The organism is Paenibacillus glycanilyticus, assembly GCF_030161375.1.
Taxonomy (GTDB): Bacteria; Bacillota; Bacilli; order Paenibacillales; family Paenibacillaceae; genus Pristimantibacillus; species Pristimantibacillus glycanilyticus_B.
In genome coordinates this window covers 1-57,671 of record NZ_BSSQ01000012.1, presented here as the reverse complement: position 1 = coordinate 57,671, position 57,671 = coordinate 1, and the positions used below count along the sequence as shown (strand labels likewise).

The 57,671-nt window shown below is 49.2% G+C and carries 58 protein-coding genes and 1 pseudogene (1 of these 59 running past the window's edge); 1 reads left to right on the top strand and 58 read right to left on the bottom strand.

What is annotated here, in order from left to right; translation table 11 throughout:
• The 55 genes from QQK89_RS14360 to sucC all read right to left on the bottom strand — a co-directional run.
• A protein-coding gene (locus QQK89_RS14360; protein WP_284239262.1) for a PolC-type DNA polymerase III crosses the window boundary here: on the bottom strand, positions 1 to 3,650 show its 5' portion. 664 nt of this gene lie to the left of the window's left edge; the window shows 3,650 of its 4,314 coding nt (coding positions 1–3,650); the start codon lies at positions 3,648 to 3,650; its stop codon lies off the left edge, out of view.
• A gap of 43 nt (positions 3,651 to 3,693) precedes the next feature.
• Positions 3,694 to 5,142 carry a proline--tRNA ligase gene (gene proS / locus QQK89_RS14355; RefSeq protein ID WP_284239261.1) on the bottom strand — a complete coding sequence of 483 codons (1,449 nt, stop codon included), beginning with the start codon at positions 5,140 to 5,142 and terminating at the stop codon, positions 3,694 to 3,696.
• Positions 5,143 to 5,149: 7 nt separating this feature from the next.
• On the bottom strand, positions 5,150 to 6,415 hold the full coding sequence (gene rseP, locus QQK89_RS14350; RefSeq protein ID WP_284239260.1) for an RIP metalloprotease RseP: 1,266 nt from the start codon (positions 6,413 to 6,415) through the stop codon (positions 5,150 to 5,152).
• 87 nt (positions 6,416 to 6,502) lie between these two features.
• Positions 6,503 to 7,642 carry a 1-deoxy-D-xylulose-5-phosphate reductoisomerase gene (locus QQK89_RS14345; protein ID WP_284239259.1) on the bottom strand — a complete coding sequence of 380 codons (1,140 nt, stop codon included), beginning with the start codon at positions 7,640 to 7,642 and terminating at the stop codon, positions 6,503 to 6,505.
• A gap of 372 nt (positions 7,643 to 8,014) precedes the next feature.
• Complete coding sequence (locus tag QQK89_RS14340; protein ID WP_284239258.1) at positions 8,015 to 8,809, bottom strand: phosphatidate cytidylyltransferase; 795 nt, start codon at positions 8,807 to 8,809, stop codon at positions 8,015 to 8,017.
• A 26-nt stretch (positions 8,810 to 8,835) separates the two neighbouring features.
• Entirely contained in the window at positions 8,836 to 9,603 is a 768-nt protein-coding gene (locus QQK89_RS14335) for an isoprenyl transferase (protein WP_284239257.1), read from the bottom strand.
• Between the two features lie 66 nt (positions 9,604 to 9,669).
• Positions 9,670 to 10,224: a ribosome recycling factor gene (gene frr, locus QQK89_RS14330; RefSeq protein ID WP_284239256.1), complete on the bottom strand. Its 555-nt coding sequence runs from the start codon at positions 10,222 to 10,224 to the stop codon at positions 9,670 to 9,672.
• Positions 10,224 to 10,952: a UMP kinase gene (gene pyrH, locus QQK89_RS14325; protein ID WP_284239255.1), complete on the bottom strand. Its 729-nt coding sequence runs from the start codon at positions 10,950 to 10,952 to the stop codon at positions 10,224 to 10,226. Before pyrH ends, frr begins: the two co-directional genes overlap by 1 nt.
• 105 nt (positions 10,953 to 11,057) lie before the next feature.
• Positions 11,058 to 11,708: a translation elongation factor Ts gene (tsf, locus tag QQK89_RS14320; protein WP_015844997.1), complete on the bottom strand. Its 651-nt coding sequence runs from the start codon at positions 11,706 to 11,708 to the stop codon at positions 11,058 to 11,060.
• A 104-nt stretch (positions 11,709 to 11,812) separates the two neighbouring features.
• On the bottom strand, positions 11,813 to 12,511 hold the full coding sequence (rpsB, locus tag QQK89_RS14315) for a 30S ribosomal protein S2 (RefSeq protein WP_015844998.1): 699 nt from the start codon (positions 12,509 to 12,511) through the stop codon (positions 11,813 to 11,815).
• Positions 12,512 to 12,699: 188 nt separating this feature from the next.
• A complete protein-coding gene (locus QQK89_RS14310; protein WP_284239254.1) occupies positions 12,700 to 13,269 on the bottom strand; it encodes a hypothetical protein in 570 nt (189 codons plus the stop codon).
• A complete protein-coding gene (locus tag QQK89_RS14305) occupies positions 13,262 to 13,807 on the bottom strand; it encodes a DUF6115 domain-containing protein (RefSeq protein ID WP_284239253.1) in 546 nt (181 codons plus the stop codon). Before QQK89_RS14305 ends, QQK89_RS14310 begins: the two co-directional genes overlap by 8 nt.
• A gap of 16 nt (positions 13,808 to 13,823) precedes the next feature.
• Positions 13,824 to 14,150 carry a hypothetical protein gene (locus QQK89_RS14300; RefSeq protein WP_284239252.1) on the bottom strand — a complete coding sequence of 109 codons (327 nt, stop codon included), beginning with the start codon at positions 14,148 to 14,150 and terminating at the stop codon, positions 13,824 to 13,826.
• 60 nt (positions 14,151 to 14,210) lie between these two features.
• Complete coding sequence (locus QQK89_RS14295; RefSeq protein WP_284239251.1) at positions 14,211 to 15,617, bottom strand: DUF342 domain-containing protein; 1,407 nt, start codon at positions 15,615 to 15,617, stop codon at positions 14,211 to 14,213.
• Between the two features lie 15 nt (positions 15,618 to 15,632).
• Positions 15,633 to 16,403 carry a FliA/WhiG family RNA polymerase sigma factor gene (locus QQK89_RS14290; RefSeq protein ID WP_284239250.1) on the bottom strand — a complete coding sequence of 257 codons (771 nt, stop codon included), beginning with the start codon at positions 16,401 to 16,403 and terminating at the stop codon, positions 15,633 to 15,635.
• 5 nt (positions 16,404 to 16,408) lie between these two features.
• A complete protein-coding gene (locus QQK89_RS14285) occupies positions 16,409 to 16,840 on the bottom strand; it encodes a hypothetical protein (RefSeq protein WP_284239249.1) in 432 nt (143 codons plus the stop codon).
• A 1-nt stretch (position 16,841) separates the two neighbouring features.
• Positions 16,842 to 17,336 (bottom strand): chemotaxis protein CheD, encoded by a 495-nt coding sequence (locus tag QQK89_RS14280; RefSeq protein WP_284239248.1) that lies wholly within the window; start codon positions 17,334 to 17,336, stop codon positions 16,842 to 16,844.
• Positions 17,333 to 17,953 carry a chemotaxis protein CheC gene (locus QQK89_RS14275; protein WP_284239247.1) on the bottom strand — a complete coding sequence of 207 codons (621 nt, stop codon included), beginning with the start codon at positions 17,951 to 17,953 and terminating at the stop codon, positions 17,333 to 17,335. Before QQK89_RS14275 ends, QQK89_RS14280 begins: the two co-directional genes overlap by 4 nt.
• A 2-nt stretch (positions 17,954 to 17,955) precedes the next feature.
• On the bottom strand, positions 17,956 to 18,417 hold the full coding sequence (locus QQK89_RS14270; RefSeq protein ID WP_284239246.1) for a chemotaxis protein CheW: 462 nt from the start codon (positions 18,415 to 18,417) through the stop codon (positions 17,956 to 17,958).
• A gap of 14 nt (positions 18,418 to 18,431) precedes the next feature.
• The gene (locus QQK89_RS14265) at positions 18,432 to 20,501 is read right to left on the bottom strand and encodes a chemotaxis protein CheA (protein WP_284239245.1); all 2,070 of its coding nucleotides are present in this window, start codon (positions 20,499 to 20,501) and stop codon (positions 18,432 to 18,434) included.
• Between the two features lie 35 nt (positions 20,502 to 20,536).
• On the bottom strand, positions 20,537 to 21,796 hold the full coding sequence (locus QQK89_RS14260; RefSeq protein WP_284239244.1) for a protein-glutamate methylesterase/protein-glutamine glutaminase: 1,260 nt from the start codon (positions 21,794 to 21,796) through the stop codon (positions 20,537 to 20,539).
• Between the two features lie 27 nt (positions 21,797 to 21,823).
• On the bottom strand, positions 21,824 to 22,696 hold the full coding sequence (locus QQK89_RS14255) for a MinD/ParA family protein (RefSeq protein WP_284239243.1): 873 nt from the start codon (positions 22,694 to 22,696) through the stop codon (positions 21,824 to 21,826).
• Positions 22,689 to 23,930, bottom strand: coding sequence for a flagellar biosynthesis protein FlhF (gene flhF / locus QQK89_RS14250; RefSeq protein WP_284239242.1), 1,242 nt, complete (start codon positions 23,928 to 23,930; stop codon positions 22,689 to 22,691). The genes QQK89_RS14255 and flhF overlap by 8 nt, the downstream gene beginning before the upstream one ends.
• Positions 23,927 to 25,960, bottom strand: coding sequence for a flagellar biosynthesis protein FlhA (gene flhA, locus QQK89_RS14245; protein ID WP_284239241.1), 2,034 nt, complete (start codon positions 25,958 to 25,960; stop codon positions 23,927 to 23,929). Before flhA ends, flhF begins: the two co-directional genes overlap by 4 nt.
• A gap of 24 nt (positions 25,961 to 25,984) precedes the next feature.
• Positions 25,985 to 27,082: a flagellar biosynthesis protein FlhB gene (flhB, locus tag QQK89_RS14240; RefSeq protein WP_284239240.1), complete on the bottom strand. Its 1,098-nt coding sequence runs from the start codon at positions 27,080 to 27,082 to the stop codon at positions 25,985 to 25,987.
• A gap of 13 nt (positions 27,083 to 27,095) precedes the next feature.
• Positions 27,096 to 27,890 carry a flagellar biosynthetic protein FliR gene (fliR, locus tag QQK89_RS14235; protein WP_284239239.1) on the bottom strand — a complete coding sequence of 265 codons (795 nt, stop codon included), beginning with the start codon at positions 27,888 to 27,890 and terminating at the stop codon, positions 27,096 to 27,098.
• Between the two features lie 16 nt (positions 27,891 to 27,906).
• Complete coding sequence (fliQ, locus tag QQK89_RS14230) at positions 27,907 to 28,176, bottom strand: flagellar biosynthesis protein FliQ (RefSeq protein ID WP_015845014.1); 270 nt, start codon at positions 28,174 to 28,176, stop codon at positions 27,907 to 27,909.
• A 20-nt stretch (positions 28,177 to 28,196) separates the two neighbouring features.
• Positions 28,197 to 28,913 carry a flagellar type III secretion system pore protein FliP gene (fliP, locus tag QQK89_RS14225; RefSeq protein ID WP_434481688.1) on the bottom strand — a complete coding sequence of 239 codons (717 nt, stop codon included), beginning with the start codon at positions 28,911 to 28,913 and terminating at the stop codon, positions 28,197 to 28,199.
• Between the two features lie 28 nt (positions 28,914 to 28,941).
• A complete protein-coding gene (locus QQK89_RS14220; protein WP_284239237.1) occupies positions 28,942 to 29,538 on the bottom strand; it encodes a flagellar biosynthetic protein FliO in 597 nt (198 codons plus the stop codon).
• Between the two features lie 33 nt (positions 29,539 to 29,571).
• On the bottom strand, positions 29,572 to 29,934 hold the full coding sequence (locus QQK89_RS14215; RefSeq protein WP_015845017.1) for a response regulator: 363 nt from the start codon (positions 29,932 to 29,934) through the stop codon (positions 29,572 to 29,574).
• A gap of 21 nt (positions 29,935 to 29,955) precedes the next feature.
• Positions 29,956 to 31,212, bottom strand: a complete 1,257-nt coding sequence (gene fliY, locus QQK89_RS14210; protein WP_284239236.1) for a flagellar motor switch phosphatase FliY — start codon at positions 31,210 to 31,212, stop codon at positions 29,956 to 29,958.
• Positions 31,202 to 32,203: a flagellar motor switch protein FliM gene (fliM, locus tag QQK89_RS14205; protein ID WP_284239235.1), complete on the bottom strand. Its 1,002-nt coding sequence runs from the start codon at positions 32,201 to 32,203 to the stop codon at positions 31,202 to 31,204. Before fliM ends, fliY begins: the two co-directional genes overlap by 11 nt.
• A 36-nt stretch (positions 32,204 to 32,239) precedes the next feature.
• Entirely contained in the window at positions 32,240 to 32,710 is a 471-nt protein-coding gene (locus QQK89_RS14200) for a flagellar basal body-associated FliL family protein (protein ID WP_284239234.1), read from the bottom strand.
• 2 nt (positions 32,711 to 32,712) lie between these two features.
• Positions 32,713 to 32,934: a flagellar FlbD family protein gene (locus QQK89_RS14195; protein ID WP_284239233.1), complete on the bottom strand. Its 222-nt coding sequence runs from the start codon at positions 32,932 to 32,934 to the stop codon at positions 32,713 to 32,715.
• Positions 32,935 to 33,008: 74 nt separating this feature from the next.
• Positions 33,009 to 33,821, bottom strand: coding sequence for a flagellar basal body rod protein FlgG (flgG, locus tag QQK89_RS14190; protein ID WP_284239232.1), 813 nt, complete (start codon positions 33,819 to 33,821; stop codon positions 33,009 to 33,011).
• 108 nt (positions 33,822 to 33,929) lie between these two features.
• Complete coding sequence (locus QQK89_RS14185; RefSeq protein WP_284239231.1) at positions 33,930 to 34,307, bottom strand: TIGR02530 family flagellar biosynthesis protein; 378 nt, start codon at positions 34,305 to 34,307, stop codon at positions 33,930 to 33,932.
• Entirely contained in the window at positions 34,304 to 34,861 is a 558-nt protein-coding gene (locus QQK89_RS14180) for a flagellar hook capping FlgD N-terminal domain-containing protein (protein WP_284239230.1), read from the bottom strand. The genes QQK89_RS14185 and QQK89_RS14180 overlap by 4 nt, the downstream gene beginning before the upstream one ends.
• A gap of 45 nt (positions 34,862 to 34,906) precedes the next feature.
• Positions 34,907 to 36,361: a flagellar hook-length control protein FliK gene (locus QQK89_RS14175; RefSeq protein ID WP_284239229.1), complete on the bottom strand. Its 1,455-nt coding sequence runs from the start codon at positions 36,359 to 36,361 to the stop codon at positions 34,907 to 34,909.
• Positions 36,362 to 36,382: 21 nt separating this feature from the next.
• Entirely contained in the window at positions 36,383 to 37,291 is a 909-nt protein-coding gene (locus QQK89_RS14170) for a MotE family protein (protein ID WP_284239228.1), read from the bottom strand.
• A gap of 32 nt (positions 37,292 to 37,323) precedes the next feature.
• Positions 37,324 to 37,773: a flagellar export protein FliJ gene (gene fliJ / locus QQK89_RS14165; RefSeq protein ID WP_284239227.1), complete on the bottom strand. Its 450-nt coding sequence runs from the start codon at positions 37,771 to 37,773 to the stop codon at positions 37,324 to 37,326.
• Positions 37,774 to 37,783: 10 nt separating this feature from the next.
• Complete coding sequence (gene fliI, locus QQK89_RS14160) at positions 37,784 to 39,109, bottom strand: flagellar protein export ATPase FliI (RefSeq protein ID WP_284239226.1); 1,326 nt, start codon at positions 39,107 to 39,109, stop codon at positions 37,784 to 37,786.
• Complete coding sequence (locus tag QQK89_RS14155; protein ID WP_284239225.1) at positions 39,096 to 39,932, bottom strand: FliH/SctL family protein; 837 nt, start codon at positions 39,930 to 39,932, stop codon at positions 39,096 to 39,098. Before QQK89_RS14155 ends, fliI begins: the two co-directional genes overlap by 14 nt.
• Complete coding sequence (gene fliG / locus QQK89_RS14150; RefSeq protein ID WP_284239224.1) at positions 39,925 to 40,938, bottom strand: flagellar motor switch protein FliG; 1,014 nt, start codon at positions 40,936 to 40,938, stop codon at positions 39,925 to 39,927. Before fliG ends, QQK89_RS14155 begins: the two co-directional genes overlap by 8 nt.
• A 12-nt stretch (positions 40,939 to 40,950) precedes the next feature.
• Positions 40,951 to 42,534 (bottom strand): flagellar basal-body MS-ring/collar protein FliF, encoded by a 1,584-nt coding sequence (fliF, locus tag QQK89_RS14145; RefSeq protein ID WP_284239223.1) that lies wholly within the window; start codon positions 42,532 to 42,534, stop codon positions 40,951 to 40,953.
• Positions 42,535 to 42,575: 41 nt separating this feature from the next.
• Complete coding sequence (gene fliE / locus QQK89_RS14140) at positions 42,576 to 42,887, bottom strand: flagellar hook-basal body complex protein FliE (protein WP_284239222.1); 312 nt, start codon at positions 42,885 to 42,887, stop codon at positions 42,576 to 42,578.
• Positions 42,888 to 42,921: 34 nt separating this feature from the next.
• Positions 42,922 to 43,377, bottom strand: a complete 456-nt coding sequence (gene flgC / locus QQK89_RS14135; RefSeq protein WP_284239221.1) for a flagellar basal body rod protein FlgC — start codon at positions 43,375 to 43,377, stop codon at positions 42,922 to 42,924.
• A 5-nt stretch (positions 43,378 to 43,382) separates the two neighbouring features.
• Positions 43,383 to 43,790, bottom strand: coding sequence for a flagellar basal body rod protein FlgB (flgB, locus tag QQK89_RS14130; RefSeq protein WP_284239220.1), 408 nt, complete (start codon positions 43,788 to 43,790; stop codon positions 43,383 to 43,385).
• A gap of 237 nt (positions 43,791 to 44,027) precedes the next feature.
• Positions 44,028 to 44,798, bottom strand: coding sequence for a GTP-sensing pleiotropic transcriptional regulator CodY (gene codY / locus QQK89_RS14125; protein ID WP_284239219.1), 771 nt, complete (start codon positions 44,796 to 44,798; stop codon positions 44,028 to 44,030).
• Between the two features lie 38 nt (positions 44,799 to 44,836).
• Positions 44,837 to 46,240 carry an ATP-dependent protease ATPase subunit HslU gene (gene hslU / locus QQK89_RS14120; protein WP_284239218.1) on the bottom strand — a complete coding sequence of 468 codons (1,404 nt, stop codon included), beginning with the start codon at positions 46,238 to 46,240 and terminating at the stop codon, positions 44,837 to 44,839.
• Between the two features lie 17 nt (positions 46,241 to 46,257).
• Positions 46,258 to 46,803, bottom strand: a complete 546-nt coding sequence (hslV, locus tag QQK89_RS14115; protein WP_284239217.1) for an ATP-dependent protease subunit HslV — start codon at positions 46,801 to 46,803, stop codon at positions 46,258 to 46,260.
• A 63-nt stretch (positions 46,804 to 46,866) separates the two neighbouring features.
• The gene (gene trmFO / locus QQK89_RS14110) at positions 46,867 to 48,198 is read right to left on the bottom strand and encodes an FADH(2)-oxidizing methylenetetrahydrofolate--tRNA-(uracil(54)-C(5))-methyltransferase TrmFO (RefSeq protein WP_284239216.1); all 1,332 of its coding nucleotides are present in this window, start codon (positions 48,196 to 48,198) and stop codon (positions 46,867 to 46,869) included.
• A 98-nt stretch (positions 48,199 to 48,296) separates the two neighbouring features.
• Entirely contained in the window at positions 48,297 to 50,393 is a 2,097-nt protein-coding gene (topA, locus tag QQK89_RS14105) for a type I DNA topoisomerase (RefSeq protein ID WP_284239215.1), read from the bottom strand.
• 27 nt (positions 50,394 to 50,420) lie between these two features.
• Positions 50,421 to 51,536 (bottom strand): DNA-processing protein DprA, encoded by a 1,116-nt coding sequence (gene dprA / locus QQK89_RS14100; protein WP_284239214.1) that lies wholly within the window; start codon positions 51,534 to 51,536, stop codon positions 50,421 to 50,423.
• 204 nt (positions 51,537 to 51,740) lie between these two features.
• Positions 51,741 to 52,682: a succinate--CoA ligase subunit alpha gene (gene sucD / locus QQK89_RS14095; protein WP_284239213.1), complete on the bottom strand. Its 942-nt coding sequence runs from the start codon at positions 52,680 to 52,682 to the stop codon at positions 51,741 to 51,743.
• 38 nt (positions 52,683 to 52,720) lie between these two features.
• Complete coding sequence (sucC, locus tag QQK89_RS14090) at positions 52,721 to 53,881, bottom strand: ADP-forming succinate--CoA ligase subunit beta (protein WP_284239212.1); 1,161 nt, start codon at positions 53,879 to 53,881, stop codon at positions 52,721 to 52,723.
• Between the two features lie 314 nt (positions 53,882 to 54,195).
• Here sucC and QQK89_RS14085 point away from each other — a divergent pair, with 314 nt between their 5' ends.
• Positions 54,196 to 55,752: a YifB family Mg chelatase-like AAA ATPase gene (locus QQK89_RS14085; RefSeq protein ID WP_284239211.1), complete on the top strand. Its 1,557-nt coding sequence runs from the start codon at positions 54,196 to 54,198 to the stop codon at positions 55,750 to 55,752.
• Between the two features lie 24 nt (positions 55,753 to 55,776).
• Here QQK89_RS14085 and QQK89_RS14080 read toward each other — a convergent pair whose 3' ends face one another.
• The 3 genes and pseudogenes from QQK89_RS14080 to QQK89_RS14070 form a co-directional block, all read right to left on the bottom strand.
• Positions 55,777 to 56,148: a YraN family protein gene (locus tag QQK89_RS14080; RefSeq protein WP_284239210.1), complete on the bottom strand. Its 372-nt coding sequence runs from the start codon at positions 56,146 to 56,148 to the stop codon at positions 55,777 to 55,779.
• Complete coding sequence (locus tag QQK89_RS14075; protein ID WP_284239208.1) at positions 56,141 to 56,446, bottom strand: EscU/YscU/HrcU family type III secretion system export apparatus switch protein; 306 nt, start codon at positions 56,444 to 56,446, stop codon at positions 56,141 to 56,143. The genes QQK89_RS14080 and QQK89_RS14075 overlap by 8 nt, the downstream gene beginning before the upstream one ends.
• Positions 56,443 to 57,671, bottom strand: a pseudogene (locus tag QQK89_RS14070) (hypothetical protein); the annotation flags it as partial. The gene QQK89_RS14075 and the pseudogene QQK89_RS14070, both read right to left, overlap by 4 nt.

Here is a 57,671-nt window from a genome sequence, read left to right as displayed (position 1 = left end):
CCTGCTTTGTAGATCAAATAAAGCATGATGTCGTCACGGCAACCGATAACCGTCTTGATGTTGCAAGTACCTTTCTTGATCAGTTCCTGCGCGTTGCCAAGCCAAACGCCCGTACCGTGGGACAACCCCGAGATCTGCAGCAAGTCGGCAAATGACGAAGGTTGCGTCTCTTGAAGCATTTGCCGCACGAACTTCGTTCCCATCTCCGGTACGCCGTATGTTGCCACCGGGGTGCGAATCTTCTCCGGCGATACTTCAAGAGCTTTGGTTGAGTTAAACATGCTCATTACTTTCGGATCATTCATCGGGATAGTCGTTGGATCAACGCCAGTCAAATCCTGAAGCATCCTCATCATCGTCGGGTCGTCATGACCCAAAATATCGAGTTTGAGCAGATTCGCTTCAAAGGCATGATAATCGAAATGCGTCGTTTTCCACTCGGCATTCATATCATCCGCCGGGTATTGCACGGGAGTGATGTCTTCGACTTCCATATAGTTTGGAACTACCACAATACCGCCCGGATGCTGGCCAGTACTCCGTTTAACGCCGGTTACCCCGGAAGCCAGCCTGTTCAGCTCGGCGCCTCGCCAAGTTTTACTATGATCCTCCGCGTACTTTCTCGCAAACCCGTATCCCGTCTTCTCGGCTACCGTACCGATCGTGCCGGCACGGAATACGCACTTGTCGCCGAACATAATCTTCGTAAAGTTATGCGCCGTCGGCTGATACTCACCAGAGAAGTTAAGGTCAATATCGGGAACTTTATCGCCTTTGAAACCAAGGAAAGTTTCGAACGGAATATCTTGTCCTTCGCCTTTCATCGGCAAATTGCAATTCGGGCAATTTTTGTCCGGCAAGTCAAATCCGCTTGGGACACTACCGTCGAGAAACCATTCGCTATGCCGGCATTCCGAATTCTTGCATAGATAATGCGCAGGCAACGGATTAACCTCGGATATGCCAAGGAAGGTAGCAACGACAGAAGAGCCTACCGATCCCCGCGAACCTACGAGATAGCCGTCGGCATTGGATTTCTTAACAAGCTTCTCCGAAATGAGGTAGTTGGCGGAGAAACCGAATTTAATAATCGGTACAAGCTCCTTCTCCAACCGGTCAATAACAACCTGCGGAAGGTCTTCCCCGTACATGGATTTAGCCGTGTCATAACAGGTATTCCGGATTTCTTCCTCTGCCCCTTCAATTATCGGAGTAAACAGTTGATCCGGGAACATATCAAACGGCTCGAACCGGTCCGCTAGTTCTACCGTGTTTTTCACAACCACTTCGTACGCGCGCGCCTCGCCGAGAAAAGCAAATTCGCGAAGCATCTCGTCCGTGGTACGCAGATGGGCATCGGGCTTCCGAATATCCTTAAGCGGACTGAATCCTGTAATGCCATGAATCGCGATATCGCGGTACAGCTTGTCCCGCGGGTTCAAATAATGGACATTGCCGGTTGCAATTACCGGCTTGCCAAGCTCATCGCCAATCTCGCAAATACGGCGCATGGCCTGCTCGATTTCGGCACGGCTGCCAACAAGCCCTTTGTCGACTAGATGCATATAGAAGTCGATCGGCTGAATTTCCAGAGCGTCATAGAAACGGGCAATCTCAAGCGCTTCTTCGTAAGACTTATTGAGCACGGTCTCGAAGAACTCGCCTTTCTCGCAACCCGAGATGACCAGTATGCCTTCGCGCATATCAACCAGCTTGCTCTTTGGAATACAAGCAACCCGTTTGAAATGTTCCGTATGCGAGATGGATACCATCTTGAACAGATTTTTCTTGCCTGCGGCATTTAGCGCGTAAATATTGCAATGGAATGGCCTGGAGTTGGAAATATCAAGACCAACATAATCATTTAATTGATGAAGACCTGTAATATTGCGTTCTGCCGCATCATTAATAAGTCCGAATAGTACGCCGCCAAGCGCAACCGAGTCGTCTACGGCGCGGTGATGGTTGTCCAGTGAAACTTTATATTTAGCAGATAAAGTATTAAGACGGTGATTCTTCATCGTCGGATGTAAGAATCTTGCCAATTCCAACGTATCAAGAACGGGATTCGTAATATCCGGCATGCCGATCGACTTCAAGTTAGCTTGAATGAATCCAATATCGAATCTGGCATTGTGCGCCACGAGAATGGTATCGCCGATAAAATCGATAAATTCCCGCAGTTTAGGTTCAAGCTCCGGCGCATCCTTAACCATATCATCATTGATGTTGGTCAATTGTTGGATATGATAAGGAATTTTCTCGTGCGGATTAATAAAGGTGGAGAACCGATCGATTTCCTTGCCTTCCCGCATTTTGACGCCCGCAAGCTCGATAATTTTATTATTTATAATAGATAAGCCTGTTGTCTCTATATCGAAAACAATATATTCGGAAGTTGCCAATGCAGCTTCGCGCGAGTTCAAAACCATCGGTACCGCATCATTTACGACATTGGCTTCTAGTCCGAACAAGACTTGAATACCGTTCTTTTTCGCGGCTTTAAATGCTTCGGGATAACAATGAATATTGCTATGATCGGTAATGGCTATTGCTTTATGACCCCATTTGGAGGCCATCTTCACATATTCGCCAATCGGAGTTACCGCGTCCATCGCGCTCATCGTGGAATGAAGATGGAATTCTACCCGTTTTTCCTCTGCATTGTCCTTACGGTCAGGCGGAGATGAGATCTCCTGAAGATCGTTCGGAATCATCACTAGCTCAGGCTCTTGCATAAAGCGGTCGTAATCGACCTTGCCTCTTACCTTCACCCATTTGCCGTTCGAGAGGAGGCTTAAAATCTTCACGTCTTCCTTATTCTTGGCGAACATCTTCATCATCATAGAATCCGTGAAATCCGTTACGTTGAAGGTAAACAACGTCATGCCGTTACGAAGTTCTTTCACCTCAAGACCAAATACAGCGCCTTGAACCGTAACTTTCTTCTCTTCTTCCCGAATGTTCATAAGCGGAGTTGGCTCGTCCCTGATGTCGTACCCCATCGCCAGCTTAACCGGTTCCTCGTCACCGTCAGCGTCGTTTGCTTCAGCAACGCTTTCCATAATCTGGATGACAGCTTCGCGCTCGGCTTGCTCCCGCTTCTGCTGGAATTCCTCATAAACATCCGGTCGGGCTTGTTCGCCAACTTCCAGCTTAACCCGGTAATTCCGGTCAAATGTACGTTCATAAAAGCTGCTGATCGCTTCATCGATCTTCTTCTTCTTGGCAAGCTCAAGTCCCATGCCGTCGAGGAGCGAGACCGTGATCATATCGTTAGTCGGCTCCATGCCGGCTTTGGACAACCATCCGTTAACCGACGCGTTCTCCAGCTGCACCCATTCCAGGAACAAAGGCCAATATTCGCGGGCAATGTCGGCACCAGGCAAGGTTTGGTCGTAAATCAGCTTAAACGAAGTTTCCGCAATATGGGCGAACTTCATATTTACCGCTTGAGTCAGCGCCATAAAGGCTTTATAAGGAACTAAAGACGTTTTGCGAATGCAAAACGTCCATTTTCTGTTGCTTTTCCCTACAACGACTTGTTCGATAAACCCGTCTTTGTAATAGGAATTTATAATTTCGAGCGGCAGGCCAGCTTGCTGCATAAGCAGCTCAAAGCGCTGCCGGTTGTCTCCGGTTTGGCTCATGGCAATCAATCACTCCTGTACGATCCAATCCGATCGATGCTATTTAGTAGGCACGTGCAAAAACGACCGTGTGCTCCGCATGATCACCGCATACGAGACATTTGCTCTTCTTCTTCTCCGGTTCGAATGGAATGTTGCGGCTTGTTGCGCCTGTTTCTTCCTTCACTTGCTTCTCGCAAGCTGCGGAACCGCACCAGCCGGCTAATACAAATCCACGTTTTTCTTCCATCGAAGTTTTCATCTCGTCCAGCGTTTCTACATCGTAGAAATTGTCTTCGCGGAATTTCTTCGCTTTCTCATACATATCGCGCTGAATATCGGCAAGCATCGACTCTACTTCCGCAATCAGGTTATCCTGACGGACGATGCGTTTCTCGCCGCTGACGCGCGAAACAAGAACGACTTGTCCATTCTCCATGTCGCGAGGTCCAAGTTCCAAACGAAGCGGAACGCCGCGCATCTCGTATTCGTTGAATTTCCAGCCTGGACTAACGTCCGATCGATCGTCCACTTTTACGCGGATGCCGGCTTTTTTCAATTCTGCATGAAGCTCGTCTACTCGGCCAACAACTTGTTCACGGGTTTTGGCCGGACCGATTGGAATCATAATCACTTGGGTAGGTGCAACCTTCGGCGGCAAAGCCAGACCTCGGTCGTCACCGTGAACCATAATCATAGCACCAATCAGACGAGTACTCACGCCCCAAGATGTGGTATGAGCGAATTGTAGCGTATTCTCGCGGTCCAAATATTTGATATCGAAAGCGACCGCGAATTTTGTACCCAAATAGTGGGAAGTACCTGCTTGAACGGCTTTGCCGTCCTTCATCATCGCTTCGATGGAGTACGTGTTAACCGCTCCCGCAAAACGCTCCGAAGGTGTCTTCTCGCCTTCGATAACCGGAATCGCGAGGAATTCTTCAACGAATTCACGGTAAACCGTAAGCATCTTCATCGTTTCTTCGCGAGCTTCGTCTTCGGTCTCATGAGCCGTATGGCCTTCCTGCCACAAGAACTCGCTTGTGCGGAGGAAAGGAAGCGTACGCTTCTCCCAACGGACAACGTTTGCCCACTGATTAATCAGAAGCGGCAAATCGCGATAAGATTGAATCCATTTCGCATACATATGCCCAAACATCGTTTCCGAGGTCGGACGAATCGCCAGACGTTCTTCCAGCTTCTCGCCAGCCGCTTCGGTTACCCATGGCAGCTCTGGATTAAAGCCTTCGACATGCTCTTTCTCCTTCTGGAAAAAGCTCTCCGGAATAAAGAGCGGGAAATAAGCGTTGCGGTGACCGGTTTCCTTGAAACGGCGATCCAGATCGCGCTGGATGTTTTCCCAAAGCTCATAACCTTCCGGACGGAACACAATACAACCGCGAACCGGCGAATAGTCCATGAGCTCCGCTTTTTTAATGACATCGATATACCATCTCGAAAAATCCTCGCCTTGCGGCGTAATTTCAGTAACAAACTGTTTATCCTTGGACATAACCGACTTATGGCTCCCCTCGTACCAATCGCAAAATATCATTGTAAGTTACCACAAGCATCAGCAGCATAATTAAGGCAAAACCGATGAAGTGGACCATGCTTTCCCGGTTTGGATTAACCGGGCGCCCGCGTACCGCCTCGAGCCCGAGGAAGATAAGCCTGCTGCCATCAAGCGCGGGAATCGGCAGCAAGTTGAAGATCCCTAAATACAAGCTTAACAAAGCTGTCCATGACGTCAGATCGGTAATGCCTTTACGCGCGATCTCGCTCGTCATTTCCGCCGTGCGGACAGGTCCGCCCAGATCATCCAGCTTGAAGTCGCCAATAATAATTTTCTTAAAGCCTTCAAAAATACTAATGGTCATCGATTTCATCAGTTTGGCAGCACCTGTAATGGTCTCGCCCACCGTTGCGCTCCGGAATTGATAAGCTGCTCTGATCCCAACTTTGCCAACGCCTTGATCATCCGCTACCGGAGTCAGGTTAATCGCCTGCATGTCTCCGTTACGGACAATATTCAATTGAATTGGTTTTCCGGGAGATGCGCCAATAATGTCAATCATCTTGTCATAATTGGTCCCGATCTTGACCCCGTTAACGGTATCGATCAAATCGCCCTTCTGCAACTGTGCTTGCTCGGCCGGCATGCCTTTGGTTACCTCGTCAACAAGCAGTCCTTGCGGCGTGCCCGCGAGCTGTATGTAAGCCATAAACAAAACAAATGCCAGTACAAAGTTCATAAGCGGTCCGGCAAAAATCGCCAACGCGCGAGCGCCAACGGACTTGCTGCCGAATTGACGGTCAACAGGAGCAATTTGGGTTTCTTTTCCTCTAGAAATAAGGAGCGCCTGAGGATGAACAGCAAATCGATCATTCTCGCCTTCAACATCAAGCGTCACGAACAAATCCTTCTCCAAATCAATCGCCGATACTTCTCCGCGCACTACGCCGCTGCGCTCGTCCAGACGATCCAAGTAAATCCGGGTAACCTGATTGTTTTTCACGCGAACGGCGACCGTCTGTCCAACGGTCACGTCTACGATCTCGGGATCTTCGCCTGCCATGCGGACAAATCCGCCTGCCGGCACAAGTCTTAACGTGAACCGCGTCTCCCCGCGTTTAATCGAGAAAAGCTTTGGCCCAAAACCAATGGCAAATTCCCTAACCAAAATGCCTGCGCGTTTGGCAAAATAGTAATGTCCCCATTCGTGAATGGTGACAATGACAAAAAATACGAGCACGGTCATAAAAATGACCCGAATCATCTCCATAACGAGCCTCCTGTTCGTAACGGCCTGTACATAGATTATCATTATTCTCCCGTACGAAACAAGAGAACCGCAGGTTACCGCAAAAAGCTAGATGACTGCCGCTTCTTTACGAGCCCATGCATCAACTTCTGCTATAGCCTGCAAATCATTCACCGCTGTTACCGAGTGGCGCTCGAGTACACGCTCCAGCACTCGCTCAATCCCTAAGAAATCAATCTCGCCGTTTAAGAAACGGGCAACCGCAACCTCATTCGCCGCATTAAATACGGTTGGAGCCGATTGTCCAGCCCGGCCGCATTCAAACGCTAGCTTGAGGCATGGGTATCTGGCAAAATCCATCTCGCGGAAATGAAGCTTGCCGATCGCAGCCAGATCAAGCCGCCCCGTTGGCGTCGAACGACGCTCCGGATAAGTTAATGCATATTGAATCGGCACGCGCATATCCGGCAAGCCCAGCTGCGCTATAACGCTGTTGTCATTGAATTCCACAAAAGAGTGGATGATGCTCTCCGGATGAATCAATACCTTAATCTGATCATACGTGACATCAAACAGCCAGCGAGCCTCGATGACCTCAAGACCTTTGTTCACCATGGTTGCTGAATCAATCGTTATCTTCGCTCCCATGGACCAGTTCGGATGATTCAACGCTTCAGCTACCGTAACGCCCGCAAGCTGATCACGGGTACGATCCCGGAACGAGCCTCCCGATGCGGTAAGAGTAAGCTGTTGCAATGATTTAACGTCTTCACCGTTTAAGCATTGAAAAATCGCCGAATGTTCGCTGTCCACCGGAATAACGGAAACGCCCTTTTGTCTTGCGCGTTCCATTACGATATGTCCCGCCGTTACAAGCGTTTCTTTGTTCGCAAGCGCAATCGTCTTGCCCGCTTCGATAGCGGCAAGCGTTGCGGGAAGTCCGCGGCTGCCGACTATCGCCGTCACGACAACATCCGCATCCGCATTCGCCGCAAGCTCTACAAGACCTTCCTCGCCGTACAGCACTTGAATGCCGGATGGCAATTCAGCTTTTGCCTGCTCCGCTAATTCCTTGTTCGCGAGGCAAACGACCGAAGGACGGAATTGCTTCGCTTGCTCGATCAGCAAGGCCAAGTTGCTACCCGCCGATAACCCAACAACCCGGTATCGCTCCGGATCGTTTGCGATGACATCAAGCGTTTGAGTGCCGATGGAGCCGGTGGACCCTAAGATGGTAATATTTTTCATGGATTCCTCCTGGAACTCATTTGATGCTGTTTTGCTCGATAGTTGAAGTGCATTCGCTGCGCAAAAGTGTCATGCTTCCGATCGCTGTTGTCTCTGAGTTTCTTCATCTCAATCCGCTAAGCGGTTGAAACTCATAGACAAAGGCGAACACTTAAAGCTTTCTGGAAGAAAGCTACTTCGGAAGCATAATCTTGTTTCTCCACCATGACACTTTCGCTCCGCTCACTCAACCAAATAGCTGAAACATTCACGGCATTCCTTCCAAGTCGGAATGCCAATGAAAAAAAAGATGGAGAGCGTGGAGAGCAAAAGCAACATGTCATAATCTCCATGTTGCTGTTTATCCACAAGGGGATAAACCTACTCTCCTGTTTATGTAGGGATCAATTCGGTAAGGATCAACAGCGGGAACACGATAATCCAACTGTCGAAACGATCTAGAACACCGCCGTGTCCCGGTAAGATAGAACCGGAATCCTTGATGTTGCGGACGCGTTTGTAAGCCGATTGTATCAGGTCGCCTAGTTGACCGGCTACCGCTACGAATAGACCGATTAACAGAGCATTAGGAATTTCAATGATGCTAGGAGCGCAAAGAGCGAAGACCCATGCCGCGACAATAGCGAGCACAACACCGCCTAATGCTCCTTCGATCGTTTTGTTAGGGCTTATGGAAGGCCATAACTTATGCTTACCCATTGCCCGTCCCACGAAATAGGCACCTGCATCTGACGCGACATTGCAAGTTATAATAAGGAACGACCAAAAAATGCCGTGATGGTCCAACTCCCGAACGGCATTCATCGAGCTGAAGCCGTAACCTACATATAAAGCGCCTAACAACATGAGCGAGGCGCCGTCGATCGTTATTTTGTTTTTCGTAAAGACCGTAACGGCTAAAAGCAAGAACGCCAAACTCCAAAGTACGGTTATCGCAGAGGGAGCATCTACGCCCATAAGCTTCCATGGAAGCACGAACAGCAGCACACCGGCATAACCAAGCAAAGACGCCGGTTCATTCCAAGTGTGCCCGTTCATTCTCGTATACTCGTTAAATCCAAGTAAAGCGAGCCCTACAAGCGTAGCAGCGTAAAACCATCCACCGGCTAAAAGGAGCGCAACAAATGCTGCACCGGCAAGCAGTCCCCATATGATTCTCTGTTTCAAGTGATGGTCACTCTCCGTTATCGATGCTATAAACCGCCATATCGCCGTGCGCGGCGCTGATACTCATGAATGGCTTCCTGTAGATGCACTTCAGTGAATTCCGGCCAGTAGACGTTCGTAAACCACATTTCACTGTATGCTAGCTGCCACAGCATGAAGTTACTCAGCCTTAGTTCGCCACTAGTACGGATCAACAAATCGGGATCGGGAATATCCCCGCTTAGCAATCGGCTGGATAACAGCTTCTCATCAATTTGTTCGGTAGACAAACGTCCATCCTGTACATCGGCTGCAATTTCTTTTATCGCCTCAAGCATTTCCCTGCGACCGCCATAATTAAGAGCAAAATTGAGTACGAGTCCAGTATTATTAGCCGTCTTCGTGATTGCTTCCTCAACAGCGTTGAGCGTAAACGACGGTAAATTTTCTTTATGGCCCATCATGCGCACTTGAACGTTTTTTTCAATGAGTTCTTCCAACTCGATTTCCAAAAATTGTTGAGGAAGCTTCATCAGGAACTCAACTTCGTCTTTGGGCCGCTTCCAGTTTTCCGTGGAAAAAGCGTACAATGTCAAATATTTGACACCAAGACGATCTGCCTCGATAACGATTCGCTTCACCGTTTTCATTCCCGTATGATGGCCCGCGATCCGTGGAAGTCCACGTTTCTTCGCCCATCGCCCGTTGCCGTCCATTATGATGGCAATATGCTCCGGGACATTGTCAGTCGTTAAAAACGGTTCTGCCGCTTGCGAGGACGATTTGCCAAGTTTAGCCCAAAGTCGACTGATCATGTATGTTCCTCCCACCCGGATTTCAAAAAAACCAAACCCCACCTTACGGAGGGGCTGTAGGCGCAATTATACTTCCATAATCTCTTTCTCTTTAGCAACCAACACTTTGTCAACTTCCGCGATGAAACGGTCTGTTGCTTTTTGAATGTCTTCTTGATGACGACGGGATTCATCTTCGGAAACCGTCGTTTTCTCGAGCTTTTTGATATCGTCATTCGCATCGCGACGGATGTTGCGGATCGCAACTTTCGCGTCTTCGCCGAATTTCTTAGTTGTTTTGACAAGCTCCTGACGGCGCTCTTCCGTAAGTGGCGGCAACGTGATGCGGATTGCCGAACCGTCATTGGACGGAGTCAGGCCAAGATCGGATTTCATAATCGCTTTTTCGATCGCTGCGATCGACGATTTGTCCCAAGGTTGAATAAACAACGTGCGGGAATCCGGTGTATTAATATTCGCTAATTGCGCAACGGGCGTAGGAGCCCCGTAATATTCAACTTGAACACGATCGAGCAAAGCAGGCGTCGCCCGTCCAGCACGAAGTGTAGCCAGATCACGTTTCAAAGCACCAATCGCTTTATCCATACGTTCTTCTGCATTTTTCTTAATCGCTTGCGGCATTATTTCGCACTTCCTCTCACAATAGTACCAATCTTCTCACCAAGCACGACTTTCTTAATATTCCCTTTTTCAGTAATCGCGAACACAACGAGTGGAATATTGTTATCCATGCAAAGCGACGATGCCGTTGAATCCATAACGCCAAGGTTTTTGTTCAGTACTTCCATGTAAGTCAATTCTTCGAATTTCTCAGCTGTTGCGTCTTTGAACGGATCAGCGGAGTATACGCCGTCTACTTTGTTCTTCGCCATCAGAATAACTTCTGCTTCGATCTCGGCTGCGCGAAGAGCTGCGGTTGTATCTGTCGAGAAGAACGGATTGCCCGTGCCTGCTGCGAAGATAACAACGCGGCCTTTCTCGAGGTGACGGATCGCGCGGCGTCTTATGTAAGGCTCCGCGATTTGTTGCATGGCAATCGAAGTTTGAACGCGAGTCGGCACTTCAATTTGCTCCAACGCATCTTGCAAAGCCAGCGAGTTCATTACCGTAGCGAGCATCCCCATGTAGTCGGCCGTTGCACGGTCAATCCCTTTTGCCGTACCTGCAATACCGCGCCAGATATTGCCGCCGCCTACGACGATAGCAACTTCTACGCCAAGTTCTACTACTTCTTTAACTTGATCGGCGATTGACGCAATAACCGAAGCTTCAATGCCGTAGCCTTGATCGCCCGACAGCGACTCACCGCTTACTTTCAGTACAATTCTCTTGAAAACAGGCTGTCCCATCGTCCCTACCTCCATCTGTACCTCGCGGGCGAGGTAACATCCTTTTATGATCTTTAGTTAGAAAAAAAGACGGGGCGAACGCCCCGCCCCGCCTGTGCGTTCGGTTTACAGTTTTGCTTGAGCCATAACTTCTTCAACGAAGTTATCCACTTTTTTCTCAAGACCTTCGCCCAGTTCGTAACGAACAAAGCGACGGATCGAGATGTTCTCGCCGATTGCGCTGATTTTCTCGTTCAGAAGAGCCGAGATTGTTTTGTCTGGGTCTTTAACGAAGGATTGCTCCATCAAGCAATATTCTTCGTAGTATTTGGAGATACGGCCGTCAACCATTTTTTCAACGATTTTTTCCGGCTTGCCTTCGTTCAGAGCTTGAGCTTTCAGAATCTCGCGCTCTTTCTCGATTTCTTCAGCTGGAACTTCTTCGCGTTTAACAAACTTAGGGTTTGCTGCAGCGATGTGCATAGCGATGTCACGAGCGAAAGTACGGAATTGGTCAGTCTTAGCAACGAAGTCAGTTTCGCAGTTGATTTCAACCAGAACGCCGATACGGCCGCCTGCATGGATATACGATTCAACTACGCCTTCAGTTGCAACACGGCCAGCTTTGTTAGCAGCTGCGGACAGACCTTTTTCACGAAGCAATTCAATTGCTTTTGTGATGTCGCCATTTGTTTCGTCCAATGCTTTCTTGCAATCGAGCATACCTGCTCCAGTTCTTTCACGAAGTTCTTTTACTGCGCTTGCGGATACCGCCATGATTAGCCCTCCTGGAAATTCCATTTTTAGTTTTTACGTTCAAAAAAAGGGCGGTGAGAGGCTTTCACCTTCTGACCACCCTTTGTTGTAGCAATTATATCGGATTAAGCAGTAGTTTGCTCGCCTTGGTTAGCTTCCACGATAGCGTCAGCCATTTTCGAAGTGAGCAATTTAACTGCGCGAATCGCGTCGTCATTGCCTGGAATTACATAATCGATTTCGTCCGGATCGCAGTTTGTATCAACGATACCTACGATTGGGATACCGAGTTTGCGTGCTTCAGCAACAGCGATACGCTCTTTACGAGGATCGATGATGAACAGCGCGCTAGGCAGGCCTTTCATGCCTTTGATGCCGCCGAGGAATTTCTCGAGGCGATCTTTTTCTTTGTTAAGGATGATAACTTCTTTTTTAGGCAGTACTTCGAAAGTACCGTCTTCCGACCATTTTTCGAGTTGACGCAGACGGTCAATACGTTTTTGGATCGTTTGGAAGTTAGTCAGCGTACCACCCAACCAACGTTGGTTGATGTAGAAGTTGCCGCAACGTTCAGCTTCTTCTTTCACCGAATCTTGAGCTTGTTTTTTCGTACCTACGAACAGCATAGTGCCGCCCTCAGCAGCTACAGAACGTACGAAGTTGTAAGCTTCTTCGACTTTCTTAACTGTTTTTTGCAGGTCGATAATGTAAATCCCGTTTCTTTCTGTGAAGATATAACGATCCATCTTTGGGTTCCAACGACGAGTTTGGTGACCGAAGTGTACACCAGCCTCAAGAAGTTGTTTCATGGAAATAACCGCCATATTCTACACACCTCCTGTAATGGTTTTTTTTGTGAATACCTCCGCCCATCGCATCTTCCGCTAACACTTCCGGCGACCGGAAGCACCATTAACGGAATTAATAGGCGTGTGTTTTTAACACCGACAATTAATATAACATATCTGCCTACATGGTGCAACAGTGATTGTCGAAATTTTGCAGGTTGTCTTTAACCTTTCATTTGCTTCTCAAATTCCGACTTTGTGAGCGGCTGGCTGGTCAGAATCCGAATGATTTCTCCTACCGCCGGATTCCCCTCAAAGATGAAATAACCTGCGCGTACGGGTTTGTTCTTCATTGCTTTAATAAATGCGTCCTTGTCCGAGATCAGCTTCTGATCGGCAAGCAATCCTGCGGTATCCGTCAAGTTCATGCCGCCAGTAATACGTACTTGGCGTTTCAAGTCATTATGAGCTTCCCCCGCAGTTCCCGCCGCTTCCTTCTTATCAGTAGCTTCTGGAGGTTCATTCTCCTTAACAGACGCTGATTCCGTAGGTTCTTTCGTCTCCGGCATATCCTCGGATGGATTTGCCTGAGCCGATTCCTTGACTGCTTTCGCCCGCTCCTCGGCAAGCTTTGAATCCAATTCTGCCTGCGTATACAGCTTAGGCTCCCCGTCCTTGAAACCGTCGGACAGCTTCTGCTGACTCTGATCCCCGATCTGCATCAATTGCAGCAAAATAGCGCCTGCTATCATGCCAATACCAAGTCCGGCCACAAAGGAGCGATTCTTAAACATTAGCCTTCTCCTCCTGTTTAGCCAGTTGCAAGATCAGCTGTACTTCCCCTTTGTTCATATTCATTTTTTTGGCGATCGCTTCAATGGATTTGCCCTGATGGTATAACTCGAACAATTCGGCATAACGCATCTGAATGCTTGATACCGCCGGCTCTGGCTCTAGCCCCATAATTGCCAGCTTGTCCGCTTCTGTTGCATGCTGTGATGGAACGGCTATCGGCATAGCTTGTGCGGCGAGCCGATCATTCTGTTGCTGAAGCGTTGCGACTTGCTGTTCGAGCAACTGGCATCTGTTCGAAAGCTCCAACAACCGCTGTCCGTTAACTTCCGCCTGCTGCTTGCCCTCTTCGCGAAGAACGGTAACAAGCTTGACCATCTCTTGATGGTCAAGCTCCGTATTTTCCATGAACTGCTCCAGAGCAATCTCCATGTTGCGCGTATCATTGGATCCCTGCGCAGGTTGCTGCTTCTTCGGCAAAAATAAAGATACAACAACCACAACTGCTCCCAGCAGTACAATATAAGTCCAGTTTGACATTATATACACCCTCTACTTATAGCGATATATCCACGTGATGCCCTTTATAGGGATGTTCAGGCTGACGGTTCTCTTCTTCGGGACCTTCCGCTTCCTCCGGCTGTTGCTTGCGCTTTGCCAAATAGGGATTTCCGTTATTCCTGTCCCGCTCGTTACGTACATTTGTTCCGCCCGTCTGTTCAATGCCGGTATTTTTACTGCGTAATTGTTCGGTCTGCTTGGAAGCCAATTCTGCCATTCTTGTCTGCTCCGCGGTTATCCTGTGATTCGTTTGGCTTTGCAATCCGCCCACTTCTGGAGTACGCGGAATGGACCATTGCAAATCGATAGGCTTAAATGGCATACGCAAGCTCCTTTCTTATACGCATAGTATAAACGGCCTCGGCTGCGAGAAAAATATTTTTTAAGTAAATAAGGCCAATTGAACGATATCGCCTTCCGAGTAACGGAAAGACACACGTTGTATCGGATCCTTAATAAATCGGGTATAGCGGCCAATTACGACTTTGATTCCGCCGTATACGGTATGGCTGACATCCACTCGTGCTTTATCCGTGTCCTCCAGCGTTTTCTCAATCTCAAGAACACGCTCTCTGATCTGGTCGATCTCCGCGGTTGTCTGTCGCCTAGTAGCGCTTAACTTGATCCGCATGGCCATCTTTTGATCGTTCAACTGGTCCAAGGCTGCTTGTTGATCAAGTATGGCAAGCGCTTTCTCCGTCTTGTCTATCGCATCAAGATGCTGGCGCAGCTTAAGCCGTAGGTCCTGCAGTTCGGAACGGGATTCAGGCCGCACCCCAACTTCTATGGATGTTGCCGTGGACATGGTATTGCCAATGACCCGCGCCGTTACCTTCTCGACGGCTTGAATCGATCCGCCTACGATCAATCCCTTCGATCCTTGGCAAATCACGTTCCGCCCTGCCCGCACATTGGAGTGCATAATGCTCTGGGATACAAGCACGTCCTCGCCGGCAATCACGTTGCTGTCCTGGATAAATGAGCTTTTTACGTTCCGCTGGGCTTTTACATAACCTTTATTGCCAGCCATAATACCGCCTGTAATTTCAATGGAGCCTTCGGATTCGAGCTCCGCCCCTTCCACTCCGCCGATGACGCGAATATCCCCGGACGCCTTCACTCGGAACCCGCTGAGGACATTCCCCCGGATAACGACCGTACCGACAAAATCGATATTGCCTACTCTATAATCAACGTCTCCGTTTACTTCGTAAACCGGAAATACGTTTACTTTCTCTTTATCCGTTATGGTTACAAGCCCGTCAATCAAGGCGTACATAGCCGTCTGATTTTCGTTGACGACGACATTTTTGCCGACTTTAAACCTGGCCTGTTTGCCTTGTTTCGCCTGAATTTCCTCGCCTGTAACCATCATTCCCGGAGAACCAAACAACGCGTCAATTCGCTCCGCTATTAATTGCCCCCGTTTCACGTTTTTTAATCGGGCTATTTCTTTGAAATCTACCTTGCCGTCCTCAAGCTCCGCTGGACGATGCGATTGTTCCTGCATATCGTAAGCGAAGCGGATCGACCCGTCCTTGCCTTGCGATGCCGGATTACCGACCGCAATTAGAGTTTGCTCCTTGCAATAAGCAAGCGTATTGCTGCAAATTTCACTTAACACACTCGTACGTATCCCAAATACAACACCGTTGCCGCGTACAAAACGTTCCAATTGACCGGGAGTACAGTCGAATTCCTCGGTGATCCGGTTAAAGGTCAGGAAGGCAGACAGCTTATCAGCTGAGATCTGGATACGCAGGTAAGACTCCAATAGATGGTCTTCCACCTTGCCTACTCCCTTCTAATGTTGCAATAATTGTTCCTTATGCTTGGCTAGAGCTCCACGCAGACGCAAAATGGCTTTCGAATGCAACTGGGATATTCTCGACGGGGATAACGACATAACTTCCGCAATCTCGCTTAGCGATAATTCTTCATAATAGAAAAGCGAAATGACCGTCCGTTCTTTTTCCGTCAGTTTCTCAATCCCGCTAATTAACGAATCCTTCAGGAAAAACTCATGCGCTTTATGATCCGGATTTTTCGCGCGCTCATCAATGAGCAGCGAAAGCCTTGTTTCCGATTCTTCTTCACGGATCGGGTCTTCCAGCGAACATACCGTAGTGATGGCGATTTCATGGAGCATGTTCGTAAAATCTTTTTCGCTTACGTTTAAGTAATCGCTAATTTCGGCATCCGTAACGGAACGCAAATATTTCTGTTCCAAGCTTTGATAGGCTTCTTCAATACGTTTAGCCTTTTCCCTAACCGAACGAGGAACCCAATCCCCTTGACGAAGACCGTCAATGATCGATCCGCGGATTCGCCAGGAAGCGTAAGTTTCAAACTGTAAACCACGGCAGTAGTCGAATTTCTCAATGGCATCTATAAGTCCCATTACTCCGTTGCTGGCTAGATCATCTTTTAGGACATTTTTGGGCAACCCAATCGCCATTCGGTTTGTTACATAATCGACCAAAGGCAAGAATTGCTCGATCAGACGCTTCTTAGCCTCAAGATCGCCTTCTTCCTTCCACGCTCGCCACAAATCCAAATTTGCAGTCGCAATCATGTCACTCAACCTCCTGTCAGATGACGAACGGCTTTAGCCAATTCTTCAGGCTCTTTATTCTGTGCAGATACCAGCTTAGGCGGCGTTAGCGGCTTAAACTGACTATGCTGCTCTTGCTGCTGGATTTCTTGCGATCTTTGGCCTTCCATCTGTGATTTGAGCATCTGATTCAGGTCTTCGCTCTCATCAGGAGTTTGGAGATCCAGCTGCGTCCCTTTGCCCTCTTCGCCTTCCAAATCTGCTTGATGCATAATCGGCGGCTGAAGAATAAAGCTAAGTACAATCCGCATTACAAATGCAATCGCTACAAAGGCGATGAAAGCGTACATGCTGCGCATCAGCATGACAGACAGCGGGTTTTTACCAATTGAAAATAATAAGGTTAATACCGCGCCTACAATCCCCAAGCCGACATTCCATCGCCAATTACCAACCATTTCAAATCTCCTTTATCCCAAACTGCACGCTTCTTATCGTCAATACTCCGCTGCTGCTGTCAATCTCGATCGTACGGCCGTAATTCCCGCCTGTATCCTGTCCCAAAACGGGGATCGAATAGTTCACGAGAATTTCCATGCAGGATTCCACGTTCCGGGGACCTATTCTCATCGAGTCGGATTGTCCCGAGAAAGCAAACATTTGCGCACCGCCTGCCATTTTTGCTACAAGACGTCCGACCGCAGCGCCGGATGCTTTCATCTGCCCAATGAGCTCAGGAATTGCCGTATCCGCATATTTCGCAATATTCATGGTCGACTCTCGGGCAATTTCTGAAGACGGAAGCATAACATGAGCCATTCCCGCAATACGCGCAACAGGATCGTATAACGTCAGTCCGACACAAGAACCTAATCCCGTTGTCCGCAGATTCGCACCGCCCGTAGCCCATTTTAAATCTGCCATGCCGACCTTGATCACATCTTGTTGGATCATTCGGTTTCTACTCCCAAGGCTTTAAATATTTTGGAGAAGGAATCCGGGTCCGGAATGAGGAAGAAATGTCCCTCCAGCTCCTCCTTATCTTCTAGAAAGGTCGTCTCAATGAGAAGCGCGGAATCTCCCATCTCGCCGTATTGCATTAGGCCGTAGGTTAAGATGGGTCCAGCCATATCCCTCGCAACAGACGGAACGGAAGGCGCCATCAACAATTGAGTGAGATCAGCCAGAGATGACAAATACGATCCCGCCAAAATATTGCCGATCTCGCAAAGCGCCGACATCTCCATCTCGGAATAACTATCCGGATCTTCGCTCGCTAGGGAGATAAGTTGTCCCAGCAACCGTTTGGCCGCTTCCTCCTGGATGATGAAAAACATATTGCCGGGCGCATCCCCTTCAACCCGAAGGTAAACCGCGATAACGACTTGTTCGGATCCGCCTACCCGATCGGCTACTTCTTCAAACGGCAACAGACTGACCTTCGGAACAGCCATATCTACCGGCTTGTCCAGAAGGCGGGATAATGCGGTTGCCGCATTTCCCGCTCCAATATTGCCTACTTCCTTCAGTACATCAAGTTCAAATGCTTTAAACCGGCTAAAGGAGCTCACGCTTACACCTCTAACTGTTCAAGCTGAATAACTTCGCTTTTGTTCAGCACTTCGGACAGATTCAGCATAATGAGAAGACGGTTATCTCCAAACTTCGCAATGCCTCTCAAATATTTCGCTTTGATTCCCCCCACGATCTCAGGCGGCAGATCAATGCTGTCCGTATCGATATCAACAACATCATTTGCCGAATCCACGATGAAACCAACTTCCATATCATTGACGGCAACTACAATAATTCGGCTGTTCTCCGTTGTTGCCGCTTCTTCGAGCCCAAAGCGGCCGCGCAGATCAATGACAGGAACAACGATACCGCGAAGATTAATTACTCCTTTAATGAAGGAAAACGTTTTGGGAACGCGGGTAATTGGGGATAAACGCTCAATTGTACGAACTTTATCCACCTCAATGCCATATTCCTCATGAGCCAGCGAAAATACGATAACTTTTAATTCTTCTCCCATCGGTAAGCCCTCCCTTATTTGATTAATGCGTTAGGATCAATAATAAGCGCGACTTGGCCGTCGCCAAGAATGGTTGCACCGGAAATAGCTTCGATATTGGTCAAATATTTGCCGAGAGATTTAAGCACGATCTCGCTTTGCCCGATGAACTCGTCCACCGTAACAGCGGCCCATTTATCGCCTTTTCGAATGACGACAATCTCGGTTTCCGATTCCATTTGTTCATTGAAATCAGGAGAATCCAGTACTTTGCTGAGAGAAACGAGCGGAATGACCGCATTGCGGAAATGAATCATCCGGTTGCCGTGTACATGCAAGATTTGTTCTTTTTGAATAATGCCCGTCTCTACAATAGAAGAAAGAGGAATGGCATATTTCTCGGAACCTAGCTTGATGAGCATGGCCGAAATAATAGATAGCGTCAAAGGCAATTGAACCGCAAACTTCGTTCCTCGTCCAAGCGCAGAATCGACGGTTACATTGCCGCCAAGCGATGTAATCTTTGATTTTACAACGTCGAGACCAACGCCTCGTCCGGAAATGTCCGAGATTTTGTCCGCCGTACTGAAGCCAGCAGCAAAGATCAACATATGAATTTCTTCATTAGTCAGCTGTTTGGCTTGGTCTTCCGTCACTACACCGTTCTTGATGGCTGTTTGCAGCACCTTTTCGCGGTTAATCCCTCTTCCGTCTTCTTCTACTTCGATGAAGACATGATTACCGCTATGGTAAGCGCGCAAATGAATCGTACCTGTCTCCGGTTTACCGGCGGCAAGGCGTTCTTCCACCGTTTCAATTCCGTGGTCCACCGAGTTGCGAAGCAAATGAACGAGCGGATCGCCAATCTCGTCAATAACTGTTCTATCGAGTTCCGTATCCGCTCCGGTAATGACCAGATCGATTTTCTTATCCAACGTTTTGGCTAAATCGCGGATCATCCGAGGGAAACGGTTGAACACCGAATCTACCGGAACCATTCTGAGCTTCAGTACGATGTTCTGAAGATCGGAGCTGACGCGGGTCATATGCTCAACGGTCTCCGTCAGATCATTGCGGCGGATTTCGCTAGACAGCTGCTCCAGTCTTACACGGTCGATCAGCAGTTCGCTGAACAGATTCATTAACGCGTCAAGACGGTCAATGTCAACCCGGATCGTTCGGGATACGGCTGGCGGCGCGGAAGTCGCTGCCGCTTGCGAGCGGGCTGCCGATACTTGCTTGCCGGCTTCTGCTTTGGCTTCAGCCGCAATCTCCGGCTGAGCAGGTACAGCTGAAGCTGCAGGGGCTGCCTCGGCTGCTGCCGCAGCACTGTTCAGCATGGCCAGCGATTCAAGGTCCAGCAAAACTACGGACACTTTCTCAATCTCCGAGATCGCTGCAATTTGGGATTCCAGCTCTTCCTGCGACATAGTCGAGATTGTAAATACCGAGAAAGAACGGTCAAATTTCTCTTGTTCCAAATCCGTTACCGACGGCTCCGATTTGATAATTTCGCCGTTTTTGCCGAGCAGGTCAAATACCATATACGCTCTTGCGGCTTTCAGCACGCAGTCCTCGCGCACTTCTACCTCTATAAAATAAACGTTGTGGCCGCTGTCAATGGATTGCTGAATCACCGAGGTTTGGAACTCGTCTAGCAATCTCGTTTGACCGGGAGCGGCTCCCGCCGACACGGTAGTTGCTTCATTCCCGGCTGTCTTGTAGTCGCCTTTGACAATAGACTGCAAGGAAGCAACAATTGCCGTTACATCGGCTTTGCCTGTCCCTCCGGCAACGATATCCTGTACCATGGATTCCAGAGCGTCGAGGCCTTTAAACAAGGTGTCGAAGATAAAACTGTCCATCTTCAGCTTGCTGTTGCGAACCAAATCCAGTACATTTTCCATCTCATGCGTCAAAGACGCGAGATCTTCAAACCCCATCGTTGCGGACATCCCTTTTAGCGTATGGGCAGATCGGAAAATCGACTGGACGATTGACAGGTCCTCCGGTTCATTCTCGAGTCGAAGCAAGTTTTCGTTCAAAGCTTGCAGGTGATCATTGGACTCATCGATAAACATCGACAAGTAGGCGTTCATATCCATTTCGTCGCACCTCCTGATAGACTTTATCTCATCTATTAACCTTGCTGTACCGCTAGCTGCAGCTCGTCAGCGATTTGCTGCAAAGGCAGTATTTTCTTGACGCAGCCGTTCTCAATTGCACTGCGCGGCATTCCATAAACGACGCAGGTCTGTTCGGATTCGGCAATGGCTGAGTCCGCTCCGCTGTCTACAAGCGCTCTTAAGCCTTTAGCCCCGTCGCTCCCCATTCCCGTCATAATAACGGCATGGCGTTTCAATTCGTCAAAAGGGGTTAATGACTCGAACAATACATCCACCGAAGGACGATGTCCGTTACGCGGCGGTTTCTGGGTAAGTACGACATAGTAGCCTGCCTGATCTTTAGCAAGCTCCATATGATGCCCGCCTGGCGCTATGTAAACAACCCCTGCCTTAAGCCGGTCGCCTTGCGAGGCTTCCACCACTTCAAGCTCGCTGAAATTGTCTAAGCGCTGAGCAAGCGACTTCGTAAACTTAGGCGGCATATGCTGGACAACCAGCACCGGTGCGGCCATGTTGGCTGGTAGCGAACTGATCACTTCATGTAATGCGCGCGGGCCGCCCGTTGAGGTCCCAATGGCTATCAAATGATCAAAGCCCCCACCATTCTGTTTAGAGAACTTCTTCTCTAACCGATCTTCTCTAGCAGCTGCTACGGGTGCTAGATCGATAACCTTGCTAACCTCAGCCACAGATTTAATCGTATTCCTCTTGCTGATCGCCGAATTAGTCTCGGATTTAACTGTCGGAATGATTAAGTCCCTTCGCTGTGCCTTCTTCATTCCCCGGATCGGTTCTTCTGCCCTATTGACCGGTTTCACAAGCGGAGTTCGTTCTAGCTTTTCAACGTGATTTTGAGCGGCAAGCGAGTACCTCTTGGTCAAGACGGCTATTCTCAGCTTTTCCAGCAGCAGCTCTCCCACCCGTACGATATCATTGGAGAAAGCCCCCATAGGCTTGCGTATAAAGTCGAAAGCGCCGAACTGAAGGGCTTTGATCGTTTCTCTCGTGTTCTCTTCGCTGATGCCTGACAACATAATGACCGGGGTCGGCTGCTCGTCCATAATTCGCTTAAGCGCATCAATTCCGTTAAGCTCGGGCATTTCGAGATCGAGAGTTACGGCATCGGGCTTCCACTTCTTCACAGCCTCTATAGCTTCCAGTCCGTTTGAAGCCGTTGCAACAATGGTAAAGCCGGGGTCTTGTACGATCAGATCGCTGAATATTTTCCTCATAAATGGCGAGTCGTCCACGACCAGCACGCGATATGGAGCCATCCAGTTCCCCCCTTATATGTACTTCGTCTACCGGGATAACCTAAACATTTTATGTATGAAACCTCTTACTCCTGCTGATGCGGTTGACTCCGGAATGGACATCTCCAGGTATCGGCGTGCTATTTCGTCAATGGATCTTGAAGCATCGCTGTCGGGGTAAGCGACCGTAAACGGGGTTTGGCGCTTTACGGCTTTCGTTACATTGGGATCATCCAAAATAACGCCTAAAACCGGCAGCTCCGACTGCAAGAATCTTCTGGCAACCAGATTAATTTTGTCCGCAGTCTGAATGCCTTCTTTACGGTCAGCAGCTCGGTTGACGATCAGCTTAAAACCCGCGTTAATGTCCATTGACATTACCATCTTAACTAAAGCATAGGCGTCCGTGATCGCAGTTGGTTCAGGCGTCGTAACTACGATTGTCTCTTCGGCAGCCGATATGAACTTGACCGTTTCTTTGGACAATCCCGCTCCCGTATCAAACAAGATAAAATCATATTCGCCCTGCAGCTTCCCGATTTGTTCCGCGAACCAATCGAGCTGCTCTGCGGTCAATTCCAGCAGATCCCGGAAACCCGATCCGCCGGCAATAAAATGTACGCCCGAAGGTCCGTTCTGGATAATATCCCAGATCGTCTTATCTTGCTTGAAAAGATGGTAGAGATGATAGGGAGAACTCACGCCCATTAAGACATCGATATTGGCCATTCCAATATCGGCATCAAACACGAGCACTTTTTTCCCCAGACGCTGCAGCGTTATGGCAAAATTCAGACTGAAGTTCGATTTGCCTACTCCGCCTTTTCCGCTTGTGATCGTTATGATGCGGGTAGGACGGGCAGTCTCTTGCCCGCTCCTCATCTTAACCATGTTGCGCAGCGCCTGCGCTTGATCATTCATTGGCAGGAGCCCCCAGCAAAGCTTCGATATAACGCTCCGCGTCGAATGGTCCAATATCATCCGGCACCGTCTGACCGCTTGCCACATAAACAGGCTGTAGCTCATGTTTCATGGCCAGATTCAGGATGGAGCCGTACACGGAGGTCTCATCCTGCTTCGTGAACAACACCTTGCGGACGCCATACTTGACGAAATTGTCGGCCACGGCCATCATGTCTTTCGTTTTGCCCGTCAGGCTCAGCACCAGCACCGTCTCGCTTTGTTCGTTCGATTGGAGAAGGCTGTTCACTTCAGATACATGAAGCTCATTGCGGAAGTTCCGTCCGGCAGTGTCCATGTAGATCAACTCCCGGTCTTCCAACTGCCTGAATGCTTTCGGTAGATCCATCGGAGAAAACACGACTTCCATCGGCACATTCAGAATATTGGCATACGTTCTAAGCTGGTCTACCGCAGCAATCCGGTACGTATCCGATGTGATAAAGCCCACTTGACGTCCGAACTTGATGGATTGTCCCGCGGCTAGCTTAGCGATGGTTGTTGTTTTGCCAACTCCTGTCGGTCCTACGAAATGAACAATTCTTGCCGCTTCATTAATGGAGTGATTGCTGTATGGAACAAGCCACTCTCTAAGCAGTTCGCGGGCAATCGTCCAAGTCTCTTCCGCATTCGGCAACTCTTGCTTTGTTGCAAGCTTCTCGTTAACCGAATCAATTAAACGGTCTATCAGCTCCGGCTCCACTTCCTGCTGAACCAGCCTTCCGTATAAAGCTTGAATGGCTAACGGCCCTGCCTGCTCAGGTTTGTGCATGGTAAGTTGCTTCAAGGATTGTTTAATGAAGCGGATTTCTTCCAATAAGTCTTCGTTCATACGGTTCATTGGCTGCGCTTGCGGCACTACCGGCGTAACGGGCGGCGGGGTCGGAATCGGCGGTGCCGACTGATCCAGTACCACCGTCGCTGGGTTTGCCGCTTGTCTCTTCGACTCCTGAATCGCATGCATGACCCGTTGAACGTCGGCCGCTGCTTTTTTGGATTGGGATTGTGCGGATGGCACTGCTGCCCCGGATTCAATCGCTGCGATTACTTCCATCTTCTTCTTCCGGAACATTCCCATAAATCCGCCGATACGAACTTCCTTCGTATTTAGAATGACGGCGTCTTTGCCAAGTTCACTTCGAATCATCGGCAAGGCTTCCGGCAAGGCGTTTACGACGTAACGTTTTACTCTCATAAATTCACCACCCCTACGCTCTGAACTTCAATATTGGGCTCTAGCTCGCTGTACGAGAGTACAGGTACATCTTGCATCGTCCGTTCCACGATTTGTCTCAGATACATGCGGATCGTTGGCGATGTAAGTACGACGGGCTGCTGGCCGGATTGAATTTGGCGCGACACCTGCTCGCTTAGTTTTTGGTAAATCTGCTGCGTGGCGACCGGATCTAACGCGATGTAACTGCCTTGATCGGTTTGCTGCACGGATTCCGCAATCTTCTTCTCTAGTCCCGGGCCTACCGTAATCACCTTCAGCATATTGCCTGACGAAGTGAACTGCTGAGTAATTTGCCTCGATAAAGCTTGCCTAGCATATTCCGTTAGAATGTCGGGGTCTTTCGTATAATGGGCTTGGTCTGCGAGCGATTCGAAGATGGTAACCAAATCCCGAATCGATACTTTCTCCCGCAACAGCTTCGCCAATACTTTTTGCAAATCGCCAATCGATAGAATCGAAGGTATAAGTTCTTCGATAAGCGCCGGGTACGAATCTTTCACATTTTCGACGAGAGCTTTCGTCTCTTGGCGTCCAATCAGCTCATGAGCATGGCGCTTGATGATCTCTGTCAAATGCGTGGCTACTACGGAAGGCGGATCCACAACGGTATAGCCGGAAATCTCCGCCCTCTCCTTCATCGGCTCGTCAATCCAAATCGCCGGAAGTCCAAATGCCGGTTCCGTCGTTTCGATTCCGATAACACTCTCATCTTCAAAGCCCGGGCTCATCGCCAGATAGTGGTTAAGAAGCAGCTCGCCCCGGGCAACGATATTTCCTTTTATCTTTATGACATATTCGTTTGGCTTCAGCTGGATATTATCCCGGATCCGGATGACCGGAACTACCAATCCAAGCTCGAGAGCGCATTGCCTGCGGATCATGATGATCCGGTCCAGTAAATCTCCGCCCTGCTGGGTGTCGGCCAGCGGAATTAGACCGTAACCGAATTCAAATTCGATTGGGTCCACCTGCAAGAGGCTAATAACGCTCTCTGGACTGCGAACCTCCTCGATTTGCTGTTCCTCCTCCAGAAGCTCTTCCTGCTGCATTTGTTTGTTGATCGACTTTTGCATTCTCCAAGCTCCAAACACGAGAAGGGCCGCAAACGGTACGGTACGGAAAATACCAATCGGCGTAAATACGCCAAGCAGCGTAATGGTTCCGGCTACGATATAAAGCAGCTTCGGATATTTGGTCACCTGAGTCGCAAGATCTTGGGCAAAGTTGCCATCCGATGCGGCTCGAGTAACGATCAAACCAGCTGCCGTCGAGATAAGCAAGGCTGGAATCTGGCTGACCAGACCGTCACCTATAGTAAGAATAGAATAAGTATGTAGAGCATCCTGGAAGCTGTAACCATGAATGGCCATCCCGATAATAAATCCGCCAACCAGGTTGATGAGCAAAATGATAATCGAAGCGATAGCGTCCCCTTTGACGAATTTGCTTGCACCGTCCATTGAGCCGTAAAAATCCGCTTCTCTTTCAATTTTCGAGCGGCGCTCGCGCGCCTGCTGTTCATTAATCAGTCCTGCGTTCAGGTCGGCATCGATACTCATTTGCTTGCCGGGCATAGCGTCGAGCGTAAATCTGGCCGCTACCTCCGCTACCCGTTCCGACCCTTTCGTAATAACGATGAACTGGACAACGACGAGAATGAGGAAGACGACGAAGCCTATCGCGATCTCACCGCCACCTACCCAGGATCCGAATGTTTGTACAACCTCACCCGCATAACCATGCGATAAAATATTACGAGTTGTGGAGACGTTAAGCGCAAGACGGAATAAGGTTGTTACCAGCAGGATTGCCGGGAAGATAGAGAAATCAAGAGCTTCCTTCGTATTCATCGCAATCAGCAGGATCATGAGCGCGATCGAAATGTTCAGGATGAGTAAGATATCTAGCAGCAAATGCGGAATAGGGATGACCATCATGAGTACGATGCCGATAATCCCAGCTAAGATAGCAATATCTTTTACTTTCATGATGTTGACTCTTCCCTTTCAAATTTATGATGATCGAACTCGGCCTTTCATCTTATAGACTGCCGCGAGTACTTCAGCCACGGCTTGGAACAAGTCGCCTGGAATGGAATCGCCAATCTCGGCCCTCTCGTACAAAGCTCTGGCGAGCGGCTTATTTTCCATCATGATTATGTCATGCTCTTTGGCAACTTCCCGGATGCGGAGCGCCACATGGTCCATCCCTTTTGCAATAATGAGAGGCGCCTCCATCTTGGATGCGTCATATTGCAAGGCAATCGCAAAGTGCGTCGGGTTTGTAATAACGACATCGGCTTTCGGTACTTCCTGCATCATACGCTGCATGGCCATCCGACGTTGTCTTTCACGGATTTTGCCTTTAATGAGAGGATCGCCCTCTGACTTTTTATACTCGTCTTTAATATCCTGTTTGGACATTCTTAAACTTTTGGCATGCTCGTAACGCTGATACATATAATCGGCGAATGCCAACACGGCAAGCACAGCGCCCGTCTCAAGTCCAAGCTTTACCGTAAGTCCGGCTGTAAACTGAAAGATCTGCTCGACCGATAAGCTAGATAGGATAAGAATCTTATCCCAATCGCTCCATATCGCCTGATACACCAAGACTCCTATGATCACAAGCTTCAAGATGCTCTTCAGAAACTCTACCACGGTGCGCATCGAGAAAATCTGTTTGAAACCGTTGATCGGATTCAGCTTCGAAAATTTCGGCTTAAGCGGCTCGCCGGTAAGCAAAAATCCAAACTGCATCACGTTGCCGACTACAGCCATGACGACGACTATAGCGAAGATTGGAGCAAGAAACATAAGCATGTCAACCGTAAGTCTATCAAACAGCGGCATAACATTCGCCGTTGTCACATCCATGGTCAACCAGTTATCGAACAACTCCCGGAACACGCCCATAATCCGCGACTTATAATAGGAGCCTAGAGCAGCAAAAGTCGCAAAGGTGAAGAGCAAGATTAAAGCGCCGGGCAAATCATTCGATTTCGCTATTTGCCCTTTCTTTCTGGCTTCTTGCGTTTTCTTTGGCGTCGCTTTCTCTGTCTTTTCCTGACTGAACAGCTGCAAGTCTAGCTCTAGGTAGTAAGATCTCAACGTTGCAGCCTCCTTATTGACTTGCGGTTTGTTGGACGATGCCAAGCAACTGCTCTAAGTTATCGAACAATATGGCGAATAGTCTCTCGAATATCGCAGATAGACCGGGAAGCACCAGAATTAGCAAGGCCAGTCCAAGTAGCAGCTTGAGCGGAATCCCGATAACAAACACGTTGTATTGCGGAGCTGTCTTCGCCAGAAAACCTAACCCTACATCCGTCAGAAACATGGCGATGACAAGCGGAGCCGCAACCTGCATGGCTAACAGGAATGCATTTCCTACCGCCCGCGATAGGAATTCCGTAATGCTGCCATTATAGATGGCGCTAAATAATTCGTTTGACATCGGCATCCATTTGTAGCTGTCCATCAAGGCTGTAAGCAGATAATGGTGACCGTTCACCGACAGGAATACCATGATGAGAAGCATGTACTTGAAATTGCCAAGCAGCGGAGCCGAGACGCCTGTCATAGGATCTATTACGTTGGACATGGCAAAACCGATCTGCATATCCATCAGAGCGCCTGCCGTCTGTACAATCGTCATAAATAGATAAACAATGTAACCCATCAATAATCCGATCAGAACCTCTCGAAATATATACAGGATGTACGCAGCATCCATCGGAACCGTCTGTTCCTTCAATCCGTAAGTCATAAATACGATCAAGGACAGAAAAAAACCTAATCCGATCTTGAACGTATTTGGTACTCCCTTCATATTAAACAGCGGAGCTACGACGAAAAACGATGTCATTCGACAAAAAATAAGCAAAAAAATAGGGAAGTACTCCACGATCTGATCCATGATTTCCGTTCACAACCTATCCGATGTATTTATACAAGTTGTTCAGCAGATTGTAAGTGAAATCGACTATTACATTCAGAATCCAAGGACCGAATATAATAAGGGATACAAAGACCGCTACGATTTTTGGCACAAAAGCTAACGTCTGCTCTTGAATCTGGGTAGTCGCTTGAAAAATACTGATGATTAATCCGACGACTAGAGCGAGAACGAGCATCGGCGCGCTGGCTTTCAATACGGTACTGATGGCTTGTCCGGCCAATCCGATGATGAAATCAGCACTCATTGAACGTTCCTCCCTGTCCTTTACGTGTTGAAGCTTAACAGCAATGATTTGACGATCAGGTACCACCCGTCTACCAATACGAATAATAGTAGTTTAAAAGGCAGAGATATCATGACCGGCGGCAGCATCATCATCCCCATCGCCATCAAGGTACTAGCCACTATCATGTCTATGACCAGGAACGGAATGAAGATCATAAAACCCATCTGGAAAGCCGTCTTCAGCTCGCTTATCGCATAAGCGGGAACCAGAACCGTTATCGGAATGTCCTTATAACTTTCCGGCTTCTCCGTCTTCGTATAATTCAAAAACAGAAGCAAATCTTTCTCCCTCGTATGAGAGACCATAAACTTCTTCATCGGATCCGCCGCTTTCTCTAATGCGGCAGTCTGCGTAATTTCGCCTTTGAGATAAGGCTGCAACGCTACTTCGTTAACTTGCGAGAAAGTTGGAGCCATGATAAAGAAGGTCAGAAACATCGCCAGCCCGATCAGAACCTGATTCGGCGGCATTTGCTGCGTTCCTAGCGATGTCCGGACAAATCCAAGAACGATTACGATCCGAGTAAAGCTAGTCATTAACACGAGAATCGCTGGCGCAATGCTTAATACGGTTATTAAAAGCAGGAGCGACAAAGCGCTAGTTCCCGGCTCTTCGCTTCCGTCACCAATGCTGATACCGATATTCGGGAGCGGATCGGCCGCAAACGCATGCGATTGCAGCAGCATAACCCCCATCAATACGGTGACGATCGAAATCCACCATTTATTTTTCATTGTCATCCCCATCATGTTTGGATTCCTTCAGAAGCGACTCCAGCTGCTCTTTGCGGCCAGCCTGTTTGCTAAGGTTCTGGTTCAAGAGGTGCTGGAACGACGTCGATTGCGTGTTCCACTGTTCCTCCGTCAAATCCTGACCCGCGTTAGCCTCTACTTTCCGGAACCTCTTAAGAAAGTCAGAGATTGTGCTCGGCGAGAACCCGGCTGTGTTCGTTTGTCTGTCAAGCGATGCTAGAATCGCTTGTACCTGCTTCTCGTCATCGATCTTGTCGAGAAGAGTTACATTCTCGCCAACGCCTACCACGTACAACCGGCCGGACAGTTCCACAACCTGAAGCGAATTGTTCTGTCCCAGCGCAACCCCTCCGAGGGAGCGCACCGCTCGGTTAGTTCCCCACATGCGATTACGCTGAGACAAGAATTTAATAAGAAGTATAATTAAGCCGATAACTATGAATAGAGAGACAATCACCCAGATTACGCTGCCGGTATAACTTCCCGTACCGGCCATTGGCGATCCGTCGTTGTTCTCGTCCGCAGCCGCGGCGAAGGCGGGCCATGCAGCAACGCCAACCGCAGTCAAGGACAGTAATCTCGAAACATATGTAAACATCACTTAGCCAAGTGTTTTCTTGATCGCTTCAATAACGCGATCGGCTTGGAATGGCTTTACGATGAAGTCTTTTGCGCCGGCTTGGATCGCATCAATGACCATCGCTTGTTGGCCCATTGCGGAACACATAATGACTTTTGCGTTGCCATCAAGCTTTTTAATTTCTTTCAGCGCGGAGATGCCATCCATCTCCGGCATAGTGATGTCCATAGTGATCAGGTCAGGCTTAAGCTCTTTGTATTTCTCTACCGCCTGTGCGCCGTCTTGCGCTTCCCCGACGACCTCGTAGCCGTTCTTAGTCAAAATGTCCCGGATCATCATGCGCATGAATGCTGCGTCGTCTACGATTAGAATGCGGTTTGCCATCTTCTTTTTCCTCCTAGAGTATTATTGCAATTTTTGAATTCGGTCCCACTGGCTTACGATATCTGTTACGCGCACCCCGAAGTTCTCGTCGATAACAACTACCTCGCCTTTCGCGATCAGCTTGTTGTTCACCAAGATGTCTACAGGTTCGCCTGCAAGCTTGTCCAGCTCAATAATGGAGCCTTGGGACAATTCCAGAATATCCTTAATTTGCTTTTGGGTCCTTCCTAATTCTACGGTAACTTTAAGCGGTATGTCGAGAAGTAAATTGAGGTTTGTTTCATCTGTATGCACATACGGCGCTTGATTAAAGTTAGCGAATTGAACAGGTTGCACATTCACATTCCGGCTTGTCGGATTTCCATAGGTCTGAGGTCCCTGTGGCTGCATCGGGAAATCAAATCCTGCGCTTTGCTGATAAGGATTATAAGGCTGATTATACTGCGATGCCGCTGCCGCGGGAGCTGCTTGATACGGGTCCTGATACGCCGCTTGTGGAGCCGTTGCAGTTGCTTGAGCAACCGCTGCTGGCGCAGCTGGGGGTGCAGTCGCTTGCACGGCCTCTGGTGCCGCAATCTCGCTTTCTACTTCTCCCATAAGCGTTGCTACCATTTGCTTCGCGAATGGTACCGGAATGAGCTGCATAATCGTTGAATCGATTAGCTCGCCGATCATGAGGCGGAACGAAATTTTAATAAAGACGTCTTCCGGAGGAAGCTGAGCCATTCCGCCGCCGCTGTCGACATCCAGAATATCAATGCCCGGAGGCGAGATGTTTACAAAACGGTTAAAAATCGTCGACATGGACGTTGCGGACGAGCCCATCATTTGGTTCATGGCTTCCTGCACGGCGCTAATATGAATTTCATTCAGCTCCTGCAGCGTTACGTCGCCTTCTCCGCCCAGCATGAGATCAGCAATAACTTGAGCGTCCTTCGTTTTGATGACGAGGGAATTGATGCCCTGGAAGCCGTCTACGTATTGCACGCTTACGGCTACATGCGGTTTCGGAAATTCATTAGCCAGTTCATCGCGTTTGATAAAGGTAACCTTTGGCGTTGTAATGTCGACTTTTTTGCCAAGCAAAGTTGATAACGCCGTCGCCGCGCTGCCAAATGTGATATTGCCTATTTCGCCTAAAGCATCCTGTTCGATCGAAGACAGAAAGTCCGACAATTGATATTCAGAAGTTTGCGATTGTACAGATGCGAGCTCGCCGGCTGTCTGATTAAGCAACGCGTCAATTTCCTCTTGCGATAAATAATCTTTACTCGTCATTTTCTTCTTCCGCTCCTTCGCTGACAACTTGATCCACTTGTACGGCTATCCGATCCTTAACGGAGCCCGGGCTTCCGATAAATTTCAGCTTCTCGCCAACCTTAATGCGAAGACCGTCATCTATCGGTTTGTTTAACGAAATGACATCGCCAACTGCGAGTCCAAGAAACTCTTTGATCGTAATGACCGACTCGCCAAGCTCGGCAACGATCGGAAGCTTCGCTTTGGTTACGCGTTGCTCCAGCATTTCGACTTCCTCTGGAATGCGCTCTTTTTTCTGGGAAACAAACCAGTGATGAGCAGACAAGCGCGGCATAACCGGTTCAATAACGACATGCGGAATACATAGATTGATCATCCCCGTCGTATCGCCAATCTTGGTGCTGAGCGAGATCAAGGCAATCGTCTCGTTTGGAGAAACAATCTGCATGAACTGTGGATTTGTCTCCATCGCTTCAAGGCGAGGAGAGATATCGATAATCGTCTTCCACGCTTCCTGCAGGCTCTCAAAAGCTCTCGCAAAGATCCGTTCCAAAATAATCGTTTCAATCTCGGTCATGTTGTTGATCTTGGTAGGCGCAGTCCCTTGCCCGCCAAGCATGCGGTCGAGCATCGCATATGCAACGTTCGGATGAACCTCGAGCACCATTCGTCCTTCCAGCGGCTCCGCTTCGAATATATTCAATATCGTCATCTTAGGAATCGAGCGGATAAACTCATCGTAAGGCAACTGCTCGACCTGCACGACATTAATCTGAACGAATGTACGAAGCTGCGCTGAGAAATAGGTTGTCAAATATCGCGCGAAGTTTTCGTGAATGCGGGTTAAGCTTCTTATGTGATCCTTCGAGAAGCGAGTAGCGCGCTTGAAATCGTAGACTCGTACTTTTCGCGTAACTTCTTCTTTTTTCAATTCGTCCGCATCCATCTCACCTGACGATAATGCGGCCAGAAGCGCGTCTATCTCATTTTGCGATAAAACATCAACCAATTCTCTCACCCCCTTCTAGGAATGTCGGCAAAAAGCTTATAACTGCTGCATTATAAAATTCGTGATTTCTACCTTTACCAGCTTTTTGCCTTCTGGAAGGATCGGATTAATCAAGTTGAGAAGCTTCGACTCCAGCATATCTTCGCCTTGCGAGCCGTTAAGGTCTGAAGCCGTCAAATCGGCAACCGTGCGGTTGATAATGGGCTTAACCTCAATCTCGAGCAGCTTGTCGAATTCTTCTTTCGTTTTCTTGCTGTCCAGCTGGAACGCAAAGCTCATGACTACTACATAATCGGAATCTTTCAAATTGCGTTTGAAATCTTTCAGTTCAGAGGTGACCGATACCAGTTCATCCGCACTCAGCTGCTTAACGGCAACAGGCGCTTTGGCCGGATCCTCGGTACCATCCGTTTCATTAAAGAAAGATTTGTACAAAATAATCGATACGATAGCAATCAGCGTTATTGCGAGTAATGTCGTGACTAACCAAGGCAACATTTTTTTCATCTCTATGGACCCTCCGTTTGTTCGATCTTCTGGGTCGCTGCTAGAACGCCGATTGAACGAATATAACTCTGAATAAGCTGCTTAAGCTCGGACGCGCTTTCTTTAACGATCACTTTCTTGCCCGTTGTAAGCGTAACGATCGTATCCGGCGTTTCTTCTATTAATTCGATTAGAAGAGCATTAATCATAAGTTCTGAACCATTCAATCGAGTAACGGTAATCATAAGCTCCCCCCCTTGCTGATCCGGGGGCTTATGCAGCCCCCTTCAGTCATGACCGATAGCTAATGCCTAAGCGATTAACGCTTCAGGTTAACAACCTCTTGCAAAATCTCATCGGATGTCGTGATGATGCGGGAATTCGCTTGGAAGCCGCGTTGCGCCACGATCATCTCGGTAAATTCATTCGTAAGGTCAACGTTTGACATCTCCAGCTGACCGGCAATGATCGCGCCTGTGCCAAGCTCGGGATCATCCGCTGTTGCATACTCGAACGCCCCGTCCGGATTGGCATTTGCCGTAACTTGATATAAGTTGCCGCCTACTTTTTCAAGACCGCTTGGATTAACAACTTTAACCACGCCAAGCTGTGCGACAGCTTCAGTTCCATCCGCAGTTACGGCTAGAATCGATCCGTCTTGTCCGATCGAGAACGATGTAACGTCCTCGCCTAGTTGAATCGGTTCACCGTCAGAAGAGAGGACGAACATGCCGTCGGCATTTACAAGCTGTCTGTTCGCATCCAACGTAAAATTCCCGGCGCGTGTCAAATAAGTTGGCGCTCCGTCACCGGCCGATACGGCGAAAAATCCGTCGCCGTCAATCCGAAGGTCCGTTGGCACGTTGGTTGTCATCGCGCTGCCTGGCGTATGGATGGTATCAATGGAGGCAATCGTAACGCCAAGACCGATCTGCTTCGCATTAACGCCGCCCTGCTCTCCTTCAACCGAAGCGGTAACCCCGGATGTCGTCTGGCTCAAAATATCGCTGAACATGACGCGTCCGCCTTTGAAGCCTACTGTATTTACGTTTGCGATATTATTGCCGATGACGTCAAGCTTCGTTTGAAAACCGCGCATACCCGATACTCCGGAATACATGGATCTAAGCATTTATGTAACTCCTCCTAAAATGAATGATCACCATAATGGCCATTATTGGCAGTGAACTTGGCTGCTTCAGTCGGTCCACAGCCAAAGGGCCTCCTTATAGGTCCAGCCCTAGCTTAAGATCACCGCACTGTCGATATTCGTAAATACATTACTCTGCATTTGCTTGCCGTCCATAGCGGTTACCACTGTGCGGCTTGGCACATTGACAATCATCGCTATATCTTTCATTACGATCAACGAATCTTTTGCCCCTTTGGACTCCGCTTCGTCAACCGCATTCATGATCTTCGTAAGCGACTCAGGCTGAAGCTGAATACCTCGCTGCTTCATCCGCACTTCCGCGTGCTGGCTAAACTTAAGCACCTTGGCATCAAGCATGTCCTTGAATCCGCCCGTTTGCTGCGGCTTAGGATTGTTCTTCGCGCCTGCAGCCAGCGGCGGGGCTCCAACAGGAAACAGATGGCTGATTTTCATTCCGTCACTCATACGGAACCATCTTCCTGCCCGGACTGGCTCGAATCTGTCTGGCCCGTTGCATCGGTAGATTCATCAGCTGCGGCATCCTCTTCCGTGTCATCGCTGCCATCAGGCTGATTAGCTGCAGGAGCTTTATCCGATACGGTTACGACATCGCTTAATTTAATCATCGTGTTATCATCAAACTTGGCATACAGCGTACCGTCCTGAGAAACGATTGAAGAGACAACATCATACAGAAGGTTTGTATTTCCTTTGTCATCCAGCTCATACCAGGATATCGTCTTGCCGATGATTGAGGACGCTGTCCCCAAGTTCTGGTTCAGCAAAGATAACTGATCCGACATATTCATCAACTGTTCAACGGAAGTAAACTGCGCCATCTGGGTAATAAACGCCGCGTTATCCTGTGGCTGGAGCGGATCCTGATTCTTGAGCTGCGTCACTAGCAATTGTAGAAAAGCATCCTTGCCAAGCGCATTGTTATCGGTATCCTTCCCAGCAGCCTTTACGTTTGAAGTGCTGTAGTTCGGCCACATGACTTTCGAGGATACTGTTGTCATTAACTCACCTCCATCCTATAAGCGAATTGATTATGGAGCATTCGATTAGGCTGTTGTGTTAACAGCACGTCCGTAACCTAAATCTTGAATCGCCTGCTGCTCGGCAATATCAGACTCAAATTCCTCCTGCAGTCCATCGCCCTTGGATTTGTTGGATTGGGAAAACGCTTGTTGTCCGGTACCTTGGCCATGCTGGCCATTGGACAACTGGGCCGCCGTCTGGCTGTAGGTAACTTCCAGCTTATCGACGGACAAGCCTTGCTGTTGCAGCGCTACTCTAAGTTGCGCCATCTGATTGTCCAGAGCATCTTTGGCATTCGCGTTATCCGCGTGGAACATCGCGGTCAGTTGACCGTTATGCATCGAGATGCGGACATCAACCTGCCCGAGTTCTTTCGGGAATAACTGAATAACCGCCTCTGAAATACCGTTGCCATGCTTGATATCCAGCTTCTGAATAAAATCTTTCATGTTGTCGGCAAACTCGCTAACCGGAACATTAGCTTGTACCGTTGGAGCAAGCTTCGCCACTTGCGGTCCTGTCTGACGGAATACTTCCGTGAATGTTGGACCGGCATTGGTTGGCGCTGTTTGTTCGCTAGTCTCCGGTGAAACTTCGGCTTCCTCCTGCGTGGCTTGCTGCGAAGCTTGTGCCGCAAGCGTTGCCGGATGTACCGCTTTCTCACTCAAACGTTGCAAATGAACGGATACCGCCGGAGCAGTAGTCGTTACCGTAATATCAGGTGCCTTATCGCCCGATGTCTTCTGCTGTTCCAACCGCACGTTCGTCTCTTTGTGCTTTGCAACAAATTGCTGAAGGGCTTGCAGCTGTTGACCGATTAACGTCATCGGTTCCTGAAGGCCGATTTGCTTCATGGTCCCCTCTTGCATCGCCGTTTGCAGCTGAAGCAAGGAATCCTGGACTTTGCTTACTAATGCCGACATTTGATCGCTTGGATTGGCAGTACCTATCGCATCCTCGTTGCTCCATGGATTTGCCTGCGTCTGCTGCCCGGCAGCTACCGGAATTCCGAGCAAGGCAAGCAGAGCTTGCAGCTGATCGAGCATAGAGGATAACTCTTGCATATCCTGGGTTTGTTCATCTGCCGCGGCGTCCGCGTTATCCGATTTGATCTTTTCCAAATCGGCTAACATCTGATCGATAATATCCATCAGACTTGCAGCCGCATCCGTTAATGCGTCAGGATCAGTAGCTACGCTGCCGGCTTCAGCCGATGCATCGTTAGCCGGCACCTGATCGGCTACAGCCGCTTTAGCTTCTCCAGTCCCTTGTTCTGTCGAGACCGGCGTTTGGTCAGCAGGTTTAGCCGTAGAAGCGGCTGTTGTAGCGTCTTTTTTATCGGAAGACGTTTTATCGCTTTTCATTTGGGCGGAAAGCGTCTTCTGAAACTTGTCGCTGTTGCTCGTTTTGGCTTGTGCCCCTGTTGATGCAGAAGCAGCCGGAGCTGGTGAAGCGACTTGAGGGATGGTCATCTCCATTTATGATTCACCTCCTCTCTGTTATTTGCCAGCCATCAGCTTCGACATTAGCTGGGCGGTAATCGTTTCGTTAATGCCCGACATTTCTGCCAGAATGGCCGAGCGCGAAGCGTCATCCACGGTATTTAGAATCCGCAGGACTTTGCTAGGGCTAATATCCGACATCTTAATCAGAAGCTCTCCCGCGCTTTTTGCATCCATGGATGCAAAGGTTGCGCTGAGCTGATTGTTGTTAAGCTGCGAAGATGGCTGATTTGTAGCCGCCGGCTTTGCTGCCTTAAGCTGGGACTGAAGCGCAGCAATCTGTCTATCCTTCGCCGTTACCGTGTCTTTGAGCTTCAAGGTGGCATCAGCCGCCGTTTGAGGATTCATCTTCTCCAAGATCCTAACCCGGTCATCCGGTCTCATTGAATCAAGAACAAGCACCATTTCATCTAATGTCATGCTTTGCAAGATTGGAGCGGCCTTGCTGGGCGTAATTTTACTGTACATCCCGGCAAGCTCTTGAATCTTTGCGGTATAAGCCGCATCATCGGCAGTTTTCGCTGCATTGGCAGCCTTTAGCGTATCGATCTCGTCTTGTTTGCTTTTTAGCTCCTGTTCTTGCGTGGTCTTCAGCTGTGTCGTTGCCGCAAGCTCAGCTTCCTTCTCTTGCAGCTGTGCCTGGAGTTCGTCGATTTTTTTGTTCATATTGGCAGATTTCAATTCGTTATCGTTTGCTTGCTCGTCCGCCGATTTCGCATCGGGAAGGACTTCCTTCAAATAAGGAATTGAATTGCCGATCTCTAGCATTTGATTTCGGGTTTCCGTATTAAACAGAACATATAACGCGCCAAGCAGGACGATCGTAAACAAGATCGGCGTCATAAAAAACATTAATCTTTCGAAGCCGCTGTAACCCTGCTTCTCCTCTAAATCCAGATCCGCCATATTCATTCACTCCCTTTACCTTGCGCCGCAGATCATGATGGAACGGATACCTTGAAACGGACAGTCGCCATTTCGTCGAGTTCATTCTGTTCCTTGATCTGCATTACATGCCGGAACCGATCTTTGGCATGCTCTTTCGCTTTCAGCCATACCTTCTCGTCCTTCATTCTGTCCGCCAGGTTTGACCGGTTTGATTCAACCTTCCGCTCAGCTTGCCTTACATCCGTAAGTTTGCTGGCAATGCAGGAATCCAAATATTCGAGGTAATGCTGCATCAGCTGAAGCTCAGCAAGCGAGACCGCCTGATGAGAACTCTCATGCTGTTTGCTCTCCCACTCCGAGCGCTTCGTCCGAAGCTCCGATAGGCTTAATTCCTCCGCTTGCAAAACACCGATAGCGGACGAAAGCTGCCATTCGGCTTGTGTCTTCTCGCTTGACTTTAAATCTACGATTTTTTGATAAGCGTATCGAAAGGCTGCCATTTACCAGTCGTCATCTCCCGTGGAATTCCGTCTGTAATCGTTCTTGCGTTTCGGCCAAATTGACCTTCTCATGCGTTTTTTGCCGAGTAAATTGATAAATCGCATCAATATTTTCTATTGCTTTATCAATTTCTTCATTTGTACCCCTCTGGTACGCCCCTATATTGATCAAGTCTTCCGAATCTCTATAAACAGAGAGTAATCTCTTCAGTTGATTCGCTGAATCCTGCTGTTCTTCCGTCACGATTTCCTTCATGACGCGGCTGACCGAAGCCAAAACGTCAATCGCAGGGAAATGGCCTTTATTCGCCAGCTGCCTGTTTAGAACGATGTGGCCGTCCAGTATGCCGCGAACAGCGTCGGCAATCGGTTCGTTCATGTCATCCCCGTCTACGAGAACGGTATAAAACGCGGTAATCGAGCCTGATGGCCCTGTCCCCGCCCGTTCCAGCAGTTTGGGTAACGTAGCGAACACGGAAGGCGTATAACCTCTCGTTGCGGGAGGTTCGCCGATGGCTAGTCCAACCTCACGTTGTGCCATGGCATAGCGGGTAACCGAATCCATCATCAGCATGACGTTAAGTCCGCGGTCGCGGAAATATTCAGCGATGGAAGTTGCAATTAGCGCTCCCTTGATCCGGATTAAAGCCGGTTGATCAGAGGTTGCAACGATAACAACCGAGCGGGCAAGTCCTTCGGGACCCAGATCCTTCTCGATAAACTCAAGCACCTCGCGACCTCGTTCGCCAATCAATGCTATGACATTGACGTCTGCAGAAGTATTGCGGGCTATCATGCCTAGCAATGTGCTTTTGCCAACGCCAGAACCTGCAAAGATACCAACGCGTTGGCCTCTGCCTACCGTCAGCAGTCCGTCAATTGCACGGACGCCGATGCTAAGCGTTTCCGTCACGCGAGGACGCGTAAGCGGATTGCTAGGCTCATTGTGCGTAGAGTAATGCTGCATCCGGCTTGGTAAAAAGGAACCGTCAAGGGGCTGGCCTAATCCGTCTAGCACCTTGCCTAGCAATTCCGAACCAACTTGAACGGACAACGGTTTGCCTGTTCCGACAACATCGCAACCCGGGCTGATCGCGTGCAATTCGCCCAGAGGCATAAGAATAACTTTGTTGTCCCGGAAGCCTACTACTTCCGCTTTAATCGGCTTGGCGCCTTTTGAAGAATAGATTAGACATACATCTCCAATGCTTGCGTCGGGACCTTCCGATTCAACCGTTAGACCAATAACCTGCGTAACTTTGCCGTTAACGCGGACTGGATCCAGATGTCGAAGCTGTTCGATATATTTGGAGCTGTCCAGTTTAATACCGCTCATCTGGCATACTCCGTTCTTCGTGGCTTTGGTTGGCTAGTTGCACCAGCTCGCGTTTGATCTCGGCCAGCTGAGTATCGATTCTGGCATCTATGCTGCCGTAAGCCGAACGGATGACACAACCGAAATCTTTAACCGTAGCATCAGGAATAATCTGAAGTTCTGCTTGGGAATCGATAACTAGATTAAGTTCTTCCCGTGCTGCCTGGACAAAAGCCAATTGCGCAGGCGCGACGCAAAGTGCAATGACCCCTTGTTCTCTTCGACGGGATAACGCTTTGCTAATCAGCTCAAGAGCCATATCCGGTGCTTCTGACAGCTGTCTGCCGATTACTTTTTCCGATATCGATACGCTCAGGTCAACCAGGAAAGGTTCTGCTTCCTGAATGATCTGCTCTCGCATCTCATAAGCCGATTTCAGAATGGCGTTGGCTTCTTCCAGCCTATTTTCCCATTCCTGTTGCAAAGCAAGCTCTGCATGTTCGCGGCCTGCCGCATAACCTTGCTCAAATCCCGCTTCTTGAGATGATTTGGATAACGTTTCATCCTCCAGCCGTTTCTCAAGCCACCAGTTATCGATCTGAGCTTCCGTATCGGCAATCAGTTGCTCGCAATGTTCTCCTGCTTCGCGAATGCGTTCTTCGGCAAAAGTTTGAGCATCCGAGATGATTTGGTCGCGAATGGAGATGGTCTCTTCATCCGGTCCTGTCTCTTCAATAATCTCTTCGGGCACCGCTTCTTGTTCAGCAGCATGTTTGTTAAGCCAATATAGCTGTTTCAGCTGCTCAAGCGCGATTACGCTTGAAGACTTTATCAAATTAGACAATGATGTCATCTCCTCCGCCGCGGGCGATGATAATCTCGCCGGCTTCTTCTAGCCTGCGAATCGTAGCGACGATACGGGTTTGCGCTTCTTCAACATCACGCAGCCGGACAGGTCCCATAAATTCCATTTCTTCCTTGAACGTATCGGACATCCGTTTCGACATGTTGCGGAAGATGGCTTCCCGCACTTCTTCGCTTGCCACCTTGAGGGCCAGCTGAAGATCGGAATTTTCCACGTCGCGGATAATGCGTTGAATCGAGCGATTGTCGATATTGACGATATCCTCGAATACAAACATCCGTTTCTTGATTTCTTCCGCCAATTCCGGATCCTCGATCTCGAGCGCGTCCAGAATGGTACGTTCCGTTCCGCGGTCTACGCCGTTCAGAATCTGAACGATCGAATCGATGCCGCCTGCATTGGTGTAGTCCTGTGTTACCGTAGCAGAGAGTTTCTGCTCCAGAACGCGTTCCACCTGGCTAATAACTTCAGGGGAAGTGCTGTCCATCAACGCGATTCTGCGAGCGACATCAGCCTGCTTCTCTTGCGGTAACGACGATAAGATATGCGAAGATTGCTCGGATTGCAAATAAGAAAGTACGAGTGCGATCGTTTGAGAGTTCTCGTTTTGAATAAAGTTCAAGATTTGGGTAGGTTCTGCTTTGCGTGCAAAGTCAAACGGCCGGACCTGAAGCGTTGCCGTCAAACGGTTGATCACTTCAACAGCCTTTTGTTCGCCTAGCGCTTTCTCCAAAATCTCTTTCGCATACGAGATGCCGCCTTGCGAGATATATTCCTGTGCTAGACAGATTTGATGGAAGTCGCTTAATATCTGCTCTCTCTCAACACTGTCTACTTTGCGCACGTTGGCAATTTCCAGCGTTAGCTGTTCAATTTCTTCTTCCCTCAAATGTTTGAAGATTTGAGCCGACACTTCCGGTCCCAACGTTATAAGCAGGATTGCTGCTTTTTGCCTGCCGGTTAATCCATTTAGCGGTTTTGCCATAGGAACCACCCTCTATTCTTCCACAAGCCAGGTGCGGAGCAAGTTGACGAATTCCTCAGGCTTGCGTTTGGCGAGTGTTTCGAGATTTTTACGTGCCTGACTATCGTTATTAACCGTTTCGAAATCAATCGTTGGGAATTCAGGCTTCGTTTGTTGCTCAAGCAATGCAGCTGCTTCGGCTGCCGCTTTTTCTTCCGCAAGTTTTCTGCGTCTGCGGACGAGCATGGCCGTTAGACCACCGATTAGAGCAAGCGCTGCAGCTCCAAGTCCTATTGCCCACTGCGTGGATAAGCCGCTTACCGATGTTCCAGCATCGGCAGTAGCAAAGCTTTGGCCTAGAATTGTAACTTTTTTGGCCATCAGTACGTCATCATTAACGTTCTGTCCGGAATCGGCGAGTTGCGCGCGTACCAGTGAAGTAAGGAAATTTGTTAACTCCAGTTTAGATTGATCCGTCAGCTTGTCCTGCTCAACGCCAATGCTGATCGACAAATCCTTCAGCTGGTACGGAGCGGATTCAATCTGATTGTTAATGCGATCGTAATCATAGTTCGTTACGCGGGAATTCTGCTCCGAAGAACCATTCGTATTATCTGTTGCCGTGTAACCGGGCACGTCGGTTTCTCCAGTACCGGCAACTCCGCCGGCATTCGCAGTACCGTTTGTCGTTGTGCTGTTATCCTGCTGCTCGCTTACGATAATGCCGTTATTGTTGTTGTTCTCTAAAGGTCTTACAAGATTTTCTTCGCTGACTTTCTTGTCGAAGTTGAAGCTGCTGGCTACGCTGACTACCAGATTGTCGCCAATCATCGGGGACAAGAACTGTTGAATGTTCTTCTTCACTTCCGCTTCATATTTCCGTTGAATCAGGAAGTGCGTCTCGGCAGCGTCGGTTGCGGCGCCGATTTTGTTACCGTCGATTTCAGAAGATACAAGTTCGCCTTGCGGGCTTGAGATTGTAATATCCTGAATCGCCAGCTTCGGAACAGCCGTCTTCACCAGATTGTAGTAACCGTCAACCTCTTGCTGGCTTGGCCGGTACCCGGAAGTAAAATTCATCATGATCGAAGCGGATGCCTGTTCCTTCTCTTCTGCCGACAAGAACGCGGAGTCTTCCGGGAGATTGATAAGAACTTTGGAGCTCTGAACGCCTTGCATCCGGTTAAGCAATTGTTGAACTTCCCCGTTTAAAGCGTTTCTGTATTTCACGTTAAACACATTATCCGTATCTCCGAAAGCGCTGCTTCCTTCGAATGCCTCGAATCCAATCGAACCGTTCTCTACAAGACCTTGTGAACCAACATCCACTTTGGTTCTTGTTGCTACCGCGCTAGGAACTGAAATGCTTTTTCCATCCGCGCTCAGTTGATAAGGAATTCCGTTTCCGTCCAAGTAGGTCATGATTGCTGCTGCATCTGTGGTGTCAAGGTTTTGAAATGCGACTTCATAATCCGTTCTGGTGAAGATGTAAGTCAAAATCACAATTGTTAACAACAATGCAGCAATGGATGCCCCCAGCCCTATTTTTTGTTTTTTGCCCATTTGCCCCCAAAACTGCGTGAGTCTCTGGCGGTATTGGGCGATTCTTTCGTTCACGTTGTCACCTCACCCAGCTTCTGTCTAGTTAGAAAGCCCTATTACACTGACATTCGCATAATTTCTTGATACGCATCAATCACTTTATTGCGAATTTGAGTCGTCAGCTGTAAGCTAAGCTCTGCTTTCTGAGAAGCGATGAGTACCTGTGAAACATCAACCTCGCCAATTAAGTATTTGTCGTTCAGCTTATGTACTTCTTTTTCCTGCGCATCCACGCTATTAAGCGCGTTCTCCAAGTATTGCCCGAAAGTGTTTGTCATCTCAGCAGGTGTAGCTTGTTGCTGTGGTTTAGCAGTTTCTAGCAGCTTGTTAACGGCTTGTGCGGGATTAAGTTGCAACGGTTGAATCATAGCCGTCCCTCCGTCATCGTTATCTTAGGTTTCTTTACTTGCCAATCTCCAAAGCTTTTGTGAACATGGCTTTTGACGCATTAAGAGCAGTTACGTTAGCCTCGTATGAACGGGAAGCCGAGATCATATCGACCATCTCTTTAGCCACATCCACGTTAGGCATATTGACGTATCCGTTGGCATCCGCGTCCGGGTGGGTAGGATTATAGACGAGCTTGGTAGGCGACTGATCCTCGATTATTCTCGTTGCCTTAACGCCTTGTGCACCGGAAGTCCCTTCAAGCTGCTTATTCAGCATATCGGAGAAAGAAGAGGATTGCGTCATCGGTTCGAGTACGACCATCTTCCGTTTGTAAGGTACAAACTGGCCATTCACATAACCCGCGCGCGTTGTTTCGGCATTTGCGATGTTTGAGGAGATAACGTCCATACGTAATCGTTGTGCGGTTAGTGCCGAAGCACTGGCATCAAAGCTGCTAGAAATCCTCAATTCCTTTATCTCCCTTCAATAGCGGTCTTCATCATCTTCACGTCGTGGTTGAGTTGCTGAATATAAAAGTTGTAACTAAGTTGGTTCTTAGCGAGCAACGACATCTCGCGGTCGATGTCGACATTATTCTCATTGTTATTCATCTCTGACAAGTTGTCCGTCTCGACCTGTGCGGTTGGGACTACCCCATTAGACCTGCCAATTGGGATGTGACGAACATTCGTTCGTTTCCCTTGGAGCTCTTTTTGCCCGTCCATCTCTTGTGTGAGCAGCTCCTCAAACAATACTTCCGATCGTTTGAAGTTTGGTGTGTCGACATTGGCAATGTTATTGGCAATAACGCCTTGTCGTAATTCTGCAGCCTTCAATGCCCCTTCCAAACGCCCAAACGACGTGCCGTTCAATACATTCACGTTCTTGTGTCACCACTTTCGGTAGAAGATCATAGTTAACGTATTCAACAGATTGCGAACCATTCCTTCTTTCTTCGACATTAAATTATGAAAAAAATGAGACGGTACTGTCGACTTTTGCCGACATGATTATATTCAACAATTGTCCAAAATATTACAATAAGAAAAAAGCCCTATCTTTAATTTCAAGATAGGGCTTTGATATGAACTTCGCATAGGTTGGTAGACCTAAGGAAATTATGACTTAATTTTTTCCAGTTCCATCAATAACTGGGTATTTAAAATTTTGATGTAGGTGCCTTTCATCCCCAAGGACCTTGTTTCAATCACGCCGGCACTCTCAAGTTTACGCAGCGCATTCACAATAACGGATCTTGTAATGCCTACCCGATCTGCGATTTTGGAAGCGACAAGCAGTCCTTCCTTCCCTTCCAACTGCTCGAAAATATGTTCTACGGCCTCGAGTTCGCTGAATGAAAGCGATCCAATCGCAACGGAAACAACCGCCCGGCTGCGAGCTTCCAGCTCGACCTCTTCCGCGCGTTCACGCAATATTTCCATACCGACGATAGTCGAACCGTATTCGGCAAGAATCAAATCGTCGTCGTCAAATGAACCGTTCGTCCTGGTAAGCACGAGTGTACCCAACCGGTCCCCGCCGCCCGTAATTGGTACTACAGTCATAATTTCTTGCTCGCCAAGCGCCGGGAACGTTTCATAAACTCCGGAATCCGGAGCAACATTCGTAACCGATTCTTGCATGTCCAGAAATAGGCTGTTGCTCACTTGCGGAAAGCGCAGCTCATCAACAGTCATCGAACGCAGGGTATCATGGTCAAAAGGATTCACGGCCGCACAGCCAAGAACCTTGCCTTTGCGGCTGACCACAAACACATTCGTCTGTATCGTGCTGCACAATACCTCAGCCATTTCTCTGAAATTGAGCGCTTTGCCGGCGGCCCGTTGAAGCAACCGGTTCAGCGTTCTTGTTTTTGTAAGTAAAGTCATTCCTAAGCCTCCCAAAACTCATCCCAACTACATTTTAACTACAGTATATATTGACTTAAATCGCGATTTTTCGCAATGCCCCCCACTTTTTCCCTGACATACTCAGGAGTGATGACCATTTGATCAAGGGTAATATCCGGCGCTTCAAAGGACAAGTCCTCCAGAAGCTTCTCCAAGATAGTATGAAGCCTGCGGGCGCCGATATTTTCGGTATTGCGGTTCAAATCGGCTGCGATCGACGCAATCTCTTTAATAGCATCGTCAGAAAATTCAATCGCAATGCCTTCTGTTTGAAGAAGAGCAGCGTATTGCTTGGTTAACGCGTTCTTAGGCTCCGTCAGTATGCTGACGAAATCGTCCAAGCTAAGCGATGTCAACTCAACCCGGATCGGGAAGCGCCCCTGCAACTCCGGTATAAGATCCGATGGCTTCGCTACATGGAATGCGCCTGCCGCGATGAACAGAACATAGTCCGTTTTTACCGGTCCGTATTTCGTCATCACCGTAGAACCTTCCACGATCGGAAGAATATCGCGCTGAACGCCTTCGCGCGACACATCAGGGCCATTGCCTCTAGAAGGACTTGCAATCTTATCAATCTCGTCGATAAAGATAATGCCGGTTTGCTCGGCGCGGGCTACGGATTCCGCAATCACGTCATCCATATCGATCAATTTGTTTGCTTCTTCTTGAATCAATACTTTGCGAGCTTCCTTGACCGGAAGTTTGCGCTTCTTGGTTTTCTTCGGCATAAATTGCCCAAGCATTTCCTGCATATTCATGCCGCCTAGGCCATCAGGCCCTTGACCGCCCAGCATATCGAGCATATTCGGCGAGTTGTCTTCAATCTCAACCTCAACCGTTTCATTCTCGAGCTTGCCTGCAGCCAGCTCTTCGCGTGCATGGGAACGCTTCGATATAATAACCGAATCATGCTCCGGCTCTTCCGTCGTTTCTTTGCTGCTTTGTTGATTGCCAAACAACATTTCAAACGGGTTTTTGGATTGTTTTTCTTTCGTTTTGGAAGGAACAAGCAGCGAAACTAAACGTTCGTTAGCAAGCTTCTCGGCTTTATCCTGAACACTTTCCGTTTTCTCGGCTTTAACCATCCGAATTGCCGTCTCTACGAGGTCGCGGACCATCGATTCGACGTCACGGCCGACATAGCCCACTTCCGTAAACTTTGTCGCTTCCACCTTAATGAAAGGTGCCTTGACCAGCTTGGCCAAACGGCGGGCAATTTCGGTTTTGCCGACACCGGTAGGACCAATCATCAAGATGTTTTTCGGAACGATCTCGTCGCGCAGCGCTTCGTCCAGAAGCCCTCTGCGATAACGATTGCGGAGTGCGATAGCGACCGATCGTTTGGCTGACTTTTGACCTACAATATATTTATCGAGCTCGGCTACAATTTGTCGAGGGGTAAAAGCTTGGTTCACCATATGATCTCTCCTCCGATTCAGCCAATTTCTTCTACAATAATATTATGATTCGTATAAACGCATATGTCAGCAGCCGTTTCCAGCGCAGCTCTCGCAATATCTTTGGCTTCCATCTGAGGAGCATACTTCTGCAGCGCTCTCGCTGCCGAGAGGGCATAATTGCCGCCTGATCCAATCGCCAGAATACCGTCATCCGGCTCAATAATTTCACCGTTACCGGAGATCAAGAGAAGCCCCGAGTTATCCATCACCAGCATTAACGCTTCCAGCTTGCGAAGAATACGGTCGGAACGCCAATCCTTCGCAAGTTCGACCGCAGCGCGCTGCAGATTGCCGTGATGTTCTTCCAACTTGGCTTCGAATTTCTCGAATAATGTAATTGCATCCGCTACGGAGCCGGCAAATCCCGCAATAACTTGGCCGCGGTATAAACGGCGGACTTTTTTCGCTTTGTTTTTCATAACGACGCTATTCCCGAAGGTTACCTGCCCATCACCGGCAATTGCACCCTTTCCTTCGTGACGCACCGCGCAGATCGTGGTGGCGTGAAATTCCATATCCATCTCTTCGCCCTCCTATAACTAGCAAAATGTGAATCCTATTTCGGTTTAAATGGAGCTAGCCTTTTATACGTTCAGATGTTCGAAATGTTCCTGCTTAAAGCGCTCCAGGCTTTCCAGTGCCCGGTTAGCAATCGCTTCGTTCTTTTCCTTCTTGTTGCGGATACGGTTCTCAAGCGGCGGGAACAAGCCGAAATTCGCGTTCATTGGCTGGAAATGCTTGAAGTCTGCCGTTGTAATGTAATGGGCCATGCTGCCTAGCGTCGTATCTTCCGGCAATACAAGCGGATCAAGTCCGCGAGCCAATCTGCCTGCGTTCAAACCGGCAATGAGACCGGAGGCTGCGGATTCCACGTAGCCTTCCACGCCCGTCATTTGTCCTGCAAAGAACAAAGTATTGCGGTTTTTCAACTGGTATGTCGGTTCAAGCACTCGCGGCGAGTTAATAAACGTATTGCGATGCATAACGCCGAAACGCACAAACTCCGCATTCTCAAGTCCCGGGATAAGCGAAAATACCCGCTTCTGTTCTCCCCACTTGAGATGAGTCTGGAAACCAACCATGTTGTACAGAGTGCCTGCCGCATTGTCCTGGCGAAGCTGAATAACGGCATGCGGGAGCTTGCCCGTATGCGGGTTGACAAGTCCAACCGGCTTCATCGGTCCAAACAGAACCGTCTGCTTGCCTCTGCTTGCCATCACTTCGATCGGCATACAACCTTCGAAATAAACTTCTTTCTCGAAATCTTTAAGCGCGGCTGTCTCTGCCGTTGTAAGTGCCTCATGGAAAACTTCAAACTCTTCTTCTGTCATCGGACAGTTCAAATACGCGGCTTCGCCTTTGTCATACCGGGATGCCAGGTAGACCTTGCTCATATCGATGGAGTCCTTCTCAATGATCGGAGCTGCCGCATCGTAGAAGTAGAAATATTCTTCGCCGAGCAACGTACGGATCTTCTCGGATAAGGATGGTGCCGTCAGAGGGCCTGTTGCAAGAACAACAATAGCGTCCTCCGGAATATCGGCAACTTCTTCCGTACGCACTTCAACGAGCGGATGCTCGTGCAGCAGACGAGTAACTTCTTCAGAGAATCCGTCTCTATCAACGGCAAGCGCTCCACCTGCCGGTACGGCATGGCGATCTGCGCTGCCTAGAATTAATGAATTCAGACGGCGCATCTCTTCCTTGAGCACGCCTACGGCGTTGGCAAGGCCATTAGCGCGCAAGCTGTTGCTGCATACGAGCTCAGCGAAGTTTTTAGTATGGTGTGCCGGCGTTTTGGTTTCGGGACGCATTTCGTACAAAATAACAGGTACCCCTTGGGATACGATCTGCCATGCCGCCTCGCTTCCCGCAAGACCTGCTCCGACTACGATGACTGGTTGTTGATGTGACAATGTAAAGACCTCCATTATATGCTATCACGGCATTGAAAACACAGCTGTCCTCCCTGCAAAAGGGAGGACTGAGTTGTGGCCGCATCTGTTCTTAACGTTTAAGCTTGTTCTTGTTCGTCTTCGACGAGTTCTTCCGTATAATCGCAGGATGGGCATAGCAACTTCGCTCCGCTGCGGTTGCGTTTCTCGACTAGCATGGAATCGCAATTCGGACACGGTTTGTTCGTTGGCTTATCCCAGGACACGTAATCACAAGTTGGATAGGTATCGCAACCGTAGAATATCCGTCCTTTTTTGCTGCGGCGCTCGATGATTTTGCCCTCGTGGCATTTCGGACAAGTTACGCCGATATCCTTGACGATTGGTTTCGTATTGCGGCAGTCCGGGAAGCCGGAGCAAGCAAGGAATTTGCCGAAGCGTCCCATCTTAAACACCATATGACGGCCGCATTTCTCGCAGATTTCATCCGATACCTCGTCTTGGATCTCGACTTCCTTCATTTCTTCTTCGGCGACTTCAAGCCGCTTCTCAAAAGATTCGTAGAAGGTAGACAGGACTTTAACCCAGTCTTCTTCTCCATCCTCAACATGGTCAAGATCCGTTTCCATCTTCGCCGTAAATTCGGAATCCAGAATTTCCGGGAAAAATTCTTCCATCATCTGATTGACCAGGTCGCCTAGCTCGGTAGGAATAAACTTCTTCTCTTCTATCGCTACATATCCGCGTTTCTGGATGGTTTCGAGCGTTGGCGCATAAGTACTTGGACGTCCAATACCAAGCTCCTCCAGCGTCTTGACCAATCTCGCCTCGGAATAACGCGGCGGCGGTTGGGTGAAATGCTGCTTCGGCTCGATGGAATCGGAAGTCACGGCATCTCCGATTGCAAACGGCGGGAGGAATTTATGTTCCTCTTCGGTTCCGTCATCGTTGCCCTCGACATACACCTTCATAAAACCGGCAAACTTGATTTTCGAACCGCTTGCGCGGAAAATCACATCGCCGGAAGCCAGATCCACCGTCATCGTATCCAGTACGGCAGATGCCATCTGGCTGGAAACGAAACGTTCCCATACCAGCTTATACAGGCGGAACTGATCGCGGCTAAGGAATGGCTTCATAGTCTCCGGGTCGCGAAGCGTTGAAGTCGGGCGAATCGCTTCATGGGCATCCTGGGCATTGCTGTTCTTCTTGATGTAGACGCGTGGCTGCTCTGGATAAAACGTTGGACCGTATTTGGATTCAATGTATTCCTTAGCTTCCTCTTGGGCAATTGGAGAAATTCTCGTCGAGTCCGTTCTCATGTAGGTAATAAGACCAACGGTCCCTTCCTTGCCGAGCTCTACGCCTTCATATAGCTGCTGAGCTACAGACATCGTCTTGGACGCGCGGAATCCCAGCTTGCGGGCTGCTTCCTGCTGCAGAGAGCTCGTTATGAATGGCGGTGCAGGGTTACGGAGACGTTCTTTCTCTTTCACTTCGGCTACCTTGAATTGATTGCCAGACAAAGCAGCTAGGATCTGCTGCATTTCCTGCTCATTGCCAAGCTCGCGTTTCTCGCCTTTGATCGAATGATATTTCGCTTCGAACGGAACGCCTTGTTGGGTCAGCTTAGCGGTTATCGACCAGTACTCTTCCGGAATAAACGCGTCAATCTCGTTTTCCCGGTCGATGATCAGCTTGACGCACACGGATTGCACGCGCCCTGCGGATAACCCTTTTTTGACTTTTTTCCACAGAAGCGGACTGATTTTGTAACCAACAAGCCGGTCCAGAATCCGTCTCGCCTGCTGGGCATTTACAAGATCCATATTGATTTTGCGCGGTGTCTTGAAAGCATCCTTTACCGCTTGCTTCGTAATTTCGTTAAACACAACCCGGCATGTATCCGATTCGTCCAGCTCCAAATAATGAGCCAGATGCCACGCAATCGCTTCTCCTTCGCGATCGGGGTCGGCTGCTAGAAAGACATGTTTAACTTTTTTGCTGGCATCCTTCAATTCTTTCAATACGCTGCCCTTGCCGCGAATTGTAATATATTTCGGTTGAAAACCGTTTTCCACTTCGACGCCAGTCTGACTTTTGGGCAAATCACGAATATGGCCCATCGATGCTTTAACGATATATTTACTGCCCAAATATTTGCCGATCGTCTTCGCTTTGGCCGGTGATTCTACGATTACTAATGAATCTGCCACGTTAGGCGCCCCCTCTCTCCCTACATGTTACAACGCTATATAAACTGCCCCTGGCTGTTGTTCGATTTTCCGTTTTATACATAAATTTATCAGAAGTGCGCTTAAATGTCCAAAAGGGATCATCGTAAGCTGGTGCAATTCGTTAATTGTAAGCGGACGATCTCGCAATAAATCAATGATTCTATGCTCTTCGGCACTCATGCCCAAAGTTCCTGCTGCCGGTTGTTTCGGCTGCCTCAATGCCGTCAGCTTTGCCGCAAGCCAGCTGTATTCCTCCAGAATATGACTGGCACTGCTGACCAGCTTCGCGCCTTCCCGAATCAGACTGTTTGGTCCTTCGCTCTTAGGCGAAGAGATCGGGCCGGGAACCGCAAACACATCTCTGCCCATCTCTAAAGCCTGGTCTGCTGTGATCAGCGAGCCGCTGCCTTTTGCCGCTTCGACAACAAGTGTACCCAGGGTTGTTCCCGCGATAATCCGATTACGAAGAGGGAACATACCCGGATGAAGCTGCGATCCGATTGGAGCTTCGGACACTATCAGTCCTTCCCGCATGATTTGCTGGTACAGCGAGCGGTTCTCGGGCGGATAGCAATGATCAACGGGGCTAGCCAGTATGGCAATCGTGCTTCCATCGCCTCTCAACGCCGCTTCATGCGCTTTGCTGTCGATCCCCCTGGCTAGACCGCTAACAACCGTCAAACCTTGCCGAGAAAGCTCCTCAGACAGCGATAAAGCAGTATGACGGCCATAGGCGCTTGGATTTCTCGTTCCCACAATGGCGATCGACGGTCTTGTCAACAATTCCAGTCGCCCAAGCGCATAGATTGCCCATGGAGGTTGAGGAATTCGTCGAAGCTCTTCGGGATATTCCTCATCATAAGGCGTAAGTACCGCCGCTCCTAACCGCAGAGCCCGTATGTAAGGCGCATCCGGCCAATCAAACGGCTCGCCCCATCTTCTGGCTGCTGTTTCTGCCTGTGCACGTCCAAATCCGATCGCCAGCCAGTCGGCTTCACTCGTACCGTCTACGGTCTCCCATGCTTTGTGGGCAACCGCTTTCTGAACGGTATGCCAGCCTATGCCGGAACATTCATGGAGCATGATGATCATCTGCTTACATTTATCCATATTTAGCGTCATTTTAGCTGTTCTCTCCTTATGGAGATCAGCCTGCATTCTTCCCTATTGTGCGTTACATGGCAAAAGAATGCAAGTCGACCTGAAATTTTCGCAAAAAAAAGCAACCTTTCAAGCCCGAATCGGGCAATGAAAGGTTGCTTACCTTCTTAGAATGAAGGAAGCGATCCAATCGCTTCCTTCATTAAATATGCTTTTATCTACAAACTAGGCTTGTGCTACGCCTGTTGTGCATTTTTCAAGCAGGCCTTGTGCTTCCAGCACCGATACAAGCGTAGAGCCCATGTCGGATGGCGTTGGAGCAACTTTAATGCCGCATGCTTCCAAAGTCGCGATTTTTTCCGCAGCAGTACCTTTGCCGCCGGAGATAATAGCGCCAGCGTGTCCCATGCGTTTGCCCGGAGGAGCCGTAGCGCCGCCGATGAAGCCAACAACCGGCTTCTTCATGTTCGCTTTGATCCACTCAGCAGCTTCTTCTTCTGCTGTACCGCCGATCTCGCCGATCATGATAACCGCATAAGTGTCCGGATCATCGTTGAAACGGCTAAGAATGTCGATAAACTCGGAGCCTTTAACCGGGTCGCCGCCGATACCAACCGCGGACGATTGGCCAATGCCGCGAGTCGAAAGCTGATGTACAGCTTCATAAGTCAGTGTTCCCGAACGGGAAACGACGCCTACATGGCCTTTTGTATGGATATAGCCCGGCATAATGCCGATTTTGCACTCGCCTGGTGTAATAACGCCCGGGCAGTTAGGTCCGATCAGAACCGTTTTGCTGCCTTCCATGTAACGTTTTACTTTTACCATGTCGAGAACCGGAATGCCTTCCGTAATACAGATAACCAGATCAAGACCAGCGTCAACTGCTTCCAAGATCGAGTCAGCCGCGAATGCAGGCGGTACATAGATAACCGACGCCGTTGCGCCAGTAGCTGCTACCGCTTGTTCTACCGTGTTGAATACCGGAAGAGAAACAACGTTGCCGTTCTCCAAAGTGATATCGACGTTTGTGCCGCCTTTACCTGGCGTTACGCCGCCTACCATTTGAGTACCGTAGTCCAACGCGCCTTTCGCATGGAACAAGCCTGTTGCGCCTGTAATCCCTTGCGTGATTACTTTTGTATCCTTATTAACCAAAATGCTCATCGAATTTCACATCCCCGTTCATGAATTCGTACGCGTAATTATTTAACGAGATTAACGATTTTTTGTGCGCCGTCTGCCATCGAGTCAGCCGCAACAATATTCAATCCCGATTCGTTCAACATTTTTTTGCCAAGCTCAACGTTAGTGCCTTCCAGTCTAACTACCAGAGGACGGTCGAGGCCAAGCTCTTTCGCGGCTGCGATTACGCCGTCAGCGATTACGTCACAACGCATAATGCCACCGAAGATATTTACGAAAATACCTTTAACGTTCTCATCGGACAAAATGATCTTGAACGCTTCCGTTACTTTCTCTTTTGTAGCGCCGCCCCCTACGTCTAGGAAGTTGGCAGGGTCGCCGCCGTAGTATTTGATGATGTCCATAGTCGCCATAGCAAGACCGGCGCCGTTAACCATACAGCCGATGTTGCCTTCCAGGGCAATATAGCTCAGGTCGTATTTGGATGCTTCGATCTCTTTAGCATCTTCTTCTTCCAGGTCGCGCAGCGCCACGATATCTTTGCGACGGTACAAAGCGTTGGAATCGAAGTTCAACTTCGCGTCAAGCGCCATAACGTTGCCGTCGCCTGTTACAACCAGAGGGTTGATCTCGGCGATCGAGCAGTCTTTGTCCACAAACGCGGTGTACAATGCCATCATGAACTTAACGGCTTTGTTAACCAGCTCGTTAGGAATGTTGATCGCATAAGCAAGCTTGCGCGCTTGGAACACTTGGAGACCAATTGCAGGATCGACCACTTCTTTGATGATTTTCTCAGGCGAATGAGCAGCTACTTCTTCGATCTCGGTGCCGCCTTCTTCTGAAGCCATCATGGTTACGCGGCCAGTTCCGCGGTCAATAACAACGCCTACGTAATATTCTTTCTTGATGTCGCAGCCTTGTTCGATAAGAAGTCGTTTTACTTCTTTTCCTTCAGGACCTGTTTGATGAGTAACAAGCACTTTGCCAAGAATTTCGCCGGCATATGCACGTACTTCATCGAGGTTTTTCGCTACTTTAACGCCGCCGGCTTTACCGCGGCCGCCTGCGTGAATTTGCGCTTTAACAACTACCACTGGAGTGCCCAGTGCTTGCGCTGCTTCTACCGCTTCGTCAACGGAGAAAGCTACCTTTCCTTCTGGAACAGCAACACCGTACTGTTTCAGGACCTCTTTGCCTTGATACTCATGGATATTCATTGTTAGAAATCCTCCATTTCACAGACTCGACTTCAGTCATATGTACACAAACCTTAATCATTGTAGCATTATTTATGCCATATTTCGACCCTTCGGGTTTTGGTTTTTTGATATGGATTTCATCTCAAAATGAGATTAAATAAGCACAAGACTACAGTAGTATTCCCTATTTTCTAGAAGAATTCAGCCTTCTTTTTCCATTATTGACAGACTTGTTATTCTTCTACTATGATGTCGTTAACGATAACTTTATAAAAACAAGAACCGGACGTAAGGAAGCACCTTCATCCCATTATTTGGAGGTGCTTTTTGTTATGTTCAGTTTAATGCAGAGCAGCAGTGTACTTGGCGTGGAAGGAAAAGGAATCTCGGTGGAGGTAGATATCGCAAGCGGTCTGCCCCAAGTCAGCGTGGTTGGATTGCCCGACCCTGCCGTGAGGGAGTCGGTTGAACGGGTCCGCGCGGCAATCAAGAACAGCGGGTTTGCCTTCCCTCTTGAGAGGATTACCGTGAATCTGGCTCCGGCTGATCTGCGTAAGGAAGGCACAGCTTTTGACTTGGCGATAGCTGCGGGCATATTAACGGCGAGCGGTCAACTGGAGGCGCCTCCTTTCAGGCAAACGATGCTGATTGGAGAACTATCCTTGAATGGCGAGATCAGGCCGGTCCCCGGCGTATTAGCCATGATCGAGCAAGCCAAACGGTCGGGTATTCAGAAGGTGCTGCTGCCGCTCGCCAATGCGAAAGAAGCCGCATGGATTACCGATATGGAGCTATTTGCGATCACCCATCTGAAGGAGCTGTTAGCGGAGAGCAAAAGCGAGGATCCGTGGTCGGGTATCCGTTTCGATGCCGCTTCCAGCCGGGATTACTCCTTGTCAGCAGCGGAAACGGAACATTCGGACGATTTCGGCGATTACAGCGACGTCTTCGGACAGCATCAAGCCAAACGAGCATTGCTGATTGCCGCTTCCGGAAAACACAATATTCTGTTCGCGGGTCCTCCGGGAACCGGGAAAACCATGATGATCCGCCGGCTTCCCGGCATACTCCCTCCTCTTAGCGAAGAAGAAGCGCTTGAAGTAACCAAAATCTACAGCGCGGCAGGCAAGCTGTCCACGGACGCCAAAGGTCTGATCCGGATGGCGCCTTTCCGCGCTCCCCACCATACGATATCGGCCGGTGGCTTAATTGGGGGAGGCTCTGTGCCAAAACCCGGAGAGGTTACTCTCGCCCATTACGGCGTCTTGTATTTGGACGAGCTGCCCGAGTTCTCCCGCACGGTGCTCGAGGTATTGCGCCAGCCGCTAGAGGATGGCATCGTCACGATCGCGAGGTCCAGAGCCGTGTTTCATTTCCCTGCCAAGCTCATGTTAGCCGTTTCCTTCAATCCTTGCCCATGCGGTTACGCCGGGCATGAAACCGCCGAGAAACGTTGTACTTGCAGCTCTTCCGCAATCGCCAAATACAGAAGCAAAATGTCTGGGCCGTTGCTTGACCGGATCGATATCCAAATCGAGGTGCCAAGGCCTATTGAACTGGAACCGGGCTCTGCCGAAATGGCTGCCATGAACTCCGCGCAAATGAGGTTGCAGGTACATCAAGCGAGAGCCAGAAAAGCGTTGAGGGACGAGGAGTTGGGACTAAAGCCGGGCATGCGGCTTTCCGGCACTGCTCTTAGACGATCCATTCTGATGAAAAAAGAAGCTTTTGAATTGCTTGATCACGCTCTATCCGTGCTGAATATCAGCATGCGCGCTTATGACCGGATTTTGCGGCTTGCGAGGACAATTGCGGATGTTGAGGGCAGCGAATACGTAGAAGATGTGCATGTGGCGGAAGCGATTCAATATAGAAGACTTGATATTTAATGCAAAAGCGGCTTTCTATTCTCTCTAGAAGGCCGCTTTTATATGCTTGATATCGTTGATGGAATCGTCGTTTCGGTTCATCGTTACGGCTATAACGTCAAATCTCATCGCCGGGTAGTTCAATTGTCTCATCCGCAAATAGACTTGAGCGATGAGTGCGACCTGCTGCTGTTTACGCCGGTCCACGGATTCGGCTGCCGTGCCGAATCGCCCTCCCGCCCGCCTCGTTCTTACTTCGACAAAGATAAGCGCGTTATCCAGTGCGGCGATAATATCGATCTCACCCGAGCGGCAGCGCCAGTTGCGTTCAACGATGGTGTAGCCATCCTTCTCAAGATACAGACAGGCGGCCGCCTCTCCGGCTAGTCCGGTTTGTCTTCTGCGGTCTTCACGCATCCCATTCCCTCGCTTTTTGGTCCGACCGGTACACAAAACTTAATATCTCGGCAACCAGGGTATACAACTCCGGCGGGATCGATTGATCGACATCCAGCTTAGACAACACTTCCACTAACGACGAATCCTGTTGAACAGGCACGTTATGCTCTGCAGCCTGCTCCAGTATTTGCTCCGCCAAGTACCCGCTGCCTTTTGCAGTTACTACCGGCGATTGGTTTATGCCAGGTTCATATTTCAGAGCAACGGCTTTGCGAACCGTATTTTTCTGTTTATTGCTTTTCTGTTCCGCACTCATGCCCGCAAGTCGACTCCTTTGTAACGCGTCTTAACAAATTGAGCCGGATCCGGCACTGCTTGTCTGATCTCTTCCCCTTCCTCGCTAACGCTGCGGGTTGGTGTCGTGCGAAGCGATAATAACTGATAACCGGCCTGATTAAGGCTAACGGCAATTTCCGAACGGGAGGAATCTATAAGCGCCGAAATCGCCGGGTGATCATTCCACAAGGTGAGACTGACGATTTTGTCCATCACATTCACATCAACCAGCGTTGGACCCAATGATCTCATAGATAAATCAAATAACAACCTGCAGTTGGACGCATCCAGCTGGCCTTGGCGACCCCTTCTCGTTTGAATATGAACGGAGGCGGTCTGATTGCCATCCGGACCGTTAAGCGGGACAAACATGGTCAGATGAGAAAATACGGCTCCGTTGCGCTCCGGCGTCAACATCAACTGCTGTCCTGTAATATGCTGAACTAGCTGCTGGGCAGCTTCCCGCAAAGCAGGCGGCGCATCGCTCGAGGAAGCAATCGCAATCAGCGTGCTCTTCAGCGACTCTTGGGCGGCGGGTTTTATATCTTCCGGATGAAGGCCATCTGCTGTTGCCGCAAGTTGCTGCTGTTGATTCGTCCCGAATGTCGGCATCTCTCTCAACCGTTCTCCCGGGATCGGCTTATGATCCGTATCGCTATGTTGCGCGCCCCCGTCAGCTTGTTCATGCTCTTGCCCCAAAGTCCGCTGGACATGGGCTGTCGGACGCGTCTCCGCCGATTGCTGTTGACGCGGCGCCTCAACGCCGCTCATACCGCGTCCTTCCTCCGCTGACGATGAGTTAGCGGAAGTTTGCGCTGCAGCTGCTTCCGGCTCAGCTGCGGCTTGAGCCACTTGAGCAGGTCCTTGCGCTGAAGGCGCAGGCAACTGCTTCGACAATTGGTTCTCATAGTCGACGCCCATCCATTTCATCAACTGGCCCAGCCAGTTGCCAGATGCGCTGCCGCCCGCCGCGGTACCCTGGCGGGCGTTTTGCGGCTGCGCGCCTAGCTCCGCGGGCTCTGCCGCGGGCGCTGGCGCAGCCGCAGCAGGCGCGGCTTGGCCGCCCGCGCCTGTGCCTTCGGCGCGCTGCGCAGCTGCGCTCGCGCCTGGCGCCGCGCGCGCCGGCGGCGGGGGCTTATAAACAAAAGACGCTGCCGGCCCAGAGGATAGTGTTGATAGAGGTGGGCGGGGGATGATAAAAAAAA

Coding starts and splice junctions, on each gene's coding strand:
- proS (WP_284239261.1), bottom strand. CDS start 5,142: ATGTCCAAGGATAAACAGTTTGTTACTGAAATTACGCCGCAAGGCGAG.
- rseP (WP_284239260.1), bottom strand. CDS start 6,415: ATGGAGATGATTCGGGTCATTTTTATGACCGTGCTCGTATTTTTTGTC.
- QQK89_RS14345 (WP_284239259.1), bottom strand. CDS start 7,642: ATGAAAAATATTACCATCTTAGGGTCCACCGGCTCCATCGGCACTCAA.
- QQK89_RS14335 (WP_284239257.1), bottom strand. CDS start 9,603: ATGATCAGTCGACTTTGGGCTAAACTTGGCAAATCGTCCTCGCAAGCG.
- frr (WP_284239256.1), bottom strand. CDS start 10,224: ATGCCGCAAGCGATTAAGAAAAATGCAGAAGAACGTATGGATAAAGCG.
- pyrH (WP_284239255.1), bottom strand. CDS start 10,952: ATGGGACAGCCTGTTTTCAAGAGAATTGTACTGAAAGTAAGCGGTGAG.
- tsf (WP_015844997.1), bottom strand. CDS start 11,708: ATGGCGGTATCCGCAAGCGCAGTAAAAGAACTTCGTGAAAGAACTGGA.
- rpsB (WP_015844998.1), bottom strand. CDS start 12,511: ATGGCGGTTATTTCCATGAAACAACTTCTTGAGGCTGGTGTACACTTC.
- QQK89_RS14310 (WP_284239254.1), bottom strand. CDS start 13,269: ATGTTTAAGAATCGCTCCTTTGTGGCCGGACTTGGTATTGGCATGATA.
- QQK89_RS14305 (WP_284239253.1), bottom strand. CDS start 13,807: ATGTCAAACTGGACTTATATTGTACTGCTGGGAGCAGTTGTGGTTGTT.
- QQK89_RS14300 (WP_284239252.1), bottom strand. CDS start 14,150: ATGCCATTTAAGCCTATCGATTTGCAATGGTCCATTCCGCGTACTCCA.
- QQK89_RS14290 (WP_284239250.1), bottom strand. CDS start 16,403: ATGATTGCGACTGCAAATTTGGATTTGTGGCGAGCGTGGAAGGAAGAA.
- QQK89_RS14285 (WP_284239249.1), bottom strand. CDS start 16,840: ATGGTTGGTAATTGGCGATGGAATGTCGGCTTGGGGATTGTAGGCGCG.
- QQK89_RS14280 (WP_284239248.1), bottom strand. CDS start 17,336: ATGATCCAACAAGATGTGATCAAGGTCGGCATGGCAGATTTAAAATGG.
- QQK89_RS14270 (WP_284239246.1), bottom strand. CDS start 18,417: ATGGGAGAAGAATTAAAAGTTATCGTATTTTCGCTGGCTCATGAGGAA.
- QQK89_RS14265 (WP_284239245.1), bottom strand. CDS start 20,501: ATGGATATGAACGCCTACTTGTCGATGTTTATCGATGAGTCCAATGAT.
- QQK89_RS14260 (WP_284239244.1), bottom strand. CDS start 21,796: ATGGCTCCATATCGCGTGCTGGTCGTGGACGACTCGCCATTTATGAGG.
- QQK89_RS14255 (WP_284239243.1), bottom strand. CDS start 22,696: ATGAATGATCAAGCGCAGGCGCTGCGCAACATGGTTAAGATGAGGAGC.
- flhF (WP_284239242.1), bottom strand. CDS start 23,930: ATGAGAGTAAAACGTTACGTCGTAAACGCCTTGCCGGAAGCCTTGCCG.
- flhA (WP_284239241.1), bottom strand. CDS start 25,960: ATGAAAGTAAAAGATATTGCTATCTTAGCTGGGATTATCGGCATCGTA.
- fliR (WP_284239239.1), bottom strand. CDS start 27,890: ATGGATCAGATCGTGGAGTACTTCCCTATTTTTTTGCTTATTTTTTGT.
- fliQ (WP_015845014.1), bottom strand. CDS start 28,176: ATGAGTGCTGATTTCATCATCGGATTGGCCGGACAAGCCATCAGTACC.
- fliP (WP_434481688.1), bottom strand. CDS start 28,913: ATGGGGGTTATGCTGCTGCAATCGCATGCGTTTGCGGCCGATCCGCTC.
- QQK89_RS14215 (WP_015845017.1), bottom strand. CDS start 29,934: ATGGCAAACCGCATTCTAATCGTAGACGACGCAGCATTCATGCGCATG.
- fliY (WP_284239236.1), bottom strand. CDS start 31,212: ATGACGAGTAAAGATTATTTATCGCAAGAGGAAATTGACGCGTTGCTT.
- QQK89_RS14200 (WP_284239234.1), bottom strand. CDS start 32,710: ATGAAAAAAATGTTGCCTTGGTTAGTCACGACATTACTCGCAATAACG.
- QQK89_RS14195 (WP_284239233.1), bottom strand. CDS start 32,934: ATGATTACCGTTACTCGATTGAATGGTTCAGAACTTATGATTAATGCT.
- flgG (WP_284239232.1), bottom strand. CDS start 33,821: ATGCTTAGATCCATGTATTCCGGAGTATCGGGTATGCGCGGTTTTCAA.
- QQK89_RS14185 (WP_284239231.1), bottom strand. CDS start 34,307: ATGAGTGACGGAATGAAAATCAGCCATCTGTTTCCTGTTGGAGCCCCG.
- QQK89_RS14180 (WP_284239230.1), bottom strand. CDS start 34,861: ATGACAACAGTATCCTCGAAAGTCATGTGGCCGAACTACAGCACTTCA.
- QQK89_RS14175 (WP_284239229.1), bottom strand. CDS start 36,361: ATGGAGATGACCATCCCTCAAGTCGCTTCACCAGCTCCGGCTGCTTCT.
- QQK89_RS14170 (WP_284239228.1), bottom strand. CDS start 37,291: ATGGCGGATCTGGATTTAGAGGAGAAGCAGGGTTACAGCGGCTTCGAA.
- fliJ (WP_284239227.1), bottom strand. CDS start 37,773: ATGGCAGCCTTTCGATACGCTTATCAAAAAATCGTAGATTTAAAGTCA.
- fliI (WP_284239226.1), bottom strand. CDS start 39,109: ATGAGCGGTATTAAACTGGACAGCTCCAAATATATCGAACAGCTTCGA.
- fliG (WP_284239224.1), bottom strand. CDS start 40,938: ATGGCAAAACCGCTAAATGGATTAACCGGCAGGCAAAAAGCAGCAATC.
- fliE (WP_284239222.1), bottom strand. CDS start 42,887: ATGATTCAACCGTTGCAACTTAATCCCGCACAAGCCGTTAACAAGCTG.
- codY (WP_284239219.1), bottom strand. CDS start 44,798: ATGACTTTACTTACAAAAACAAGAACGCTGAACCGGTTGCTTCAACGG.
- hslU (WP_284239218.1), bottom strand. CDS start 46,240: ATGGTGAACCAAGCTTTTACCCCTCGACAAATTGTAGCCGAGCTCGAT.
- hslV (WP_284239217.1), bottom strand. CDS start 46,803: ATGGATATGGAATTTCACGCCACCACGATCTGCGCGGTGCGTCACGAA.
- dprA (WP_284239214.1), bottom strand. CDS start 51,536: ATGACGCTAAATATGGATAAATGTAAGCAGATGATCATCATGCTCCAT.
- sucD (WP_284239213.1), bottom strand. CDS start 52,682: ATGAGCATTTTGGTTAATAAGGATACAAAAGTAATCACGCAAGGGATT.
- sucC (WP_284239212.1), bottom strand. CDS start 53,881: ATGAATATCCATGAGTATCAAGGCAAAGAGGTCCTGAAACAGTACGGT.
- QQK89_RS14085 (WP_284239211.1), top strand. CDS start 54,196: ATGTTCAGTTTAATGCAGAGCAGCAGTGTACTTGGCGTGGAAGGAAAA.
- QQK89_RS14080 (WP_284239210.1), bottom strand. CDS start 56,148: ATGCGTGAAGACCGCAGAAGACAAACCGGACTAGCCGGAGAGGCGGCC.
- QQK89_RS14075 (WP_284239208.1), bottom strand. CDS start 56,446: ATGAGTGCGGAACAGAAAAGCAATAAACAGAAAAATACGGTTCGCAAA.